Annotated in this window: 55 protein-coding genes and 2 pseudogenes (2 of these 57 only partly in view); 24 read left to right on the forward strand and 33 right to left on the reverse strand. The window is 59.9% G+C overall.

The genetic code is table 11. From position 1 onward, the window contains the following. From AC1DD7_RS09875 to AC1DD7_RS09900, 6 genes are all read right to left on the reverse strand, one after another. Positions 1-141, reverse strand: partial view of a CpaE/TadZ family protein gene (locus tag AC1DD7_RS09875; RefSeq protein WP_477514812.1) — the beginning only. Its footprint begins 1,056 nt before the window's first position; 141 of the gene's 1,197 nt are visible here — the first part of the coding sequence; the start codon lies at positions 139-141; the stop codon falls past the left edge of the window. Next, a complete protein-coding gene (gene cpaB / locus AC1DD7_RS09880) occupies positions 138-914 on the reverse strand; it encodes a Flp pilus assembly protein CpaB (protein WP_442003595.1) in 777 nt (258 codons plus the stop codon). The genes AC1DD7_RS09875 and cpaB overlap by 4 nt, the downstream gene beginning before the upstream one ends. Before the next feature lie 32 nt (positions 915-946). Next, positions 947-1,978 carry a Tad domain-containing protein gene (locus tag AC1DD7_RS09885; protein ID WP_477514813.1) on the reverse strand — a complete coding sequence of 344 codons (1,032 nt, stop codon included), beginning with the start codon at positions 1,976-1,978 and terminating at the stop codon, positions 947-949. After that, entirely contained in the window at positions 1,966-2,340 is a 375-nt protein-coding gene (locus tag AC1DD7_RS09890; protein WP_477514814.1) for a TadE/TadG family type IV pilus assembly protein, read from the reverse strand. The genes AC1DD7_RS09885 and AC1DD7_RS09890 overlap by 13 nt, the downstream gene beginning before the upstream one ends. A gap of 86 nt (positions 2,341-2,426) precedes the next feature. Next, positions 2,427-2,639 carry a Flp family type IVb pilin gene (locus AC1DD7_RS09895; protein WP_477514815.1) on the reverse strand — a complete coding sequence of 71 codons (213 nt, stop codon included), beginning with the start codon at positions 2,637-2,639 and terminating at the stop codon, positions 2,427-2,429. A gap of 221 nt (positions 2,640-2,860) precedes the next feature. Next, a complete protein-coding gene (locus tag AC1DD7_RS09900; RefSeq protein ID WP_477514816.1) occupies positions 2,861-3,247 on the reverse strand; it encodes a hypothetical protein in 387 nt (128 codons plus the stop codon). 261 nt (positions 3,248-3,508) lie between these two features. On the opposite strand from AC1DD7_RS09900, the gene AC1DD7_RS09905 reads away from it, so the two are divergent. The 9 genes from AC1DD7_RS09905 to AC1DD7_RS09945 all read left to right on the forward strand — a co-directional run bounded on the left by AC1DD7_RS09905 (position 3,509) and on the right by AC1DD7_RS09945 (position 12,576). Beyond that, on the forward strand, positions 3,509-4,060 hold the full coding sequence (locus tag AC1DD7_RS09905) for a hypothetical protein (protein ID WP_477514817.1): 552 nt from the start codon (positions 3,509-3,511) through the stop codon (positions 4,058-4,060). 82 nt (positions 4,061-4,142) lie between these two features. Beyond that, positions 4,143-5,744 carry a sensor histidine kinase gene (locus AC1DD7_RS09910; RefSeq protein WP_477514818.1) on the forward strand — a complete coding sequence of 534 codons (1,602 nt, stop codon included), beginning with the start codon at positions 4,143-4,145 and terminating at the stop codon, positions 5,742-5,744. A 271-nt stretch (positions 5,745-6,015) separates the two neighbouring features. Next, a complete protein-coding gene (locus AC1DD7_RS09915) occupies positions 6,016-7,695 on the forward strand; it encodes an amidohydrolase family protein (protein ID WP_477514819.1) in 1,680 nt (559 codons plus the stop codon). A 121-nt stretch (positions 7,696-7,816) separates the two neighbouring features. Continuing rightward, a complete protein-coding gene (locus AC1DD7_RS09920; protein WP_477514820.1) occupies positions 7,817-8,740 on the forward strand; it encodes an ABC transporter substrate-binding protein in 924 nt (307 codons plus the stop codon). Beyond that, the gene (locus tag AC1DD7_RS09925) at positions 8,737-9,660 is read left to right on the forward strand and encodes an amino acid ABC transporter permease (RefSeq protein ID WP_477514821.1); all 924 of its coding nucleotides are present in this window, start codon (positions 8,737-8,739) and stop codon (positions 9,658-9,660) included. The genes AC1DD7_RS09920 and AC1DD7_RS09925 overlap by 4 nt, the downstream gene beginning before the upstream one ends. Then, entirely contained in the window at positions 9,657-10,436 is a 780-nt protein-coding gene (locus AC1DD7_RS09930; RefSeq protein ID WP_477514822.1) for an amino acid ABC transporter ATP-binding protein, read from the forward strand. Before AC1DD7_RS09925 ends, AC1DD7_RS09930 begins: the two co-directional genes overlap by 4 nt. Positions 10,437-10,493: 57 nt before the next feature. Next, positions 10,494-11,234, forward strand: a complete 741-nt coding sequence (locus tag AC1DD7_RS09935; protein WP_477514823.1) for a GntR family transcriptional regulator — start codon at positions 10,494-10,496, stop codon at positions 11,232-11,234. Next, a complete protein-coding gene (locus AC1DD7_RS09940; RefSeq protein WP_477514824.1) occupies positions 11,231-12,217 on the forward strand; it encodes an ornithine cyclodeaminase family protein in 987 nt (328 codons plus the stop codon). Before AC1DD7_RS09935 ends, AC1DD7_RS09940 begins: the two co-directional genes overlap by 4 nt. Positions 12,218-12,267: 50 nt before the next feature. Then, on the forward strand, positions 12,268-12,576 hold the full coding sequence (locus AC1DD7_RS09945; protein ID WP_477514825.1) for a hypothetical protein: 309 nt from the start codon (positions 12,268-12,270) through the stop codon (positions 12,574-12,576). A 1-nt stretch (position 12,577) separates the two neighbouring features. Here AC1DD7_RS09945 and AC1DD7_RS09950 read toward each other — a convergent pair whose 3' ends face one another. The 4 genes from AC1DD7_RS09950 to AC1DD7_RS09965 form a co-directional block, all read right to left on the reverse strand. Next, on the reverse strand, positions 12,578-13,576 hold the full coding sequence (locus AC1DD7_RS09950; RefSeq protein ID WP_477514826.1) for an aldo/keto reductase family protein: 999 nt from the start codon (positions 13,574-13,576) through the stop codon (positions 12,578-12,580). Positions 13,577-13,625: 49 nt separating this feature from the next. After that, a complete protein-coding gene (locus AC1DD7_RS09955) occupies positions 13,626-14,672 on the reverse strand; it encodes a LacI family DNA-binding transcriptional regulator (RefSeq protein ID WP_477514827.1) in 1,047 nt (348 codons plus the stop codon). A gap of 64 nt (positions 14,673-14,736) precedes the next feature. Then, entirely contained in the window at positions 14,737-15,618 is an 882-nt protein-coding gene (locus AC1DD7_RS09960) for a hypothetical protein (RefSeq protein ID WP_477514828.1), read from the reverse strand. 33 nt (positions 15,619-15,651) lie between these two features. Then, on the reverse strand, positions 15,652-16,125 hold the full coding sequence (locus AC1DD7_RS09965; RefSeq protein WP_477514829.1) for an SRPBCC family protein: 474 nt from the start codon (positions 16,123-16,125) through the stop codon (positions 15,652-15,654). 434 nt (positions 16,126-16,559) lie between these two features. On the opposite strand from AC1DD7_RS09965, the gene AC1DD7_RS09970 reads away from it, so the two are divergent. The 7 genes and pseudogenes from AC1DD7_RS09970 to AC1DD7_RS10000 all read left to right on the forward strand — a co-directional run bounded on the left by AC1DD7_RS09970 (position 16,560) and on the right by AC1DD7_RS10000 (position 25,924). Next, on the forward strand, positions 16,560-17,606 hold the full coding sequence (locus tag AC1DD7_RS09970; protein ID WP_442016622.1) for a LacI family DNA-binding transcriptional regulator: 1,047 nt from the start codon (positions 16,560-16,562) through the stop codon (positions 17,604-17,606). A 136-nt stretch (positions 17,607-17,742) separates the two neighbouring features. Continuing rightward, entirely contained in the window at positions 17,743-19,014 is a 1,272-nt protein-coding gene (locus AC1DD7_RS09975) for an ABC transporter substrate-binding protein (RefSeq protein ID WP_431116242.1), read from the forward strand. Positions 19,015-19,073: 59 nt separating this feature from the next. Then, positions 19,074-20,036, forward strand: coding sequence for a carbohydrate ABC transporter permease (locus AC1DD7_RS09980; RefSeq protein WP_477514830.1), 963 nt, complete (start codon positions 19,074-19,076; stop codon positions 20,034-20,036). Further along, positions 20,036-20,920 carry a carbohydrate ABC transporter permease gene (locus tag AC1DD7_RS09985; protein WP_442016624.1) on the forward strand — a complete coding sequence of 295 codons (885 nt, stop codon included), beginning with the start codon at positions 20,036-20,038 and terminating at the stop codon, positions 20,918-20,920. The genes AC1DD7_RS09980 and AC1DD7_RS09985 overlap by 1 nt, the downstream gene beginning before the upstream one ends. An 8-nt stretch (positions 20,921-20,928) precedes the next feature. After that, a complete protein-coding gene (locus AC1DD7_RS09990) occupies positions 20,929-22,254 on the forward strand; it encodes a family 1 glycosylhydrolase (RefSeq protein ID WP_442016625.1) in 1,326 nt (441 codons plus the stop codon). Further along, positions 22,236-23,765: pseudogene (gene arfA / locus AC1DD7_RS09995) on the forward strand (arabinosylfuranosidase ArfA). Before AC1DD7_RS09990 ends, arfA begins: the two are co-directional and overlap by 19 nt. 29 nt (positions 23,766-23,794) lie before the next feature. Beyond that, on the forward strand, positions 23,795-25,924 hold the full coding sequence (locus AC1DD7_RS10000; RefSeq protein WP_477514831.1) for an RICIN domain-containing protein: 2,130 nt from the start codon (positions 23,795-23,797) through the stop codon (positions 25,922-25,924). 67 nt (positions 25,925-25,991) lie between these two features. Here AC1DD7_RS10000 and AC1DD7_RS10005 read toward each other — a convergent pair whose 3' ends face one another. After that, on the reverse strand, positions 25,992-26,369 hold the full coding sequence (locus AC1DD7_RS10005; protein ID WP_442003577.1) for a hypothetical protein: 378 nt from the start codon (positions 26,367-26,369) through the stop codon (positions 25,992-25,994). Between the two features lie 184 nt (positions 26,370-26,553). On the opposite strand from AC1DD7_RS10005, the pseudogene AC1DD7_RS10010 reads away from it, so the two are divergent. The 3 genes and pseudogenes from AC1DD7_RS10010 to AC1DD7_RS10020 form a co-directional block, all read left to right on the forward strand. Then, positions 26,554-27,272, forward strand: a pseudogene (locus AC1DD7_RS10010) (Mu transposase domain-containing protein); the annotation flags it as partial. A gap of 185 nt (positions 27,273-27,457) precedes the next feature. Beyond that, positions 27,458-27,865 (forward strand): large conductance mechanosensitive channel protein MscL, encoded by a 408-nt coding sequence (gene mscL / locus AC1DD7_RS10015; RefSeq protein WP_477514832.1) that lies wholly within the window; start codon positions 27,458-27,460, stop codon positions 27,863-27,865. Positions 27,866-28,061: 196 nt separating this feature from the next. Beyond that, positions 28,062-28,283 (forward strand): hypothetical protein, encoded by a 222-nt coding sequence (locus AC1DD7_RS10020; protein ID WP_442003575.1) that lies wholly within the window; start codon positions 28,062-28,064, stop codon positions 28,281-28,283. A 434-nt stretch (positions 28,284-28,717) separates the two neighbouring features. Here AC1DD7_RS10020 and AC1DD7_RS10025 read toward each other — a convergent pair whose 3' ends face one another. Genes AC1DD7_RS10025 through AC1DD7_RS10035 form a run of 3 tightly spaced genes read right to left on the reverse strand, consistent with a single transcriptional unit; the run spans position 28,718 to position 31,629 of the window. After that, a complete protein-coding gene (locus tag AC1DD7_RS10025) occupies positions 28,718-30,181 on the reverse strand; it encodes a protein adenylyltransferase SelO (protein WP_477514833.1) in 1,464 nt (487 codons plus the stop codon). Between the two features lie 43 nt (positions 30,182-30,224). Next, positions 30,225-31,022: an aspartate dehydrogenase domain-containing protein gene (locus tag AC1DD7_RS10030; protein WP_477514834.1), complete on the reverse strand. Its 798-nt coding sequence runs from the start codon at positions 31,020-31,022 to the stop codon at positions 30,225-30,227. Between the two features lie 49 nt (positions 31,023-31,071). Continuing rightward, positions 31,072-31,629, reverse strand: coding sequence for a MarR family winged helix-turn-helix transcriptional regulator (locus AC1DD7_RS10035; protein WP_477514835.1), 558 nt, complete (start codon positions 31,627-31,629; stop codon positions 31,072-31,074). A 198-nt stretch (positions 31,630-31,827) separates the two neighbouring features. Here AC1DD7_RS10035 and AC1DD7_RS10040 point away from each other — a divergent pair, with 198 nt between their 5' ends. Continuing rightward, positions 31,828-32,346 (forward strand): cupin domain-containing protein, encoded by a 519-nt coding sequence (locus tag AC1DD7_RS10040; protein ID WP_442003571.1) that lies wholly within the window; start codon positions 31,828-31,830, stop codon positions 32,344-32,346. Between the two features lie 126 nt (positions 32,347-32,472). On the opposite strand, the gene AC1DD7_RS10045 is transcribed toward AC1DD7_RS10040, so the two are convergent. The 19 genes from AC1DD7_RS10045 to AC1DD7_RS10135 all read right to left on the reverse strand — a co-directional run bounded on the left by AC1DD7_RS10045 (position 32,473) and on the right by AC1DD7_RS10135 (position 51,460). Then, the gene (locus AC1DD7_RS10045) at positions 32,473-33,579 is read right to left on the reverse strand and encodes a Rieske 2Fe-2S domain-containing protein (RefSeq protein ID WP_477514836.1); all 1,107 of its coding nucleotides are present in this window, start codon (positions 33,577-33,579) and stop codon (positions 32,473-32,475) included. A 3-nt stretch (positions 33,580-33,582) separates the two neighbouring features. Next, complete coding sequence (locus AC1DD7_RS10050; RefSeq protein ID WP_011774623.1) at positions 33,583-33,801, reverse strand: recombinase-like helix-turn-helix domain-containing protein; 219 nt, start codon at positions 33,799-33,801, stop codon at positions 33,583-33,585. Continuing rightward, complete coding sequence (locus tag AC1DD7_RS10055; protein WP_477514837.1) at positions 33,794-34,438, reverse strand: alpha/beta fold hydrolase; 645 nt, start codon at positions 34,436-34,438, stop codon at positions 33,794-33,796. The genes AC1DD7_RS10050 and AC1DD7_RS10055 overlap by 8 nt, the downstream gene beginning before the upstream one ends. 16 nt (positions 34,439-34,454) lie before the next feature. Beyond that, a complete protein-coding gene (locus tag AC1DD7_RS10060; RefSeq protein WP_477514838.1) occupies positions 34,455-36,125 on the reverse strand; it encodes a thiamine pyrophosphate-binding protein in 1,671 nt (556 codons plus the stop codon). A gap of 33 nt (positions 36,126-36,158) precedes the next feature. Further along, a complete protein-coding gene (locus AC1DD7_RS10065; RefSeq protein WP_477514839.1) occupies positions 36,159-36,947 on the reverse strand; it encodes an SDR family oxidoreductase in 789 nt (262 codons plus the stop codon). Between the two features lie 87 nt (positions 36,948-37,034). Beyond that, positions 37,035-37,778 (reverse strand): SDR family oxidoreductase, encoded by a 744-nt coding sequence (locus tag AC1DD7_RS10070; RefSeq protein ID WP_477514840.1) that lies wholly within the window; start codon positions 37,776-37,778, stop codon positions 37,035-37,037. Next, entirely contained in the window at positions 37,775-38,635 is an 861-nt protein-coding gene (locus AC1DD7_RS10075) for an alpha/beta fold hydrolase (protein WP_477514841.1), read from the reverse strand. The genes AC1DD7_RS10070 and AC1DD7_RS10075 overlap by 4 nt, the downstream gene beginning before the upstream one ends. Beyond that, positions 38,628-39,620 (reverse strand): VOC family protein, encoded by a 993-nt coding sequence (locus AC1DD7_RS10080; protein WP_477514842.1) that lies wholly within the window; start codon positions 39,618-39,620, stop codon positions 38,628-38,630. Before AC1DD7_RS10080 ends, AC1DD7_RS10075 begins: the two co-directional genes overlap by 8 nt. 32 nt (positions 39,621-39,652) lie before the next feature. Next, positions 39,653-40,654, reverse strand: a complete 1,002-nt coding sequence (locus tag AC1DD7_RS10085; RefSeq protein WP_477514843.1) for a PDR/VanB family oxidoreductase — start codon at positions 40,652-40,654, stop codon at positions 39,653-39,655. 6 nt (positions 40,655-40,660) lie between these two features. Next, a complete protein-coding gene (locus AC1DD7_RS10090) occupies positions 40,661-41,005 on the reverse strand; it encodes a RidA family protein (protein WP_477514844.1) in 345 nt (114 codons plus the stop codon). A gap of 41 nt (positions 41,006-41,046) precedes the next feature. Continuing rightward, positions 41,047-42,600 carry an aldehyde dehydrogenase gene (locus AC1DD7_RS10095; protein ID WP_477514845.1) on the reverse strand — a complete coding sequence of 518 codons (1,554 nt, stop codon included), beginning with the start codon at positions 42,598-42,600 and terminating at the stop codon, positions 41,047-41,049. A gap of 157 nt (positions 42,601-42,757) precedes the next feature. Continuing rightward, positions 42,758-43,942, reverse strand: coding sequence for an XdhC family protein (locus AC1DD7_RS10100; RefSeq protein ID WP_477514846.1), 1,185 nt, complete (start codon positions 43,940-43,942; stop codon positions 42,758-42,760). Then, positions 43,935-45,560 (reverse strand): xanthine dehydrogenase family protein molybdopterin-binding subunit, encoded by a 1,626-nt coding sequence (locus AC1DD7_RS10105; protein WP_477514847.1) that lies wholly within the window; start codon positions 45,558-45,560, stop codon positions 43,935-43,937. Before AC1DD7_RS10105 ends, AC1DD7_RS10100 begins: the two co-directional genes overlap by 8 nt. Then, entirely contained in the window at positions 45,523-46,272 is a 750-nt protein-coding gene (locus tag AC1DD7_RS10110; RefSeq protein WP_477514848.1) for a xanthine dehydrogenase family protein molybdopterin-binding subunit, read from the reverse strand. Before AC1DD7_RS10110 ends, AC1DD7_RS10105 begins: the two co-directional genes overlap by 38 nt. After that, positions 46,269-46,802 carry a (2Fe-2S)-binding protein gene (locus tag AC1DD7_RS10115; protein WP_477514849.1) on the reverse strand — a complete coding sequence of 178 codons (534 nt, stop codon included), beginning with the start codon at positions 46,800-46,802 and terminating at the stop codon, positions 46,269-46,271. Before AC1DD7_RS10115 ends, AC1DD7_RS10110 begins: the two co-directional genes overlap by 4 nt. A 6-nt stretch (positions 46,803-46,808) precedes the next feature. Continuing rightward, positions 46,809-47,678 carry an FAD binding domain-containing protein gene (locus AC1DD7_RS10120; protein ID WP_477514850.1) on the reverse strand — a complete coding sequence of 290 codons (870 nt, stop codon included), beginning with the start codon at positions 47,676-47,678 and terminating at the stop codon, positions 46,809-46,811. 122 nt (positions 47,679-47,800) lie between these two features. Next, complete coding sequence (locus AC1DD7_RS10125; protein WP_477514851.1) at positions 47,801-48,655, reverse strand: TauD/TfdA dioxygenase family protein; 855 nt, start codon at positions 48,653-48,655, stop codon at positions 47,801-47,803. A 99-nt stretch (positions 48,656-48,754) separates the two neighbouring features. Continuing rightward, on the reverse strand, positions 48,755-50,110 hold the full coding sequence (locus AC1DD7_RS10130; RefSeq protein WP_442003554.1) for an MFS transporter: 1,356 nt from the start codon (positions 50,108-50,110) through the stop codon (positions 48,755-48,757). 159 nt (positions 50,111-50,269) lie between these two features. After that, the gene (locus tag AC1DD7_RS10135) at positions 50,270-51,460 is read right to left on the reverse strand and encodes a TetR/AcrR family transcriptional regulator (RefSeq protein ID WP_477514852.1); all 1,191 of its coding nucleotides are present in this window, start codon (positions 51,458-51,460) and stop codon (positions 50,270-50,272) included. Positions 51,461-51,785: 325 nt separating this feature from the next. On the opposite strand from AC1DD7_RS10135, the gene AC1DD7_RS10140 reads away from it, so the two are divergent. The 4 genes in view from AC1DD7_RS10140 to AC1DD7_RS10155 are tightly spaced (each overlapping or abutting the next) and all read left to right on the forward strand, a layout consistent with a single transcriptional unit that may run on beyond the window. Then, the gene (locus tag AC1DD7_RS10140) at positions 51,786-52,892 is read left to right on the forward strand and encodes an ABC transporter substrate-binding protein (RefSeq protein ID WP_477514853.1); all 1,107 of its coding nucleotides are present in this window, start codon (positions 51,786-51,788) and stop codon (positions 52,890-52,892) included. Beyond that, positions 52,889-54,643, forward strand: a complete 1,755-nt coding sequence (locus AC1DD7_RS10145) for an ABC transporter permease (RefSeq protein ID WP_477514854.1) — start codon at positions 52,889-52,891, stop codon at positions 54,641-54,643. The genes AC1DD7_RS10140 and AC1DD7_RS10145 overlap by 4 nt, the downstream gene beginning before the upstream one ends. After that, the gene (locus AC1DD7_RS10150; RefSeq protein ID WP_477514855.1) at positions 54,636-55,739 is read left to right on the forward strand and encodes an ABC transporter ATP-binding protein; all 1,104 of its coding nucleotides are present in this window, start codon (positions 54,636-54,638) and stop codon (positions 55,737-55,739) included. Before AC1DD7_RS10145 ends, AC1DD7_RS10150 begins: the two co-directional genes overlap by 8 nt. Continuing rightward, positions 55,736-55,771, forward strand: the 5' end (the start) of a protein-coding gene (locus AC1DD7_RS10155; protein WP_477514856.1) for a threonine aldolase family protein. The gene runs 1,059 nt beyond the window's last position; only the first 36 of its 1,095 coding nucleotides appear in the window; it begins with the start codon at positions 55,736-55,738; the stop codon falls past the right edge of the window. Before AC1DD7_RS10150 ends, AC1DD7_RS10155 begins: the two co-directional genes overlap by 4 nt.

The following is a 55,771-nucleotide window of genomic DNA, read 5'->3' on the forward strand; positions in this document are numbered from 1 at the left end:
GGCGCCAAAGAGCTCGGCGGGGTCAACAGGCAGGACGCTGGTGAAGAAGGTTTGCACGCTTCCGGGGAGGCCGCCGGCAACGGCTTGACGTAGCCGCTGATCAAATTCAGCACTGGGCGTTATCAAGACAAACCGGCTCACTTGTACACCTCGCTCCGTTGGATGATTCTGGGTCCGCTCTCCTGGGCGTCCACCGGCTCCTTACTCAGCCAGATTTTGGCGAACTCGGAGGCGAAGACGATCTTGGTTGCGTCCGAGTCACCCACTGCAACAGTCAGGAGCAAGGAACCAGTGGGCAGGGTGCTGTCCTTGGGATCAGGTGCTGTGGTCCCGGGACTGGGGGCAGGGCTGGGCTGGCTCGTAGGTGCTGGCTCGGGGGCCCGCTGCACCGCAGTCACAAGCACCTTGTGAATGGACAATTGGGTGGTTTCCTTATCGGGCTTGGACTCGATTCCACCGCTTTCCATGGAAATGAAAATCCCGACGTGGTCACCAGGAACCACCCGTCCGCCCACCACACGCACGGGCTCCACCTGAAACGAGACCTCCTGCATTCCGGGAGGTACCGCGACGTTTCCCGGAGTCTTCAGTGCCTCCGGGGCTACAAGGCGCTCGGCCACCAATGGTTCGCCCGGAACGAGGTCCACGGCAGCAACTTTGCCGGTTGAATCGCCCAGCGTCTTGAGTGCCGATGCGGGGACAGAAGACTGCGGAAGCTGCTGGGCAGCCAGGGAAGCCTTCATGGCCTCTACCGGGGTGCCGGCGGGAATCGGAGCCTTGACCATCAAGACCTCAACAGGGGCAAGATTCTGGACAGCCCGTTGATCCGCGCCCTGCGCGTAGACGAACACGAGGATCACCCCTATGACCGCCAGCAGCGCTGCTGCCGATCCCGCCAATAAGCGTGATTTCACTTAACACTCCTGTGCTTCAAAAATTGGAAAGGCTAGTTGGTCAGGCGCACCACGGTGACCCCGTTGGCATCCACGGGTCCCAACGAATAACCGTCCGCCAGCGACACGTATCTGACGAAGCTCCCCACGATCCCCCGGCAATTCCCGGTGCAGGACAGCGAGGAGGAAACATAGGGACTCTGGTTATGGAATACGTCCGGGAGGCTGCTGCCGCCGCTGAACTTCCATCCCGTCACTTTGAAAGCGGCAAACGAGATCAGGTGGTAAATGGCTCCGCTTCCTGTGCCGGTGACAGAATTGAAGACCGGAAGCAACACAATGATGTCCTTACCGGCGTTGATGGTGGCGGCCCAGTTGTTCAGGGTGGTGGAACAATTTGGAGGCACACTGTTACCAGGGGCGCTGCCCCCTTGGTTGAGCGCCAAGTCGATGGTGCCGCCGCAGGAGCCCGGATTCTGGACGGTCCATCCGAATCCGCCTTCTACTGCCGCGCCTGAAGGCCCGTAGTTGCAGCTGGGGTTTGCGCCGCTGCCGTGAGCCTGCAAAAGCTGCTGAACGCCGCCAACGTAGCCTTGCACTTGGCAGATAGAAAACGCCAGGGGGAATGGTGTAGTTCCCTTACGTGGGCTGCCCCACTGGACGGTCGACGAAGTCACAACGTCCGCGGAATTCATGCCCAGGACACGGCCAAAGACAAGTGAAACGGCATTTGGAGCACCACCCGCTTGCTGGGAGCCGGCGGACACGGTTACCTTCCGGTTAGTCAGATCAAGGTTTACCGAGTTGATGTTTCCAAGGCCGTCCACAGCATTCTTGTTGGCCATGTCCTTGGCGATCTGGGAGGTACTCGAGCAATTCGGATCGCTGGTGCTGGCGGCACACTTCTCCGCCACGGCCAGAGCGGCGGCATCGGATCCGTTCTGCGCTTGTGCCTTTTCCGAGTAGAGCTTTCCTGCATCTACAGCGAGGGCAGCAAAGCCAAGCAGCGCAACCAGAATCAGAGCGATGAGGACCGCGACGGCCCCGCGTTCGCCGTCGTCGTCATTGATCTTTAGCCGCCACATACCATCACCCCCACGCCTTGCATCGCGAACGGTCCTGCGATTCCCGTGAGGGTGCTGAGTGTGTACTTGACGGTTACGGACATCTGAGCGCCGGACGTGCAGCTGGTGGCACTGAAAGTGAAGTTGGCATCTGCCAGCTTTGGGTTCAGCGTTACAGCCGCGTTTTTCGCCGCGGTCCTGGCTGCCGACTGATCATTCGCGATGGACATCACGCGCACGCCCTCGCGGGCGGCGTTCGTGAGCGAGACCTGCGCGTTGTAGGCCCGCCCGAATTCCATGATCCCCAGAACCAGGAGGATCAGGACGGGTGCGAGCAACGCGAACTCGACCGCTACGGCACCCCGTTCTGATGTCCTGTGCATGTGGATCTGCCTTCTTATCGAAAGTGGAAAGAGGAACGGGTGGGTGGGGCCACCGACCCACCCACCCGATGATTTCAGCGAACCTGTTACGAGCAAACCTTGGTGGTGGCATTCCACGAGCCACCCTTGACGGCACAGGCTGAGCTGTTAAAGGTGTCCACGAGGTTGGTGCCGAGGAGGCTAACGGCCACAATGATGACGACTGCGATGAGGGCAACCATGATGCCGTATTCGACGGCGGTAGCGCCGTTCTCTTCACGACGGGCACGGGATGCGATGGTGCGGAAGGTAGCAAACATTTTGAAAACTCCTGAGCGAGTTGGGGAGATGTGGGCTGGCCCGATACCAGCTCCCAATAAACGTAGCAACTGAGAGAGGCCCATATCGGAGTCCTTGGGACTTCCTGTGGAAAGCCTCTGGAACCTGCGCATTTCCTGCGCTAATCCTAGGAATTCCCTTGCTTTGCCCATACAAAAATAAGGCCGCGCCATCATTGGCACGGCCTTATCCTGGAGTTTTGTCAGCCCATGGCAGGCGCAACCACGGGTGGTGCCGAGAGCTGCTTACGCGCCCACCGGACCAACTTCTTGCCCTTGCCCTTCCACCAGTTGTCTTCATCCTTGTTGTAGTGCCAGCGGAAGATGATCATCACCAGCACGGCCATACTCATGGCCACTTGAATCCATGACCAGCTGACCGCTTCAGCGAGGGCACTGATTCCCATGACCAGGATGGAAGGCACCGCCAAGGTCCTGAAAATCGTATTCGCCACGTACCGGGGGCGTGAACTTGGCACTGACAAGGCACGCACCATGTCGAAGCACAGGCACACCACTACCACTACGTGCCCCACGGACATAAGGAGAAGCCCGGGCAGCGACCCCGCGAACATAGCGGCTGATTCCATTCCTGTACTCAACGTAAACCCCTCCAACAAACGTCATTTCAGATCCTCTGTGCTCCATTGAATCGGCTGCAAGTGGGGCCGTCACGAGTAGTGTGTACTCGTTTCCGGCCGGCCCGACTACTCGGTTGCTTGCCCTGTACTTGGTCTGCTACGGCCGGACTCTCCACAACGCGGGGTCAGTTACGGCCCATAAATCCCCTCGGCATGGGCCCGAAGTGACCCCGCGTTGGGCGATATACACTCGCGGTGAGGGCGAAACGCATGACCAAGGATTTTCGGCACGGGTGTGAGCGAAGGGTCAGGATGTTCGGTTCGAAGAAGCAGAAGCTCAACGATCTGATGGAGGAGCTCAGGCCCGACCTGAGTCGGGAGTCGCTCGGCGCCGGGCCCAACTTCCCGGGTGTCGCACCGAATCCGCTCCTGAGCAGTGATGCACGGAAGCGCAATGCGGAACTGGTCAATGGGGTGCTTGCGCTCGGCGTTCTCGTCGACTGGCGGGAGGTAAACAGCAATCCACGTGTGCTCCTGATGTTCGACGTCGAGACCGCCGACGGCATATCGTTCCGCGGCATTGCAGACGAAGACCTCACGATCACCGCTCTCACCCGGCTCGCCCCAGGACAGACGTTGCCTGTGCGCTACCGGCCGGCGGTTATGGACCACTACGTCGCCCTTGCCCGGGACGCGGACCCTGCCCAAGTGCAGCAGCTCTCTGACGAGATCGCGAGTCGCAAACAGGCCGGACCCGAGCCCATCTCCGCAACGCGGGGTCATTTAGGGCCCATATATCCCCTCGGAATGGGCCCTAAATGACCCCGCGTTGGGCGTTTAAGCGGGACTATGCTTGACAGCAGGGCTTGGTTTTCAGATCCGGGGGGATGGAAGGTGTTTGGCTATGGGGGATAGCGTTTTCTTGCCGTTGGAGGATTACTTCAGCAGAATCGGAAGGCGCAGGGCGGTTGTCTTGTGCCAGTTGCCCTTGGCGGCCACGGTCACTTTGATTGTTTTCTTAGCAATCCTCTTCAACGCCGGCAGCCTCTTAGACCCTGTCTTCATCGTTGTCCTGCTCGTGCACGTCGTGATCCTTGCCGCATGCCTCGTTCTCCCGTGGAACCGTCTTCCCACATGGAGCTTCATCTTCATCCCCGTACTGGATTGTCTTGCTCTCGGCCTCCTGCGCGAGGTTGGCGGGCCCGTTCTCAGCGTCGTGGGATTGGTCATGGCCTTCCCGGTGATTTGGTTGTCGGTCAGCGCCAGCAAGGTCCGCGTGGCATTGGCCATCCTGGCGCCGCTTTGCGCGACGGTGGCTTCGCCGTTCGCACTGGGTCACGAGGTTGAACGGTCGGAGCTGATCCGCATGATCGTCTTCCCTGCCATCATGGCCGGTTTGGCTATCTCCGGGCATGCTGTTGCCCGCGGGCTGATCAAACATGGCGAGCGCCTGGACCATAAGGATCAGGAATTGGTGCGGCTCCATGGTGCCACCAAAGAACATGCGCAACTTCTGGACACCGTCCTTGAAACGGTCAACGTTGGGGTCTGGGCCATGGACACAAACGGTACTGACATTCTCACCAACCGTCGTCTCCGCGCCGACCGTTCGTGGGTTGAGTCCGTGGATGCCGTAAACCCGTTCACCGTTGGGACTGCTCACTCCAATGAGGAACGGAACAGTCCGGCCGACCTTGCTGTCCGAGGTGCCAGCTTCACCAACAGACTTGTGCGCGTAGGCGATGGGGAGAAGCAGCGGACCTTTTCGGCGGCCGCCCGTCCCCTGCTGGACGAAGCGGGCCAGCTGAAGGGTTCCATCATTGCTTTCACTGACGTCACGGCGCTGGTAAAGGCGCAAACAGCGCGCGACAAGTTCGTTGCCACGATTTCCCACGAGCTTCGAACCCCGCTCACGTCCATCCTTGGTTATCTGGAAATACTCGACGACCAGCCAAATCCTGCCTTCATGGGCATCATTGAACGGAATGCTGAACGTCTGCTGACCCTCGTCAATGATCTGCTTCTTGTGGCTTCCGAAGAACTCGAGCTGCGTCGCCGGCCCACCAATGTCTCCGAGCTGCTCCAGGAGTCGGTCAAGAACGCCAGGCCTGCAGCAGCGGCACGGGGTATCACCATTTCAATGCAAATCCACGGAGACGTGGCGGCAGACGTTGATCCTGGCCAGTTCTCCAAAGCCATTGACCAGTTGCTATCCAACGCCATCAAGTTCTCCCCCGAAGGCACTCAGGTGGTTATCGGCCTCCGGGGGAATAACGGTGAGGTAGAGCTCTCCGTTCGCGATCACGGAATCGGCATGACAGAAGAGGAACAAGATGAAGCCTTCACCAAGTTCTTCAGGGCCGATCAGGCAATGGAATCGGCCATACCCGGCGCAGGCCTCGGGCTTCCCCTCAGCAAAGCCATCATCGAAGCCCACGGTGGAACCATCGGATTGAACAGCCATCCAGGCTCCGGCACCACCGTCACGGTCACCGTTCCGCGATAGTTGCGAGTTGCTCCTGTTCTGCGGGTGTCAGCCATCCTGCTTCATCGTAATTATGACGATCGTCAAAATTTGGTTATCTACATCACGATAGACCTCAATTGAGGCCCGCGCAATACTCGGTTGGTATGCCAAGACCGCATTCAGCTTTTGGACGATTCGCGCCGGTTGGGTCAATATTGGCAACGCTATTGACGCTCTCTTCGGGTTTGGTATACCGTCAGCGCTATTCGGCATCCACCTGACTGGACGCCTCGACGATGAGGGAAGACGAATGGCAGAAGTTGAAGCGGCATCGACACAGGCCGGAGCTGGCTGCGCCAACTGTGGCGGCAATGTGGGACTCGAAGAAGAAGCCGGCATTCGCGCAGGCCAGGCTCATCAAACCGGGCTGCTGGTGGATAAAGTCGAGCGCGAGTCTGCGCTGGCGAAGATGCGAGGATTCGGAGCAGATGGCTTCCGTGACCAAAGCCGCCCCCTGGTTCTGGCCTCGAGTTGGCTCTTGGCGCATATCAATGACGAGATGGTTCTCCTGGCCGATCACGAGGTTGTGGTCAAGAACGGACGAATTGAGGAAGTAAGGCCCCGCACCGGCAGTACTGACGAGCGCGTGGAGATGCCGGGACAGTTGCTGCTGCCCGGGCTGATCTCCATGCACAGCCATGTGGCCGGAGGAGCAGCCACTCGAGGCTATGTTGAAGGCAACCTCACACCCATGAGCAAGGGTGCGCCGCTGCGGCAGGGACGGCAATTCCTCAAAGCCATGGTGCTCCTTGAAGACCTTCCGGACGAAGATCTGGACACCATGACCGCATTGAACCTCGCTGAAATTCTTCGCGGTGGCTGTACCACTCAAGTGGAAATGTCCAAGGGCCTGCGCTCCATGCAGTCATACGTCCGGGTGGCCCGGGAGTTTGGCATCCGGGGCTACCCTTCAGGCGCTGTCCCGGGGATGAAGCGGATCCTGCCCATATGGAAACGCGGTACGGACGATCAAGCGTTGTTCGATTCTGTGCCCGAAACCCTGGCAGAAATCCGGGAAAACCTGGACTACGCCCGCACCATCAATGGCGTTGACGATGGCCGGATCCTTCCCATGATGGCGCCGGCAACCAACGCCGTGCACACACCGGAAACTTTTGCGGCCATGAAGTCAGCGGCACAAGAGTTGCACGGCCTGCACATTCACCTACAGGCCGGATATGGCCGGGCGCCTCAGCCGGACAAGGTGGCAATGAACAGGCTGTGGGGTCAGGATGAAATACCGTGGCTGCACAGCATGGGAATCTTCGACGGGTCCGTTCGCGTCTTCGGGGCACATCTGCTGGGTATCGATTTTGAGCGGGACCTTCCCCTCCTGGCGAACTCCAGCTTCACGTTTGCCAACTGCCCCTCCGGTACGGGAGCGGGAGTAACGCCCGCGCAGTGGCCGTGGCCAGAGGTCCTGGGTGCGGGTGTCAATTCCGGTATCGGGTTGGATACCCACTCCAACGACTACATCGAAAATCTGAAGATGGCGGTCATCTATGGGCGCATCCGTGCCGACTTCCTCGGTGATTCCACTCCGGTGCCCATGGTCCGCCCGTCCATTTGGACCGCCGTCGAATCAGCAACGCTGGGCGGAGCGAGGGGCCTTGGCCGTGAAGATCTGGGCCGCATCGCCGTGGGAGCAAAAGCCGATCTCACAAGCATCGACGTCAGTGGTTTGTTTGTGGGTGTTGGAACCGTGCCGCGCGAACCGTTGAACCACCTGATGTACGCCAACGGGCTCTCGGTCAGAAACGTCATGACGGACGGCCAGTGGCAGGTCCGCGACGGCGCCCTGACCATCGTTGACGAGGCCGCCTTGGTCCACAAAGCCGGCAAGGTGGTCCAGAGAATCTGGAACGAGATGGCAGCCGACGGTGTCTTTGTCGACGAGCCCCGCAGTGACCTGATCCCGGCTGCTTCCTGAGCTAACGCTCCCGCGCAATTCCCACGGTTCACGCCTTGGGTTAATCCGTGCTGCCCAATTTTGACACTGCAATTCCCTTCAAGACCACGTAGTTCCCTTCAAATTGTTAGGAGATAGATCAATGAAGAACTTTGCTCCCCAGGTATCTGAATGCTGGAAGAAGGTCGCTGTAACGGCATTTCTGGTCGGAATACTTGCAACCACCGCCGCATGTGGTGGCGCCGCGCAGCCAGCCACAAAGGTGGAACCGGCAGCCAGCAGTGACACATCCTTGAGCGATCTGCTTCCCGCGGACCTCAAAGCGAAAGGCTCGCTCACTGTAGGCACGCAGCCGGACTTTGAACCCGCTAATTACACTCCGATCGGCGAAGACGGCGTCAAGGGATTCAATATTGACCTGATGGATGCGATGGCCGCCAAGCTGGGCCTGAAAGTCACCTACCAGAAGGTCCCTTTCGACCAGCTTCTGGTGGGCGTGCAGAACGGCAAGTTTGACGCCTCCATTGCTGGGATGACGGACCGTCCCGGGCGGCAGGAAAAAGTTGATTTCGTGGACTACCAAGTGGCAGGAACCGTCTTCATGGTGGCCAAAGGCAACCCAAAGAAGATCACCAGTGAAGTCGACGGCGGTTGTGGAATCAAGATCGGCGGGGTCAAGGGCAACGACGACGAACGCCTGGTCAAACTGATGGCCGAGGCGTGCACCAAAGAAGGCAAGGCTGCGCCGGAACTGGTGACCTTCCCCACCGGAAGCGATAAGAACCTGGCGCTGACCTCCGGGCGGGTGGACGCCATGTTCTGGCCCGACATGGCCGTATCCGTAGTGCAGAGGGAGACCGGAGGAAAGCTGGAATCTGTGCCTGTGAACTTCGAGGAAAAGGTCTTCCTCGGCATGATCTTCAACAAGCAGACGCCGCAATTGCGCGACGCCTTCCTTAAGGCAACCGAGGCCATCCATGCCGACGGCACGTATGACGAGATCCTGAAGAAATGGGATGTTGCTGTCATCGATCTGCCAAAGCCCGGAATCAACCTCGCCAAATGACCACTAATAATGAAGCGCTGACGAAAGTGCATTTGGCGACCGATTCCCCTCTGACAACTCCCCGACGTAGTTCGGACCAACCCCAGGCAGTATCCGGAGAAAAGGCAAAGAGGCGTAAACCATACGGACAATGGGCCACCGCAGCCCTGATCCTGGCAACCATCGGCGCATTCTGTTGGACGCAGGCCGGCAATGAAAAGCTCGACTGGGCCAGCGTGGGCCAGTTCATGTTCCATCCAGCCATCCTTAAGGGCATAGCAGTCACGCTGGAACTCGCGGTTTTCAGCATGCTGATCTCAGTGGTTCTGGCCTTCGGCGTCGCCCTGATGTGCCAGAGCAGAAACCGTGTAGCGTCTGCAGTAGGCAAACTCTATGTCTGGTTCTTCAGGGGCGTACCCCTGCTCGTACAGATCCTCATCTGGTTCAATCTCGCCGTGCTCTACCCAACCATCCTGGGGAGGGACACGAATGAATTGATCTCAGGATTCACGGCAGGTCTCTGTGCGCTGTCTCTGGCCGAATCGGGATACATGGCGGAGATCATTCGAGGCGGCATCATTTCGGTCGACAAAGGCCAAACTGAGGCGGGACTCAGCATCGGCCTTACCCGGGCCCAAGCCCTCCGCCGAATCGTTCTGCCCCAAACCATCAGGGTCATCATTCCGCCCACGGGAAATCAATTCATCGGACTGCTGAAGGCAAGCTCGTTGGTCTCGGCCATCGGTGGCAGCGACCTGCTCACCCAAACCCAGCTGATCTATGGACAAAACTTCAAGATCGTTCCCCTGCTCATCGTCGCCACGGTTTGGTACCTGGTCCTGGTCAGCGTCGCCAGCGTGGGCCAGTACTTCCTGGAGCGGAAGTTCAATCCTGACGGAGCCTCCTCACGGTTCTCATTTCGGAAGGCAGAACGGCCATGACGGTACTTCAAATGCAGGCGCCCTTGATGTCAGCCCGGGGTGTCAACAAATGGCTCGGACGCAATCACATCCTTCGCGGTGTGGACATGACAGTAGAGCCAGGTGAAATTGTCTGCGTCCTTGGCCCGTCAGGCTCCGGCAAAAGCACATTGTTGAGGTGCATCAACGGACTCGAGGCAATCGAGTCCGGCACTATCAACGTGGACGGTGACCGGGTGGGGTTCACTACCCGCAAAGGGCAGCTATACGAACACACCGAACAAGAAGCTGCACTGATGCGTCGCAGGATTGGAATGGTCTTCCAACATTTCAACCTCTTCAATCACATGACGGCCCTGCAAAACGTCACCTATGGTCCTCGCAGGGTACTCGGCCTCCCCAAAGCAGAGGCAACCAAACAAGGGTTGGATGCGCTGGACAAGGTTGGCTTGTCCATGAAACGAGATTCCTATCCAGCCCAACTCTCCGGCGGGCAGCAGCAACGCGTAGCAATCGCCCGCGCGCTGGCCATGAAACCCCAACTGATGTTGTTCGACGAACCAACCAGCGCCCTGGATCCGGAACTGGTGGGGGACGTACTGGCCGTCATGAAGCGGGTGGCTGAGGAAGGGATGACGATGATCATCGTGACTCACGAAATCGGCTTCGCCCGGGAAGTCGCGGACAGAGTGGTCTTCATGGATGAAGGCCGGATTGTCGAATCAGGACCGGCAGCCCAGGTACTCGACCATCCATCCAATGAGCGAACAGCCAATTTCCTTCGCCACGTCAAGTGAAAGCGTGGGGTCCGGCGATACCCGGACCCCACGCCACCAGAACAGGAACACCACCCTATGACAGACCGTGAAGCCGTGCACGATGTTCCAGTTTCAGCATCACGCACAGCCTTGGCCTATTTGCACATCCGGGACCGGATTATCAGCGGAGACCTGACGCCGGGAACCTGGCTCCGCGAGCGGGAGCTATCCTCTGAGCTCAACGTTTCCCGTGTGCCGGTCCGGGAAGCGCTGCTTCAACTCGAGGCCGACGGCTACACCACCACAGGGCCACGGCACGGTGCCGTTGTTCGGCAAATGACTATTCAGGACGTCAATGAAGTATTCGATATCAGGCTCAGCATCGAAGTCTCCGCCGCAAGCATTGCCGCGAGGCAGGTAGCCGATGGTGCCGCTCCTGATCAGCTGCTCACGGTCATGGCCCATGCAGAATCGCTCATCGACAGCCAGGATGCCGATCTGCGGGCGCGGACAAATATCGCCATTCACGACGAAATCTTCCGGCTGACGGGCAACGAACTGCTGACTTCCGTCATAAGGCCCGTTGCCAACCGCATGCGCTGGCTTTTCGGAAATGTGGTGGAACAGGACGCCGCGGTGCTCTGCCAGGAACACCGGGCCCTGTGCCAAGCGATATGCATGGGGCAACCAGAACTCGCCTCGGCCTTGGCCGTCGCCCACATCGAGCACAGCAGGGCTCCTGCCATTGCCCAGTTGGAAGGAAGGCTTCCGTCCCGCCGTCCGCAATCTGCCCGACCCCCTAGCTCCTTCCGCCCCCGGACACAGAGGCCCTCATGACACTTGTTCTCACAGCATCCACACTCGAATCCCTCGCCAGCATGACCGACACCATTACCGCCGTCGAACGCGGTTTTGGTGACATTGCCCGCGGCACTGCCCTTCAGCCCGGACCGCTATCCCTGCACCTGCCGTCGTCGGAAGCGCGCTACCTTCTCATGGCCGGATTGGCAGAAGCCCAGCAGCTGGCGGCAGTGAAGCTGCTTTCCGATATCCCCGCGAACCACGAAGAAGGCCTCCCTACCCAACGCTCCAGTATCCTCTTGGCCGATCGACGGACAGGAGAAACACTCGCCCTTCTGGACGGACGCGTGCCTACTCGAATTCGAACTGCAGCCGCGAGCGCCGTAGCCAGCAGGTTCCTTGCGCGCCCTGACAGTTCAACTTTGGGGTTGGTTGGTGCAGGAGCCTTGGCCATCGCCCACGTTGAAGCGTTGATGGCTGTTCTTCCCATCCGGAGGGTAGTGGTGTGGTCACGAAGCGCCTCTACATTGGCCGCATTCGAGGCGAGGACCGCGCACCATCCGATCGAATTAGTGAGGGCATCAGGTGTCCAGCAGGTTGTGGAGGCAGCTGACGTCCTTTGCACTTTGACGCCGTCCGTGGAGCCGGTGGTTCGTGGTGAGTGGTTTCGTCCGGGACTGCACGTCAATGCTGTCGGTGCACGCCCACGCCCCACGCATCGGGAAATCGATTCGGAGGGGATGCGAAGGGCACGGGTGTTTGTGGACAGCATGCCGACGGCCGTTGAGAAGTCAGGCGACCTCATGATGGCCGTGGCCGAAGGCACCTTGTCGCTGGACGACGTCAGAGGTGAGCTCAGCGCAGTCATCGTCGGCGACTTGACCGGACGTGAGCGCGAGGACGACATCACGCTCTTCAATTCGGTGGGAATCGGCATGCTTGACCTGGCAATCGGCCGGCTGCTGTACGACGCTGCCGTCCTTCATGGGTTGGGAACCAGCATCGATATGTCCCGGTGACGAAAGCTCACACCGCAAGCCCTCATGGACTGCGTGTTGGATAATCAAGTATGGGCGCGGAGCTGCTGACAATTCCTGAGTGTCCCCATGCTGCGGCCGCTCAGGAACTCTTCGAGCGGGCACTGGGGCTGGCCGGGGTTACCGGCATGGTGCACGTGGTGGTGGACTCCGAGGAGGAAGCAGCCTCGCTCGGATTCCACGGCTCCCCCACGTTCCAGATCGACGGACAGGACCTCTTTCCGGTCCTCGGAGGCCCCGCGCTGAGCTGCCGGATCTATCCGACGACGGACGGTCCCCGCAGTCTGCCGTCTCTTGAATCGCTCCGAAGGGCGATTCAAGAAAGACTCAAGGGCAGTTAGCTTAGGGGCGGGTCAGAAACGATTCGACTTTCCCCGGGTCCCGCTCGATCACCGGCTCCAAAACCTGATCAATCCTGCTGAGCAGTTCAGCATCAAGTTTCACTCCCGACGCCGTGGCATTGTCCACGAGCTGCTCTGGCTTGGACGCTCCCACGATTGCCGCCGAGACGTTGCTGTTCTGCAATACCCAGGCGACGGCGAGGGCTGCCATGGACAGTCCTGCTTCCTTGGCAATGGGCTGCAGTTCCTGGACCTTCTCCAGCACCTCCGGACGCATGAACTTGTGGTCGTCCTTCAAGGTCCCGTCCTCGCTGGTGAAGCGCGAATCGGTGGGCGCCCCCTTGCCGGGAACGTATTTTCCGGTAAGGACGCCCTGGGCCAACGGGGACCAGCAGATCTGTCCCAAGCCCAGCTCCTCGCTGGTGGGAACCACCTCCTCCTCGATGACCCGCCACAGCATTGAGTACTGGGGTTGGTTCGAGATCAGGCCGATGCCAAGGTCTTTGGCGAGTGCGGCGCCAGCCCGGATCTCGTCCGGCGTCCATTCGGAAACACCGATGTAAAGTGCTTTGCCGGCCCGCACGATGTCCGCAAATGCCTGCATCGTCTCCTCAAGCGGCGTCTCATAGTCGTAGCGGTGGGCTTGGTAGAGGTCCACGTAATCCGTACCGAGCCTGCGCAATGAGCCGTTGATTGACTCCATGATGTGTTTACGCGAGAGCCCGCGATCATTCTTTCCTTCACCGGTGGGAAAGAAGACCTTGGTGAAGATCTCAAGGCCTTCACGCCGAACCCCCTTGAGGGCCTCGCCCAAGGCCGTTTCTGCACGGGTTCCCGCGTAAGCGTCGGCAGTATCGAATGTGGTGATCCCAAGATCCAGTGCTTGCCGTACGCACGCTGTGGCAGCTTCCTGATCGATCTGTTCGCCGTGGGTGACCCAGTTGCCGTAGGCCAGTTCGCTGATGTACATTCCGGAGGCGCCGAGCTTGCGATATTCCATGGGTTAAGTCCTTTTCTTCAGTGTGAGTGTTAGCTGCTAGGTGTGATTCTTAGGTAGGTGGCGTGCCACTGCGCCTGCCTCGCAAGGGAAATGGCGGCGCTGTAGTGCCGCGAACAACCAGCTGGGCGGACAGCACCAAATCCGGCTCCGCACCGGCGTCGGGCGTTATCAAAGCCAGCAACCGGCGCGCGGTTTCGGACCCCTGCAGGGCGACCGAGTGGTCCATGGTGGTCAGGTCCAGAATCTCGGAGAGTTCATGGTTATCGAAGCCAATGACAGACATATCGCCCGGAACATCGATTCCGCCCGCCTTCAGAGTGCGCAACACGCCAAAAGCCATCTCGTCGGACGCTACGAAGACGCCAGTAGGGGCTACTTCCGCGCACAACAGCCGGGACATGGCCCTTGATCCGCCAGCCGTTGAATTCTCCTCGTGGACCTCAAGGTCCTGGCTGGGCTCCAGCCCTGCCTCGCCCAGAGCCTCGCGGTAGCCCTTCAAACGGTTGGCCGGCGGGACCCCTCCCAACGTGCTGTCTGCAGCCTCCCGAATTCCGATGAAGGCGATGCGTTCATGCCCCAAATTGAGCAGGTGCCGTGCTGCTGCCCGCCCGGCCGCGTGGTCGTCTACCCGAACACCAGGCCTGCCAGGAGTTCCCGACCCCAAAAAGGCAACAGGTAAGTTCTGGGTTTCAAGGGCGGCTAGTTCCTCCGGAGTCGGTTGCAAGGCAAAGACCAATACTCCGTCGGCTCGACCGGTCAGGCTCGACCCAGCGAAGAAACGCTCGCGCGCGGCAGTGTCCCCGAGTTCGTACAACAGGACGTCAAAGCCTGCTTGGCGAAGCACACGCCCCGCCGATGCCAGCACTTGCCCGAAGAACCATTTGGAGAGGTTGGGAGTGACAATCGCGATGGCTCCCGTCCGGCCAGTTGCTAAACGTGAACCAGCCAGCGAGGGAACATACCCCAGCTCTTGGGCAATGCGTTGCACGCGCTTGCGAGTCTCCAACGAAACTCCCGGCATATCCCGCAGTGCGCGCGAGACTGTTGATACCGAGACATTCGCGCGTTCCGCGACCGCATCCACTGTTGACGACATGGGAATGACGGTAGCGGTACCCGAAGATTAACGCAAGCGCTTGCGAACGAACTTGCTGACGTGGTTATCGAGATGGGGTTACTGACGGTGAGGAAGTATCACTGCCCTCCGAAGTGCTCATGGTCGGTGTCGACGTTGACGTTGATGTCGATTTCGACGACGACGACGGCGAACTGGTCATGCTGCTGGACGAACTGGTCATCATGGTGCTTGGAGTCCCGCCGCTGCCTTCGGCTTTCTCAAGCACCTTGTTGATCAAATCTTCGAGTTCCTTCTGGTCGGAATCGCCCAGGCTTGGCCCACTCTTCGTGGCGACCACCAGCAGCCTCCCGTCGGCCGCAGAGACCTGCATGAGCTTCTTCTGGGTTTCACCGGAACGTGTACTGACGGTCCCGAATGTTTCCTTTGCCTTCGTCTTAGCGTCTAACTTCTCACTGGAGACTTCATACCTCTGGCCGACGGCTTTTACCGTGAACTTTGCGCATTTATCCATGTTTCCGCTGATGTCCTTGAGAACCTTCTCCGCGTCCGGACCCTCACTACCGGATTGAGCGGACAGGGACCGAGGCTGATCACCGTCAGAAAGCGCGACAGCGATCTCTCCGTGTTCAACTTTGTCTACCAGCCCCGCCGTGGCGATGTCCTTGCAATCCTGAGGATCGACGCTGGCCGTATTCAAAAGGAGGTCGGCGATCTTACCGCCTTGGTCTACCTGCTCCTTGGAATAGAGCTTGAGCTCGTTGCCGTCTCCATCTTTCATACCGGAGATCAGATCGCGTAACTCGTCCTCGCTGTAGACCTTTTCCTGAGCCGACGTCGAGGCTGAGGATGAGGCGGACGACGTAGTGGCAGATGAAGGACTTGCTGCACTGCCCCCGCCACCGCTGCACCCCGCCAAAGCCACTGCTGCAACTGCAAATACTGCAAGCGCTGGAACTCTTCGCATCAGATACTGCCTTCCGGTGAACGTTGGGATCTTCTACATCTGTCCGCCCGGACCGCTATCCTCCACTTCGCCGCGCCAAGCACCTGTTTCTGTTCCGCGGGATTCGATAAAGTCCTTGAATTTCCGCAGATCGGCTTTAACCTGCATCTCGTCGATCTTCAGTGCCGCACCGGCCTTCTCGGTGGCGGTTTCCGGTGCCCACTCAAAATGGACGTTGACCTTGGTGTGGTTGTCATCCATCCGGGTGAACCGCACGACGCCGGCATGCGACTTCCCGTCGGTACTGCGCCAGGCGATCCGATCATCAGGCTGCTGGTCCACGATTTCGGTATCGAATTCGCGCTCCACGCCAGCGATCTTGGTGACCCAGTGGTTGGTGGTGTCACTCAGCTGGGTCACGGCCTCTACGCCGGACATGAACTCCGGAAAGGACTCAAACTGGGTCCACTGGTTATAGGCAGTGTGGACTGGGACAGCGACATCAATGGTTTCTTCAACGGTTTCCATTTTTCCTCCTATTGTTGAAGCGGCCCGCAAACAGCGGACAGCGGTAGGCCCCCGAGGCGCGCTGGAGTTCGCGTCGGTTCAATGGTTGTGATCTCCGGGAAGCGGAGCGCCTGAGGATAGTCGGATGGACTTCGTCCGGGCGATGGACAGTCGCCGGGGAGGTAGGGATCAGAGATGATCGACATCGACTGTTTCCTCAAGAAAGGGAGGCTGCTGCCCACCTCTGGACCTGCTCCCGCTTTTAGGCTAGACCTCGATATGTTGTGGGGCAAGCATCCGAGGAGCCCCGGGACGTGGAGGCAAAAGTGCCTTCTTCGGCAGCAATTTTCAGTTGTTTCCGGAGACAGCACTACCAACGTTGTACCGCTGTGCTTCCAACGTTGTACCCTGTGATCAGGGCGATTCCGGCCCTTTGCGCAGGGAAGGGAGCGGCCATGTCTGTCACAATCCGGGACGTCGCCAGGGTCAGCGGTTTTTCCATCAAGACGGTGTCCAACGTCATTAATGGCCACCCGCAGTTGCGCGCAGAAACGCGGGCACGTGTCCAGGAAGCCATTGACCAGCTGGGATACAGGCCCAACCTCTCTGCGAGGAACCTGAGGTCCGGGCGTACTGGAGTCATCGGCCTCATCATTCCGGATCTCACCACGGCCTATTTTGCCGAACTTGCCGACGCCGTCATGCGTGCCGCTGCCGCCAAGGGAATCGCTGTCCTTATTGAACCGATCGGCAGCGGTCGTGAAAACGAGCTGGCCGCACTTCGTGGCCAACACCGGCACATGGTGGACGGCATCATCTACAGCTCCTTGACCTTGGGGGCCGCGGACACTGAAATTCTGAAGGGAGTGGACACTCCGCTGGTTGTCCTCGGTGATACTTCTTTCGAGGGCCAGGTGGATCGGATCACGATGGCAAACACGGCGGGTGCCAAGTCCGCCACGGAGCATTTGTTGGGCATCGGCCGACGCCGGGTTGTGGCCTTGGGTGCGCACGAGGGCGATATTGTCGCGTCCGCTGAACTTCGCTTGGACGGATACAAGGCCGCACTGGAAGACGTCGGAGTGCCCTTCGATCCAAAGCTGGTTTACTACGCGGATTCCTGGCACCGCAGAGGGGGTGCCGCCGCTATGACGCGGATGCTCGCTGACGGACTGGACTTTGACGCGGTGTTTGCCTTCAATGACACCTTGGCGCTGGGCGCCATGCGCGTCCTTCAAGAGGCCGGACTGCATATCCCCGAGGATGTCGCCATTGTCGGCTTTGATGACCTGGATGAAACGCAATACTCCCTGCCAACTTTGTCCACCATCAATCCACGGCGGGACCAGATCGCCGAGGCAGCCGTTGAGATGCTCCTGCGACGCATAGAGGGCGGCGACGGGCCGGAGGCGAACGAGATCGAAACGGGCTTCTCCCTCCAAATCCGCGAGTCTTCCGGCGGATCTCCGGACAGCGCCTCCATGGCAACATCTGCCGCTTGAAATAAAAATACACTGAGGTCTTGACCCCTCTCGCAGCACGGCGCATGCTTGATACAACGTTTACGTACAACGTTTACCTAAATCGTTGACAGCAGGTTTTGGGGACATGGCTGTCCCATTTCACGAAAGGGCTGACATGAAAAGGTCGCTCACATTCCTCACCGTCGTCGCAGCCGCGTCGTTAGCGCTAACGTCCTGTTCAGGCGGGGGCGCAAGCGGGGAAAGCAAAGACGGCGCCAAAGCGGAACTAACGTTCTGGCACGGTTATACCGAGGCTGACGGGAAGGTCCTGAACAAGATCGTGGATGACTTCAACGCCTCCCAGAATGAAGTCAGCATCAAAGTCCAAACCAATCCCTGGTCGGTCATTGATGACACCCTCCTGCCGGCCCTCTCCTCCGGAAAGGGTCCTGACATTGTGGCGATGCCGGCCGAACGGCTCCCCGTCTACGCTGACAAAGGGGCCTTCGTTCAGCTGGATGACTTCTACAAGAATCCGTCCAGCAATCTCGACAAGCTGATTCCCGCCGCCGCGGACATGGAAACCGTCAACGGACATAAGTACGGCGTCCCATCCGGCTTCGTTCCCTTGGCGATGTTCTACAACAAGTCCCTGTTTGCCAAGGCTGGAATCACCACCCCGCCTACTACCTGGGACGAATGGATCGCCGCGGCCAAGAAGCTGACCGTGGATGAAAACAACGACGGCACACCAGAACAGTACGGACTTGGTTTGCCTGACCACGCAACCGTAGCCAACGGCGTCTGGCCTTCCCTCTTCTATGGCAACGGCGGAAACGTCGTCAAAGATGGCAAGGCTGTGGTGGACTCGCCGGAGAATGCCCAGACACTCAAGACGTGGGTGGATGCCATCCGGAACGACAAGATCTCACCAGCCGGCCTGGACGGTATTGCCGGTGACAAGCTCTTCAGCAGCGGCAAGGCAGCCATGTACCTTGGAGGCCCGTGGATGTCTTCCATCGCCACTGAAAACAAGATCGATTACGGCATTGCCGCCGTCCCTGCCGGTCCCAAGGACCAGGCAGCGTCCGCCATCGGTATTTCAATGGGCATCACAACGCAGAAGGACGAGGCGAAAGCCGCGGCAGCACAGAAGTTCTTCACGTACTTCCTGCAAAAGGAACAGGCCACGGCCTGGTCCCTGGGTTCGGGCTGGCCGCCGCTGCGCTCGGACATCCCCGCATCTGATGTCGCTGCGAATCCCGTAGTAGAAGCCTTGACCAAGCAGTCTGAGTTCGGCCGCCCGCTTCTGCCCGGCGTCGTGAACAGCACGGACGTTCTGACCGCCGTCGACAAGCTCACACAGCGCGCTGTGGCTGGCGAGAACATTCAGGACCTGCTCAAGGAAACCCAGGCGTCAGTCCAGAAGATCGTCGACGCCAAATAGTTGAACGGAACAGGTGCGGCGCCTAATGGGCGCCGCACCCTCCGGAAAGAAGCTCCCAAATGAGCACCACCATGCACAAGAAAACGACGGCGGCACCCCGGTACCGTGCGCCAGCCCCCTTGGGCGGGCGACGCAACCCGGCAATCGGCCAACGCCGCAAGAACATCCAGGCCCTGGCCTTCCTGGTCCCAGCACTCTTGGTCCTTGGCACGTTCACTGCCTGGCCCATGATTTCCGCCCTGCGATTGTCCTTCACTGATGCCAGCGGCTTCGGCAAGGAAAAGTGGGTGGGCTTCGAGAACTACGCCCGCATCTTCACCGATCCGGTCATCCTCAATGCAGTACTCAACACTGCCCTTTATGCCCTGTTGTTCACGCCAATGGCGGTGGCTCTTGCGCTCGTCCTGGCGCTGCTGCTGAACGATCCCCGGCTGCCATTTCGAGGATTCTTCCGAACCGCTTTGTTCCTGCCGTTCAGTATCAGCCTCGCTGTTGCAGCGATCGCCTGGTCCTACCTGATCGACCCCCAGGTTGGTTTGTTGAACTACTGGCTGGGGAACGCCGGGATCCGCATCGGAAACGTCCTGCAGGATCCCGTCCTGGCCATGCCCGCGGTTGCCTTCGTTGCCGTGTGGAAGAGCTTCGGCTTCTACATGGTCATCTTTCTCGCCGGGCTGCAGGAAATCCCAGGATCTCTCTACGAGGCCGCCAAGGTTGATGGCGCCGGGCCTTTCATGCGGTTCCGCCATGTCACCATGCCGATGCTGTCCAACACCACGGCTTTCGTCCTCATCTTCGCCCTGATCGCCGCCCTCCAGGCTTTCGACCAGATCTATGTAATGACTGGCGGAGGACCTTACGGCCACACCGAAACCGTGGTCATGCAGATCTATAAGTCCGGGTTCCAGAAACTCGACGTCGGTTTCGCCTCCGCACTCTCCTACGTCCTGCTGGCCGCCACGCTGCTGCTCAGCGTTGTCCAGTTCGTTTTCTTCGGAGAACGAGAACGGGAAGGTGACTAATGTCCACCACACTAAGACTGCAGCCCGCCCCTGGGCGAGCCGGGTCCACATCCCGCAACGCCACGAGATCAAGGCTGAACCGCGCTTTAGTGGTGGTTCTCCTGGGCCTTGCGACGGCCGTGATCCTCTTGCCCATCGCCATCATTATCTTCACGGCCTTCAAACCGGTGGCCGAGGTTAACGCTTTTCCGCCGACCCTCACCCCGGGCACGTGGACCTTGGACAATTTCACCAGGATCTTCCAGGACCTCCCCTTCATCCGGCTGATCGCCAACAGCTTCGTCTTTGCTGGTGGAGTAACACTCTTTGCCCTCCTGTTCGACTCGTTGGCTGCCTATGCACTGGCCAGGATCGATTTCACCGGCAAGAAGTTCCTGCTGATTGCGATCATTGCCAGCCTCATGATTCCCTTCCAAGCCACCCTTGTTCCGGTCTACCAACTGGCAAGCGACCTGGGCTGGGTCAACACCTTCGCTGCGCTGATCATCCCCCGCGCCGCAGACGCTTTCGGAATCTTCTTCCTGCGGCAGTTCTTCCTGTCCCTCCCCCGGGACCTGGACAACGCAGCCCGCATTGATGGCGCCTCCGAATGGCGCGTGTATTGGAATGTTGTCCTCCCGAATGCGATGCCGGCCATCCTGACCCTCGGAGTGTTCGTCTTCGTGAACAACTGGAACGACCTGCTCTGGCCATTGATCTTCACCACCGACAAGGACATGGGCACTCTGACCTCAGGGCTGACCCTCTTGACGGGACCGGGCGGAATCGTCCCCTACGGCGTGATGATGGCAGGCGCTCTCGTAGCCATCCTGCCCCTCGCCGCCATCTTTATGTTTGTCCAACGCCGCTTCATTGAGAGCGTCGCCACCACAGGATTGAAGTGAGGAAAAATTTGAACTGGCATGAAGACGGGCGCCTGCATTTCGGCCTCGGGATTGAAGACACCTTCATTCCCCAGGAACGCGCCGGAGAACGGTCCCTGGACGAATACGAACTCACCCAGCACTACCGCTTCTGGCATCAGGACTTGGGGCTTGCCAAGGAGGCGGGCGCAGAGTTCCTGCGTTGGGGCATCCCCTGGTACAAGATCAATCCCGAGCGTGATGTCTGGAAGTGGGACTGGCTGGACCAAGTGATGGAACGGTTCCAGGAACTTGGGCTGAAGCCCTTGGTGGACTTGATGCACTACGGAACCCCCACGTGGCTGGACAACCAGTTCCTGAACTCCAGCTATCCGGAACGCGTGGCTGATTACTCCGCCCGGGTCGCGGCCCGCTATGCCGATACGGTGGTGGACTACACACCGGTTAACGAGCCCATGATCCACACCCTGTTTGCCGGGAAGTTCGGGCACTGGCCACCCTACCTGGCGGGCGACGACGGCCTCGTCGCCTTGGTCCGCAACCTCTCCAAAGGATTTGTCCTCGCCCAACAAAACATGGCTGAGGTACTTGGTGAGCGGGCCATCTTCACTCACGTCGATGCTGGTTTCCGGTTCGTCAGTGACTCGAACAACGGCGAACACGATGATGAACTCCGTCACCTCAAGGCGCGCTCCTATCTGGTGGAGGACCTGGTGACGGGCAAAGTGAATGCCAATCACGAGCTCACGCCCTGGCTCTCCCGGCACGGAATGACCGACCACGATCTGGCATGGCACCAAGAGAACATCGTGCTCCCTGATGTGATGGGCGTTAACTACTACCCCCTGCACTCCACCGAGCTCCTGGAATCTGCGCGTCCCGTCCGTGGTGACATCAACGATCCCCGTGCTGTCCGCAACGACTGGACGGAGGGATTGGCCGACGTTCTGACCACCTACGGCAAGCGCTATGGTGCTCCAGTTGCGCTCACCGAAACCTGCCTCACAGGCTCCTATGAGAGGCGGATCGAGTGGCTTGATGCCTCCGTACGATGCGTCCAGGAACTCCGCGCGGCAGGGCAGGACATCGTGGGATACACCTGGTGGCCAGTTACGGATATGTACGAGTGGACCTACCGCTACGGCACCGAACCGCTTGAACATTACCGGCTCACCATGGGCCTTTGGGACCTTGTCCCGGACGAAATCGGCACCCTTCACCGGGTGAAGAATCCCGTCGCCGATAGGTTCCAGCATTACGCCGACGCAGCTGTGACCCAGCCGCCCGCTGGTATCACCAAAGAACCCGCATTCGCCTCCGAAAAAGGAAGAAGCCCGTGGCCACAGCACGCCTGACCCTCGACCCACGACGCACCATCGGCACAGTGAACCGCAGGACGTTCGGTTCATTCGTTGAACACCTCGGCCGCTGCGTCTATGACGGTATTTACGAACCCGGCCACCCCCTCGCTGACTCCGCCGGATTCCGGAACGACGTCAAGGAACTCGTCAAAGAACTGGGAGTATCCGCAATCCGGTATCCCGGCGGGAACTTCGTCTCCGGATTCAAATGGGAAGACAGCGTTGGCCCGGTGGAACAGCGGCCCAAACGGCTTGACCTCGCATGGCACTCCACCGAAACCAACCAGGTGGGACTCCACGAATTCGCAGGATGGCTCGAGGAAATCGGCAGCGAGCTCATGCTCGCCGTCAATCTCGGAACACGCGGCACGGAAGAGGCCTTGGATCTGCTGGAATACTGCAACCTCCCGTTCGGTACCGCCCTGGCCGAGAAACGGGCAGCCAATGGCCACGACAAAGCGTTCAACATCAAAATGTGGTGTTTGGGCAACGAAATGGACGGTCCATGGCAGATTGGGCATCGCAGCGCTGACGACTACGGCAAGATTGCCTCCCAGACGGCAAAGGCCATGCGCCAACTGGATCCTTCCATCGAACTTGTCGCCTGCGGTTCCTCAAGTGCGGCCATGCCCACTTTCGGCGAATGGGAACGAGTGGTGCTGGGGCATACCTACGACGACGTCGACTTCATCTCCTGCCACGCCTACTACGAGATCAAGGACGGCGACCTGGGAAGCTTCCTGGCCTCGGCGGCAAACATGGACCGGTTCATCGACTCCGTCACCGCGACGGCAGACCATATCAAGGCTGTGAAGGGAAGCGACAAAACCCTGAACATCTCCTTCGATGAATGGAACGTCTGGTACAACGAACGTTTCGAGACGGTGGATAAGATCACCGGGATCGACAACTGGCCGATCGCTCCCCGGCTTCTCGAGGACAGCTATACCGTGGCGGACGCCGTTGTGGTGGGAAACCTCCTCATTTCGCTGCTCAACCACGCGGACAGGGTCACCTCCGCTTCCCTTGCCCAACTGGTCAACGTCATTGCCCCCATCATGACCGAACCCGGCGGACTTGCCTGGAGGCAGACCACCTTTTTCCCCTTTGCCTTGACCTCCCACAACGCAAACGGCACTGCTCTGGACACCGGACTCGAAAGCGAAAAATACGACACTGCCGCCCACGGCACCGTCAGGATCGTCGACGCCGCCGCCACCTACAATCCCGACGACGGATCCGCCTCGGTCTTCCTCGTCAACCGCAGCTCAGACCAGGAATCTACCGTCACTATCGACACCAGCCATCTCCGGGACGTGTAAATACTTAGCGCCCTGACGCTGACCGATACCGACGTCTTCGCCACCAACACCCTGGCCGATCCACACCGCGTTCAGCTCCGTGACCTCGAGGGAACGGAGCAGGGCCCCGGCACCATCACCCTTACGCTGCCACCTGTCTCATGGACAGCGCTGTTCCTGACCAGCACCCCCGAAAAGGCCTGATACACAGCCAACAAGAAATGGGAGAACAAATGCACGAACAATCTGTGCCTTCAGCCATGCCCAAATTCAGGAGCAGCCCTCCACGCACGAGACCGATCGTCACCGCCGTCGTGCTTGTCATGCTGGCAGTACTGGCGGGCCAGTTCACTGCGATATCGCCCGCCGCGGCAGTGACCACCGGGAACGGTTCGCTGGTGTACTCACCGCCGGCGGGATCCTCGTTCAATCCAGAAGGCGGGCGCGCTGCAGGCACCACCTACGCCAAAGTCATCACCCTCAAGAACAACGGGACGTCGAACGGCACACTGCTGGCCACCTTCGACAAACTGGTGCTGACAAACGGTGTCCAGAGCTATCCGATCCACCGCAGCACAGATAACGGCGCAACGTGGACCAAGGTCTCCGAAGTGAATCCGAGCATTGACTTCCCTGCCTTGACGCGGACGGCGCAGCCTTTCCTCTTCGAACTCCCCCAGCAGGTTGGCAACCTGCCCGCCGGCACTGTTCTGCTCACGGGGATGATCATGCCCGAAGACCGTTCCAGCAGCAGGCTCGTTGTGTACAAGAGCCTCGACAAGGGCGTTACCTGGTCATACCAGAGCACTATCGACTCCGGTGGGCCGGCAGTCTACGATCCCAGCCCCACCTCCACCACGAGCACTGTTTGGGAACCCTCCCTGGCAATCGACGGCAATGGCGGACTCGTGGCCTATTTCTCCGACGAGCGGCAAAAAGCAAACGGCGTGCTCCAAGCCGTGTCCTACCGACGCTCAACTGACGGCGGCCTCACCTGGGGTGCACTGGGCAACGTTTCTGCGCCGACAAACAACAGTGACCGCCCGGGCATGATCACAGTGACCAAGATGCAGGATGGCCGCTATCTGGCCACTTTCGAAGTGGTCAACCGTCCCAGCCAGTCGCAGAACACAGCGCCCGTCTATTTCAAGATCTCGCCGGATGGCCTGAACTGGTCGCCTGAAGCGAGCATCGGCACAAAAGTAGCTCTTAAAGACGGACGAGGAATCGGGTCCTCCCCCTTCGTCAAATGGGTTCCCACGGGCGGACCTAAAGGCATGGTCGTCATCGCCTCCAAATGGTCGCTGGACGCATCCGGCAACATCGACGGCGGCCAAAACTTCTACGTCAACTACAACCTTGGCGACGGTCCCTGGGAAAGGCTCCCCTACGCCGTCACATATGACGCCTCCGACACTCAAGGCGGATCCTTTACCGGCTTCGCACAAGGCTTCGACACCAGCGTTGACGGCAGGACTCTCTACCAGGCCACCAACGTTGAAAATGCTGCTACTACCTACAACGACGTTCGAGTCGGCTCAATCCCCTTGGACGCCCAACAGTACGAAGCCGAACGCGCAGTCCGGCAGGATGCAGCCCTGGTGAACGATCCGGATGCCTCCAATGGCTCAAAAGTAGGCAACATCAACAATGCCGGCAGCTCGGTCACCTTCACCGTGAGGGTGCCAACTGCAGGAACCTACACACTGAATATGCGGTACGCCAACGGAACCGGAGCTAACAGCTCGCATTCCGTCAAAGTCAACGGGGGCACATCGACTACGTTGAATTACCCGGCGACCGTCGACTGGGGACGCTACGGTTGGGTGCAGATGACGGCTACCCTGGCGGCCGGAGCCAACACGGTGTCCTTTACCAAGGGAACCTCCTTCGCCGAACTTGATGTCCTCCAGGTCTTCAACCCTTCCAGCAGCCTGGATCCGCAATTCCGGGTTACCAACCGCAACAGCGGCAAATCTCTGGAAATACTCAGCGCCCTAACCACCGATGGCGCGGGAGCCGGACAATGGGGAGATACTGGCAATGCCACACAGCTATGGAGCATCAAACAAGCCAGCGGTGGAATCCAGCTCACCAACGTCAACAGTGGCAAGCTCCTCGAAATTGGTTCGGCAGCTACTGCCGATGGAGTCCAGGCGAGCCAGTGGGGACCCACGGGTAGCCCTACACAAGTCTGGTCACCGAGCGTCAGCGGCGGCTGGTGGAAACTCGCCAATGCCAACAGCGGGAAATTGCTGGAAATAGCTGGTGCTTCCACAGCTGATGGCGCCCATGCCCAGCAATACACGGCCAACGGCTTTACCTGCCAGGAATGGAAGCTGAACCGAGAAGGAATTCAGTAACTCAATGAAGGACCCTCTGCCAGCAAGACCGGCAGAGGGTCCTTCATTGCGTGCCGCCGACGCTACCTCAGGGTTGGATGTGACGCTTCAATGCATCCAAAGTCGTCTCTGGCGAGGTGTTGAAGCAGAACGTGATCCCCGGCGATTCGGCGTTGCATGCGTTGAGAACCCGTTCGAAGAGTTCCGTGTACTCCGGGACCATCCTGATGCCACCACCAATCATCACCAGGCCGAATTGATCACGGGCGAACGCTTCACGAACGTCTGATTCGGCCTCGTCAGGCGAGGTGCCGATCAGGCAGGACACTGCATCAAAACCGGCAGCGATGGTCGCCCCGAAGCCAGCCTCGATCCGCTCGGTCATGGTTGCCTCATCGAGTCCCGGCGGCAGTTTGCTGTAGTCAAGCGCCCGGGCATGGATACCGATCATCAGAATTCGAGTCATGGTGCTTACTGTGCCACGCAGTGAAAAATTTGTCTGCTGACTATGACAGGTTTGGATGGCCCCGGTGGGACGGTTATATCTGGCCCCACTTTATGACTCGCCGGGCACCTTGTGACGGTTATTTGTGGCCCCACCTTCAACGTTGGATTCATCAGTGGATGGATGCGGCGAAAGGTTGGTCTGGATGGAGTCGAGAGTGGAGTTGTTCGCGCGGATCCGAAGGGACGCCCGAGTTGAGGGCTTGTCGGTTCGTGCGTTGGCGGTCCTGTACGGGGTTCACAGGCGAACGGTGAGGCAGGCACTGGATTCAGCTGCGCCTCCGGAGCGCAAACCAAGGCAAAGGGTGGCTTGGCGGCTGGAGCCGTTCAAGGGTGCGATCTACGCGATGCTGATCGAGGATACAACCGCGCCGCGGAAGCAGCGTCATACCGCAGGATCCTGGCCCGGCTCATCGAAGAGCACGGTGCGCAGGAGCTCTCGTATTCCACGGTGCGTGATTACGTCAGGGTCCGCCGGGCCCAGATTGACCTAGAGGCAGGACGCCACGTTGAGGTGTTCGTTCCGCAGGAACACGCGCCGGGCGCCGAAGCCGAGGTGGACTTCCGCGAGATCTACGTCGTGCTGAACGGGCTGCCGTGGTGTTCGGGCAAGGCCGGCAGCGCCATGAGAAAGACCGCTGGGTGTTATTCCGTTCGCACTACGGCTTCGATCCCTTTTGATCCGGGACTGGTGCTGAACCCCAGGGTTGATAGGTCCTCGATGGTCACGGTCCGAATGGTGAAGTACTCCGTCCCAGCCCGGCTCATCGGCCGAAGGGTGGTCTCACTGCGGGCCTCCGAGCTCGCGGTCTTCGACGGCCGCACCATGGCCGCCAGACACCAGCGGGTCCCCGCCCGGTCCGGTCCTGGCCCAGGGCATCGCGCGTAAGAGTTCGGAACAGGTGAACATCCCCGATGCAGGAACCCAAGGTCCCCGCGGAGGTGAATCCGACCTCATGCCACGGGCGCCGGCAGGCACTGGGGTAACTCCCCTCGAAACTTTCCCCAAAAATGTCCGATACGGCATCCGCGTGGGGTAATTTGATCGCTATGTTTACCGGATTCAAGAATTTCATCATGAAGGGCAACGTCGTAGACCTTGCCGTCGCCGTCGTGATTGGTGCCGCCTTCGGTGCCGTAGTCACGGCCCTAGTCCAAAGCGTTCTCATGCCGTTCATCGCGGCCTTGGTCGGATCTCCGAACTTCGATAGCTTCGCCGTCGTGACCCTCAACGGAAACGACATCAAATTCGGTGTCCTGCTCACGGCAATTGTTAACTTCGTGCTCGTGGCGGCAGCCATTTACTTCGTCATCGTCGTGCCCATGAACCACATGGTCGAGCGCCGCAACCGGCGCCTCGGCATCAACCCGGACGTCAAGGAAGAAGCTGCCGAAGACCCCCAGATTGCCCTGCTCACGGAAATCAGGGATTCCCTACAGCAAGGCCGCATGCCCTAATCAAGTCGGCGGACCCAAAGCCCACCAAAAATCAGCTGTCAGGCTGAACCGCGGCCCAATTGCTTCGGCACGCTTACGTTTCCACAGACCGACGCTGCGATAGCGTGTCTCTCAGCGGCGCAGGGATAAATCCCGGCGTTCGTGCAGCCGCAGGCTGGCTGTGCTTGTTTTCCGTCATCGATGAAAGGACATGAAAGTGGCTGTTTCGATTGAATTGGGCAAGGCATTGGACAAGGCCTACGAGAACTCGACTCTGGACGAAGTCCTGTCGGCCCCGCCCTCGGCTCTTGCCGGCCTGACCGAAAAGCACGACGAACTGCTTGCCGGTATGGGAATCAAAACCATCCGCGATCTGGGAAGCAACAAATACTTCGCTACGGCCGGTGTTCTGGTCGCACTCTCCGGCAAGGTCGGGTAGTCGGTCTGGACTGTTAGCGCGTCTCACTGAAAAGGTCCGGCCCGGCGCACGCCAAGTCGGACCTTTTCCATTCCAGAATGGATTTCTCCCCACTCAAGAGATCTGACATGCTACCAACGACGGCGCCCCGACTCCATACCCCCGGGCGGCATCTGCCGTTCCCTAGCGGGATACAGGAACCCTTTACCCAACCGGTGCGAAAAGCCCCGAGGTGCCGTGTTGCCGCAGGATCAACAGCCGCGCCCATCCTCATCTGAACCCATAGAACGCCGGCCTCCGACGACCCAGACGCCCCCCGCGCACGAGACCTACGCACCGTACCGCGAGCCCAAGACCCACAACAAGGCTCCGTGAACCTGGGGCCACTTTCAACCGCCCCTTTGGGGCCAAAAATACTTGACACAATCAGTCTGCCTAGTGCATAAAGCCGCGCCCTACGTTCCGCAGAATGTCCGGTAGGGGCCGAAGCTCTCTGGCGCAGGCCCGACAAACTTTTCCAAGCCCGAGCGCTCACTGAATGGCGAAGTTACCGCCGCGAGCAACTGTTCGGTGGGGACCATGTTCCCCTCTGTTGCCGCGGAAAGCGCCTCTTCCACCAAGTGGTTTCGGGGAATGTAGACCGGGTTGACCCGGTCCATGGCATCAGCATCCGGCGTCACAGCCCGCCAGCGTTCCAGCCAGGCATCGAACGCTGCCAGGTCCAGGATCTGGCCACGCGCGGGTTCAACCTCCCCGCAGGCTGCCTTCCCGAGGTTGCGGAAAAACGAGGTGTAGTCCGCGCGTGACTCCTGGACCAGCTCAAGCAGGTCATCCACCAAAGGTGAGGCAACGTCGTCGTCAATTCCCTCAGGCAGCCCAAGTTTGGCCTTCATGCCGTTGAACCAGGTAGCGCTGTATTGCTGGCGGAATCCATTAAGGGCCTCAACGGCAAGGGCGACCGCCTGCTCCTCATCCTCGTGGATCAGGGGTGCGATCGATTCGGCGAAACGTGCAAGGTTCCACTCTGCAACCAACGGCTGGTTGCGATAGGCATACCGTCCGGTTTCATCAATGGAGCTGTAGACCGCTCCGGGATCGAACCCTTCCATGAAGGCGCACGGACCGTAATCGATGGTTTCGCCGGACACAGTCATGTTGTCGGTGTTCATGACACCGTGCACGAATCCGACGAGCATCCACTGGGCCACCAGCTTCGCTTGGACCGCAATGACGCCCTTTAGGAGACCGAGGTAGCGGTTGGCTTCCCCAGCAGCGGACGGGTGGTGGCGTTCGATCGCGTGATCAGCAAGGCGGCGCAACAGATCCATGTCGTTGGTGGCTCTGGCGTATTGGAAACTGCCTACCCGCAGGTGACTGCTGGCAACCCGGGTCAGGACGGCGCCCGGCAGGAGAGTTTCACGCTGAACGGGACGGCCCGTCGCGACCACTGCCAAGGACCTCGTGGTGGGAATGTTCAGAGCATGCATGGCCTCGCTCACGATGTATTCGCGAAGCATGGGACCAACCACCGCCTGGCCGTCACCGTTCCGGGCAAAGGGCGTCCGCCCCGAGCCCTTGAGGTGGACGTCGAGGAGCTTCCCGTCAGCGCCGGCGATCTCCCCCAGCAAAAGGGCACGGCCGTCCCCCAAACGCGGTGAGTACCAGCCAAACTGGTGACCTGAATATGCCATCGCCACGGGGGTCGCGTCTTCCGGGAGGGAATTACCGATCAGCAGCCGCACGCCCTCCGGGCTGCGAAGAAAACCGGGATCAAAACCGAGCTCGACGGCGAGCGCCTCGTTGAGCACCAGAAGCTGGGGATCAGGGGCTTCCTCCGCCCGCCAAGGAATAGCCATCTCAGGGAAGTCCCGGGCGAAATGGCCCTCAAAGGCGACGGTGGTATGCGCAATTTCGCTCATCATTCAAGGATAGCGATGCGGGAAGGGCCGCCGCAGGCGATACCTAGATCATTCCACCGCTCGCGCCGATGATGAGTTCCAAGGATCGGAGCACAGCGAACGGGACAACGCCGCTGGTGCGCGGGTTTTGCGGCGATACTTTGTTGCAGATTTCAAAACGGTAATTCCCGCTGTTCCCTGAAGCCTCAATCAAGTGCGTCGTTAGCTCGGCCGCCGGGTCGGCCCTTACGGAAACGGCCACAGTGTCCCAGTCCTCTACTGCAAGGGCGACGGCGGCTGCCACGTTGAGCGACTTCGGGAACAATTGAGTGGCTCGGGCGGCGGACCCTGCAAAGATCTCAATGGGGCCGGCAGTATTCCGAATGCGATCAACCTCAACCTCGTCCATCCAGGGCTGAATCAGGGAACCCGGGAGCTTGGTTGTGGTTATCCTGACGGCGTCATAGCCCGTTGCGCGGGCGCCCGACGCCAACAGGTCCAGGCCACCAATGGAACCCGGCGTCAAGAAAAGCCTGCCAGGGCCCGCGGCGGACAAGCGTTGGGAGAGGTGTGGGTCCGCAAGCGCCCCAAGCGATGTCGCGAGCAGGTCTACACCCGCAGAAAGCACTGCCTCGCCATGCTCAACCAAGACCTCCTGCCCAGCACATTCAACCAGCAGGTCACAGAGCTCCAACGCTTGGTCCATCTCAAGCTGGGGTGCTGGCGCGTTGTCTACGGCGCTGCGGCAAATGATTCCCTCAAGGATGGCCCCCTTGACTTTTCCAGCGGCAATGTCAGCAGCAACACGAGCCCCAATGGCTCCGTGTCCGATGATTCCGATCCTGCGGGCTCCTGGCTTCATTCGATTCCTTGCTTGATGGAGTGGATGGACGAACCCGCGCCGTGATCGTCTAGACGTTCAGGGTAAGTTCGTCCGCGGAGGAAGCCTTCGGGTCATAGGCGACGATGGAGGCTTCAGTTTTTTTCAGTAGCAGCGCCAGTTGTTCGATCTCCTTGGCGGTCAGGCCGGCGAGCATATTGCGCTGAGTTTCCAGATGTTTTGAAATGACCTCGTCAATGAGCTTCTTGCCGTGGTCCGTCATCTGGGCGTAGACAACACGACGATCCTCCTTCGACCGAACCCGCTCAATAAGGTTTTGTTCCTCCATGCGGTCCAGCCGGAAGGTGATGCCGCCCGTGGTCAGCATGGATGAACTCGCCAATTCACCAGCCGTCTTCCGGTGCGGAGGGCCGGATCGACGCAAGTTCGCCAAAACATCAAAGGATGCCAACGAGAGCCCGTACTTCTCATAGTTCGCATCCTGCACAGCTCGCTGCCGCGCCACCAGGCTCTGCAACCGGCCAAAGACGCCGATGGTCTTGGGATCAAGGTCCGGGCGTTCGCGATGCCAGTCTTCAATAATGGCGTCCACGGCGTCCGTGTCTGTGTTCCGCGATTCGGTGGTCATGCGCACTCTCTCCTTCATTCGGTCTAAGCATCTTAACACTGAGCTTCCCAACGAAGGCAGCAATCGTGAGCACTTTCCACCAGCATCTTGCAGCGTCTCCCATTATATCTTAGTCTTGAGATAGTTAGAGTCGAGGGAGATCGAATCCATGATGACTCTTGCGAAATTTGGCAATTACCAATCCGAGAGAGGTCCATCATGCGCGACGTTATCGAAAGCAAGTTACCGGAACTTGAGGAGCTGATTGATTCGGCCATCGCCTCCCGTGAGAGCCGGGTTGTTGACTTCAATACCCTGAAGTTCCAGACCAAAATGGGTGAAAAGTTCCGCCGGGGTCAGGTCCGCTACATCGGTTCCGGAGCTACCGGAGACCACTCGGACGATGGCAACATCCTCCAGGCGGAACACTTCACCTTCTCCAACATGGTGCTGCCCGCCGGATGCGTAGGTCCTGAGCACACGCACCCGGACGTCGAAGAGGTGTTCTTTGTCCTCGAAGGAGAGGTGGAGTTCAGTGTGCACGACGTCGAAGACGGCAACAAGAAAGCGAGCCGCGTGCTGGGCTACCGCGATCTGATCCGGGTCCCGGCCGGCGTTCCCCGGAGCTTGCGCACTGTCAGCGAAGAAGACGCAATTATTTGCGTGATCATCGGCGCCAAGAAACCGGAGATCCCGTTCTATCCGCCGACGTCGGAGATGTACGGCGTAACCCGCTAAATCTTCAACAACCCGGGTACCGGCCGCTGTGGCCGGTACCCGGGTTTTTATTGTGCCGAATTGTTTGGGACACAACGGAAAGAGCCTGCAGCTCGGAGAGTTTCGAGCTGCAGGCTCTTCAACAGGCTAAGCGGTTCCTTCTGAGAGAATTGCGGCCTGCTTCTGCGCATCGGCATCATGCACCCGGCGGATTCTGGCTACTCCAAGATCGTGCTGATACAAGTGCTCGTCCTTATCTGCATCGGCAGCCAGGGCCTCCAACAGTTCGCGGTCCTGTTCCAGGACCACCCAGTGTTTTTCCTCGAGAGTTGTCTTGTACATGAACCGCCAGACGTCCCTCTCCCAGTCTGAAACGGTCCGGGTACGCCAATGGAAAACGGCGGAGGTATGGGCATCGATGGGAGTGGACATTCCTACGATGCCGAACGACCCCCCGGGACCTGCTGAATCGGCGTACGGGATCTCCAGATCCACGTAGTCCATGGATTCACGGCAGTACTCCACCCAGTCAAAGTTCTTGCCGCGCTGGTCCGTTTTCTCAAAGAAGAATCCGCGGTCGGTCTCACGGATGCGGAAGCGGGCACTCGTATCACCGCCAAACATCGAATGCGAGTCACGGTGGAGGAACGCACCGTGCATCGGATCCAGGACGTTGTCCATGTAGAAGCGCCACGGACTGTTCCATTCCGCGTAGTTGGAAAACCAGGAAACCTCGGGATTGTCCAGGCGGTCCGGCAGTTTGAACTCCGTCACCTCCGAGTCCTCCGTCAAAGGCATGAAGGCAAAGATCATGTCAGCGCCTTCCTCCACAGCCAGCGACGCCGTCACCGTCTTGCCCTCAAGCGCGCAGCCCGGCATGCCTGGAACCGAAATCACGGTGCCGTCACCGTTGACCTGAACGCCGTGGTACTTGCACGCCACCCGGTCCCCGAGGTGTTGGCCCACGGACAAAGGGGCGCTGCGGTGGGGACAGCGGTCCTCCAGCATCCGGATTTGCCCCCTGGCGTCACGGAACAGCAGCCAATCCACGCCCAGCCGCCGGACTTTGACCATGTCTCCGGGACCCACGAATCGCGACGGGTAGATGGAATACCATCGATCCCTCAGTCCCGTCGCGGCCAGTTCTGCGGCGTCGAGTTGGCGGCGCGTGCCAACGACAGTTTTGATCTTGGCCCTGCCGGCCCTGGCTCCGGCTGGAGCGCTTGCAGTTGCAGTTGCAGTTGCAGTTGTCATGTCCTACTCTCCCAGTCGTCGCATTTCGGAACGGAATCGGGTTTCATCCCAGGGTTCACCGTCCGGGGCGTTCAGGCCCAAATTGTTCAGGCCCGAGACGATTGCCGGCAGTTCGTGGCTGCCACTGGCAAAAATCTCGGACAGGGCCCCGGCCAGCTTCAACTCGTAAGGATTGGGCGGGCCCACCCGGGACTGGTTGGCTTCAAGATATTGTTCAGGCACTGTATTCCTCCTGTGTTTGGGTGACAGTGTGCAGACCTTCAGCGATATTCATGAATGACCTGCTCCACTCGTTAAATGAATGAGATCGGCTCTGGTGTGCTGGAACGGCGGTGTTGTCGATGATGACAAAAACCCCGTTACTGATGCCGCCGGCGATGCTTTGCGGTATGGAGATATCGGTATGGATATCAGGCGCAGCGGCGATGACCAACGACGGCGCTCGCACCCGCCGGAGCGTGGCGACAAATCCCTCAAGAGACATGTCCACCAACGGGTCACCAAGGATGAGGCTCTTGACCTGCTCCGGGTGCAGCGCAGCGAGCATTATTGCGCCGTACGCGGCTGTTCCGCTGGCCAGAATGTGCGCAGGACCTGCCGTTGAGTCGTAAAGCGCGGACGAGGCTGCTTCAACCCACTCATCCATCTGTCCAGGCGGTCCGGCGACGTCCAACGCAACGCCGATTCCGGGTTCCCAGGCACGGGCTCCCAAAGCATCAAGCTGATGGTCAAACCATTCGCCGGCTCCCTCGCCACCGTGCAAGCACACGACGTCATGCTGTCGCATGGCATCGTGGAGTTGCATGGTGTCGCCCAGTGCATGGCCGAGGCGCGGATCTACTCCCGTACTTGATTTCATGTGCTCCCCTGCTCCTCTACTGATGTGGGGTTGGAATATGCACCGGCGGCACGAAAGCTCCCGGCACGGGGTCCAATGCGGTGACGTCGATCTCGATCACCGCTGGTCCACGCACCGCGAGCGCTTCCACCAAAGCCCCATCAAAGGAGCCGGGGCCGCGCACACGCCAGAACGGCAATTTCAGCGACTGGGCCAGCAGACCAAAGTCCGGTGTGTGCAGGTTGACCCCTGCCTCGGCGAAGCCGTTGGCTTTCTGCATGTTGCGCAGCACCCCATAGCCGCCGTCGTTGAAGACCAGCACCACGCACCAGACCCCTGAGCCGGCAAGGGAGGCGAGTTCACCAAGATGAACGGCAAGGCCGCCGTCGCCGGCAATCACTACCGTGGGAACGTCCGGGCGGGCGCAGGCGGCCCCAATGCCCATGGCCAAACCCTGGCCGATGCCGCCTCCCAACGGAAAGATATTGGTTTCGCGGGAGTACATTTCCAGCAGGCGGTTACCCCACTGGCTGGAGGGGATGGTCACATCACGTGCAACCACGGATTCCCGATCCAGGCGGTCCCTGAGGCTGTGGCAGATTTCCGCATAACCGCCGATGTACTCAGTCAGCGCGGCCCTTACCTCAAGGCGTACATTGTGCACCTGCTGCGTCCAGCTGGGGTCCATAGAGTGGCTACCCAACCGGCTGACGATCGCCTCCAAAGTCGCGCGGGAGTCGCCCACCAGACCCACAGTTGCCGGATACACCCGGCCCACGGCTTCAGGGTTGAGATCCAACTGGATGTGGGTGGCGGGCAATTTGAGTGAATAATGCTGCGTCTCGTTGGAACGGAAGTGCGTGCCAACACTTAACAACACGTCACACTGTTCGATCAGCCGGACGGCGGCGGGAGTGGTAGCAAAGTTGCCGATGACAAGATCGTCATCTTCCGGAACCACTCCCCGGCCCGAGTTGCTGGTCAGCAGTCCCGCGCCGAGATGGTGCAGCAGAGCCGCAAGTTCCTTTTCCGCGCCGGCCGCTCCTCCGCCGGCCCAGATCAGAGGTCGCTTGGCACCTGCCAGGAGCCGTACGGCTTCGGCGACAGCATCGGCGTCGTACTCGGGTAAAGGCTTCACCTGTGCATCGATGGGGCGCTGGTCCTCCGGGTGGGCAAGATACTGCAGATCAGTAGGCCACTCGATGCTGGCCGGCGTATGAGGTGAGGAGAGCAGGTGTGCGATTGCCTCTTCCAGGTCCGCCTCCGCATCCTTGCCATTGAAAATGGTGCGGGCATAGCCGGAGACCGCGTGGAGCATCTGCAATTGGCGTGGGACCTCATGGATCACGCCACGGTTGCTGCCCATGAATTCGCTGTCGATCTGGCCGGTAATGTGCAACACACGGCTTCCCGCAGTGAGCGCCTCCACCATGGAACCCGCGGCGTTGCCGGCTCCTGTGCCAGTGCTGGTCAGGGCAATTCCGATTTTGCCGGAGGCGCGCGCATAAGCGTCAGCCGCGTTGACTGCCGCTGCCTCGTGGCGGACGGCAACAAAGTTCAGCTCCCTGTCCACTGCCTCGACGAGAGGAAGATTGTGGATGCTGATGACCCCGAAAGCCGTATCGATGCCGTGGCGACGCATTACACGAACCAGGACGTCACCGCCGGTTGGCCCCCTTGGGACCGTTGCTTCTTGTGTCACTGACATATCTGGATCTCTTTCGTAATGAAGTTCCGCTGGCTAGACATAGCGCCCAACGCCACCGCCGACGTCGATTGTTGCTCCTGTGGTGTATCCGCTGAGGGGCGAGAGCAGGGAGACAATATGAAAGGCCACCTCCTCAGCCGTGCCGAAACGGCCCAGCTTGATGCCGCGGTTGGCGGCGATTTCCGCACTCCAGGCCTCGTAGTCGAGTTCAGAGCCGGCTTCCTCAAAGCGTCGCCGCCACTGGCCGGTGTCCACCAGGCCAAGCAGGACCGAATTCACCCGCGTTCCCTCTGTAGCCAAATCTTCGGCAAGGGAATGCGTGAGGTTCAGCAGCGCGGCGCGGGCAGCCGAGGTGGCAGCCAGGCGCAACTCAGGTTGCCGGGCGAGGATTGCGTTGACGTTTACCACGGAGCCATGGCCCGATCCAGTCAGGGCAGACCTGGCGGAACGAACCATGTTCAAAACGCCGAAGATCTTCAGGCTGAACTCATCACGCAACTGCTGGTCCGTGGTGTCCTGAAGTGTGGCCATCAAGGAACGGCCGGCGTTACAGACCAGACCATCGACGGCGCCAAACCGATCCAAAGTGCCCGCGATAAACCTGTTCGTGGCATCTTGGTCCGTGACGTCGCACGACGCAAGGTAAATCGAGTCCTTGTCCGCCCAGGAAAACTCCTCGAATGCTGCCTCCAAGCGGCCGGTGTCGCGCGCACAGGCAGCAACCTGCGCACCTTCGCTCAGCAAATAGCGGGCGGTGGCAAGCCCGACGCCGGAACTCGCCCCGGTGACAACCACCGTGCGGTCCTTCAATTGCAGGTCCATATGTGGGACTCCTTTTTAGTGGTTTTCCGCTCGGGCGGTTCAGTAATCCATGGCTTCGTTGGCCTGTCACTCCAATGGCCTGTGACTTCAGTGGCCCATGACGAAGCCGCCGTCCACCACGATCGTCTGGCCAGTGATGAAGCCTGCAGCATCGGACAGCAGGAACTGGACGACGCCGGATACGTCCTTGGGTTGTTGGTCCCTGGGCAGCACGCGGTTCTCTTCGTAGAGACGGTAACGGGAGGCCGGCACTGACTCGGTGGCTTCCACCCGGGTCAGCCCTGGGGCGACGGCGTTGACGCGGACTCCGGCTGGTCCCGCGTCGCGGGCCATTGTCCGGGTCATCGCCAGGACAGCCCCCTTTGATCCGACATAGTGGACCAGCCGTGGAGAGCCGTAGAGCGCTGCGTCTGATGCGATGTTGACAATGGAGCCAGCCTTGCTTTGGGCCAGCTGGGCGTAAAGGTGTTTGCTGACCAGCCAGGTCCCGTAGGCATTGATAGTCATCACCCTTTGGAAGAACTCTTCTTCCAGTTCCCAAAAGGCGTCGCCGCCTACGCCGTCGGCCAATGCCGCATTGTTGACCAGTGCATCAGCGCCGCCCAGCTGCTGGACCGCCGCGGCCAGATCCGCAACCGAGGTTTTGTCGGCGATGTCAGTGATGATCGCCGTCGCGTCTAAGCCCCGTCCGCGGAGTGTTGCGGCGGCATGCTCAGCGAGGTCTGCGTTCTTCTCGGCAATGACTATTCGGTCTCCACTGCTTGCCAATCGATCCGCGATGTCGAAGCCGAGTCCCCGCCCGGATCCCGTAACCACTACGAGGCGCGTCACTGGATGCCCTCCCAGAAAGCGAGGATGGCAGCGGACATCTCCATCGGCTTTTCCTGCACTGCGGCGTGCCCTGCACCGGGAATGATGCCCAGCGTGGCACCGGGGATGTTCTCTGCAAGGACCTTGGATTCCGCGACGCCAGTGATCACATCGTCCTGGCCCACCAAGACCAGCGCCGGGATCCGCAGCCGAGGAAGCAGGTCCGTGGTGTCGCACTGCGCCATCATGGTGGCGGCCGACGAAAAGCCGGACAAGCGGACGGCGGCCATGTCCGCCCGAACAGCTTCGGCCACCCAGGCCGGGGCGGACGGGGAGACCAGTCTTGCCGACCGTCGGGCCGCGAGTATTTCGGGACCGACGGCGGCCAGTTCCGGAACGCGGGCCAGCATGCGTTGCGCCGCGGTCTTGGTAATTCCCGAACCCCGGGTGCTGTCCGCCAGCACAATGGACCGCACTGCCTCCGGTGCTTGAGCGGCAATCCGGGTGGCGATTACGCCTCCCCACGATGTGCCGATCAGGTGGGCCGGACCCACATTCAGTGTGGCCAGGATCTCCAGCACCAAAGCAGGATGATCCAAGCCTTCCGCTGGCGCTGCCGATTCGCCGTAGCCGGGAGCATCCCAGCAAAACGTCTGGTATCCGCGGGCACTCAGCAACTGAGCCAGGGCACCACAGGATGATGCGGCTCCCCCGATGCCGTGCATGAGGAAGACCGGGATACCTTCCCCGCGAACAACGAGGGAGACCCCGTGGACAAACTTCCGGCGTTCGGTAAAGGTGTCAGTCGGGGCGGTGTCAGTGGATACTGTGTCGGTCGACGCGGTTTCCGTGGCGGTCGGTAGGGAGCTGCTACGCATGGGCTTTTTCTGTGGCAGGAGCTTCCAGCATGGAGAAGTAATCCTCACGTCCAGGGACCACCAGGGACCTGTACCCGTTATCCGGAACGCCGGCCATGGCGCTTCGGACGGCGGAAGTGGGCGGACCCGCGGTTCCCCATTGGTCGGAGAGTTCCGGTGTCCGCTCCCAGGTGCGGCACAGCCAACTGTCCTCATCCACTTGGGCTACTTCGGAGGTGTATTCGCAAACCAGGCCTGAAGGGTCTGTGAAATACGAGAACGTATTGTCGCCCGGACCGTGCCGGCCCGGCCCCCACTGAGGAGCGATGTTGTGCCGCTTCAAGTTGCCGATGCCGCGCATGAAGTGATCAATGCTCTGCATCTCGTAAGCCACGTGATTGACCGAGGTCCAGGGAGCCTGGTTGAACGCGATGGCATGGTGTTCGCTGTTGCACCGCAGGAAGGCCATCTGGTGCTCGGACCAATCTGAAATCCGCATCCCCAGCACCTGCGTATAGAAGGCCGTGGCGCGGTCAATATCCACGGTGTTGAGCACCACGTGGGCGATCTTGCGTGGAAGGGCCCGTCGGCCGGCTGGCTCTTGACTGACAACGGCGTGGACGTTGGCAGAAAGTTCCACCAACCTGCCTTCGGGATCCACCAGTTGAAGACCGTAACCGCCGGCAGCATCGTCCAAAGGACCCGGCTCACGGAAAAGCGGTATCCCCAAGGCGGTGAGTTTAGTAGCTGCGCGGTCAACGTCCTGCGGCGTGGCCAGGGCGAAGGAGACCCCGCCCAGGGCATTCTGCTCGCCCCTTTCCAGCCTCAGGATGTGATGCTCGGACCCGGTTCCGCGGAGCCAAAATTTGTCAGTGTCCTCCTCCACGGTGGAAAGGCCCCAGACTTCATGGTAGAAATCCTTGGCTGGCCGCGTATCGGGCACTTTCAGGGACACAGAACGCAGCGACCGCAGATTGCAGACAGGTTCTGCTGAGAAATAGTTCATGGGAATCAACCTTCAGTCGAGTGATGTTCGTACTAGAGATCCAAAATCAGTTCCCGGGACCGGCAACGTGAGACGCAGACAAACATTGATTTGTTCTCTGCCCGTTCGGCCGGGGAGAGCAGGAAATCGCGGTGCTCAACGTCCCCCTCGATGACCCCGGTTTCACAGGTTCCGCAGATGCCCTCTGCACATGAGCTGGGAACGTTGATGCCGGCGTCGTTCAGGGCATCCAGAACTGAAACATCGGCCCCAACGGCGATCCGCTGGCCAGTGCTCTGGCAGATGACGTCGAAACTTGTCTCGTCGAGTTCCTGTCCTGGCACGATGTCCGGTGCTTTGAACCGCTCAATCCTCAATCGCGATTCATCTGCCATGGCGCCAGCTACAGCCTGCATCAGAGACTCAGGGCCGCAGGCATACACCAGCGCTTCAGGCGGGAGCGAGCCGACTGCCTCCGAGAGATCCGCATAGTTGCCGTTGGCTTCGTCGGCAGCGTGGATGCTGATCCTATGCCGGGGCAGGTCTGAAATCTCTGACAGGAAGGCCATGGTGGATCGCGAACGCCCGGTATACAGCAGGGACCAGTCAGCTCCGACTGCTTCCAAGCGCCGCACCATGGAAATGATCGGGGTGATGCCGATGCCGCCAGCTACCAACGCATACCGTTCGGCGTGATCAAGCTCGAAGTTGTTGCGCGGGCCCTCAACCTTGATAAGCGTTCCCACCGGCAGTTCATCATGGATCAGCCTGCTGCCACCGCGGGAATCGGGGGTTCGCAGCACTGCCACAGTCCAACTGGTGGAGTCTTCCGGGTCCGAACACAAGGAGTATTCGCGAGTGAGTCCATTGGGCAGGTGCAGGCTTAGGTGGGCGCCGGGAAGCCACTGCGGGAGTGCCGCCCCGGCGGGATCAACAAACATCATCCGGATGACGCCGTCGGCTTCCCAGGTTTTCTGCTGCACTCTGAGCGTCAGCACCTTCGATTCGGCGGCAGCAGGGGTCACCGCCGCACGGTTCTGAATTTCCACACTCATTGGTCTTCATTTCCTCCGGTGCGCGATTGCTTCGATTTCCACCGTGGCTCCATACGGCAGGGCGGCCACCTCCACAAACGAACGCGCCGGGCGCGGCGATTCGAACAGCAGTTCGTAGTGGCTGTTGGCTTCGTCCCGCAGCGTCACGTCGGTGACGAAGTAGGTGGTTTTTACGACGTCCTCCAAGGACATCCCGACGGCTCCCAGTCGCTCTGAGAGCCTCGCGGCTGCGGCCACCAGCGCTTCGGAGCGACCGGGTACGGCAATACCGCTTTCATCCACCGACAATGCACCGGAGATAAAGCCGAATCCCGCGGCTACAAAAGCGGGGCTGTAGGGGTGAGCATTCATTGACGTACCTTTCGAACGCAAGATGGTGGTGGCCGGTCCAGCTAGTTGCCGGCCCATGGGATGGATGCACCCGAGAGGTCGATGTAGATGCTCTTCTGGTGCATATAGGATCGAATGCCGTCCCGGCCCTTTTCAGTGCCCAGACCGCTTTCCTTATGCCCGCTGAACGGGGTGGAGATACTGAACTGCTTGTAGGTGTTGACCCACACGGTCCCGGCCGAGACGGCTCGCGCTATTCTCCAGGCGAGGCGGTAGTCAGCGGTCCAGATGCCGCAAGCCAAGCCAAAAACGCTGTCGTTGGCTTGAAGGATGAGATCGGCTTCATCGTCAAACGGCAGGACCACGGCCACCGGACCAAAAATTTCCTCCTGGCAAATGAGGTCCGAGTTGCTCACGCCAGCAATGATGGTGGGCTCGTAGAACGCACCAGCCTGAAGCCGGGGGTCCTTGGGGGCAGTGCCACCGCAGAGGATCTGCGCACCAGCCAGCCGCGCGTCTTCAACCATCCCGGCAACGGCGTCACGGTGGGCATGGGCCACCAGCGGCCCTACCTGGGTGCTTGGGTCCGTTCCTGGTCCGATCCGAAGGGCTTCGGCACCCTTGACGAGTCTTTCGACGACGGCGTCATAGACCGATCGTTGGATGAAGACGCGCGAGCCGGCAATGCAGCTCTGACCGCTCGAAGAGAAGATGCCATAAAGCACGCCCGCCACGGCCTGGTCCAGGTCGGCATCAGCAAAAATAATGGTGGGCGATTTTCCGCCCAGCTCCAAGGTGATGGGCATGATCTTCTCGGCGGCGATATGGCCCAGTTGGCGCCCCGTGGAAGTGCCGCCCGTGAAGGAAATCTTGCCTACGTCAGGGTGTCGCGCGATCGCATCACCTACGACGCGGCCGGGGCCTGGAAGTACAGAGAGCAGACCTGCAGGTAGGCCCGCCTCCTCGCAAATCCGTGCCAACAGCAGCGAAACCCAAGGAGCCCAGACCGGCGGCTTCACCACGACGGCGTTCCCTGCAGCAAGTGCCGGAGCCACCTTTTGTGCGTCGCTGGCAATCGGCGAGTTCCAGGGCGTGATGGCACCCACGACTCCGATCGCTTCATAGGTGGACATGCTGAGGTAGTTCCCGCGAGGGGGCGTCAGTGCATCCTCCATGGTCTCCAGAGCGGACGCGGTGAAGCGGAAGGTGGCTGCGGCGCTCATGGCGAGCGCCCTGGTTTCCACGAGTGTCTTACCTGTGTCCAGCGTCTGCAGTTCGGCAATGCGATCAGCGTTGTTCTCGATGGCTGAGCTGATGCGGTGCAGGACAGCAGCGCGTTCGTGGGGGAGCTTCTTTGCCCATCCGGACTCTTCCACGGCTTTCAGGCCGGCAGCCACCGCGGCGTCCACATCCGCCGTCGTTGCTCCGTGGAGGGTGGCGAAAACCTCAGAGGTAGCGGGATTGACCGATTCGATCAGCGCACCGCTGCCTCGGGTCCAGACGCCGCCCACGTAGATCTCATCCCGCGTATCAGGAGCGCTGGCCATCTCGGCCACCATCTGGGCGTCCGCAGGGCTGGGCCGGGAAGTGTTTCCTACAAGGCTGTCCGTACTCATCTTCAGCTTCCGTTCATCTCTCTGTCATGCCCACGCCGTGAATTCATGTGAATTACGTCATAGGGAAAGAATATCAGTACTAAGATACTTCCTGTCAAGATACTTAGGTTCAAAGTTAATTTGCTGCTTGCAGGCTCCCAGCGTTTGGAGGACTGCTTCAACCGCAGTACGACGGCGGCTGGCCGGCTGGGAGCAGTTGATAACCTGCGCGCTCCAACACACCTTTGTGGATCGGTTCGCTGGTGTGCGCCAGGGGCAAACCAGAGGTCTGATTCTTGGCAGCGATAATCTCCGCCATGATGGAAACCGCCGTTTCATCGGGCGTGGAAGCGGAAAGGTCCAAGCCGATCGGCGAGCGGAGTGGTGCGAGCGACTGGTCGGTGTGGCCCAAACCCATTAGCCTCTCCCGGCGGTCAGCGGCAGTTCGACGTGACCCCATCGCGCCTATGTATGCGAAACCGTGCCTCAGGGCAACATCGAGGACTGGAACATCGAATTTGGCATCATGCGTCAACACACAGATAGCGGCATCAGGGGCAAGCTTTCCCAGAGCGATTTCTTTCTGCAGGTAGCGCGCCGGTTGATCGATCACGATCTCATGGGCTGAGGGAATTCGCTTGGCCGTCGCGAAGACAGCGCGCGCATCGCAAACAGTTACGTGCAAACCAAGGAAAGCCCCCAGTTGGGCCAACGACGCGGAGAAATCGATCGCCCCGAAGATGATCAGCCTGCGGGCCGGACGGTAAACATCGATCAGCAAGGACAGTGGCTTGTCAGTACCCGTGCCCGCCGGAAGAGTGACCGACGTCGTGATTCCGGAGGCTATGGCCTCCTGGACCGCATCCCCGGCGGCGCGGAGTGCATCGGGAGCAAGGACGGTATCTGCAAACAGCCCTTCGATTTCGGCATTGTGCAGGACCAGTTCGGAGCGACCCACCAGGCTAGGTACGCCGTCGAAGATGGTGACCATGGCGCAGGGCAGATTCTCATCCAAGGCCCTCAGCAGTGATGAAAAATCCGAGCAGGAGGCCGGATCGTAGGTTTGGATGAAAATCTCAACGCTCCCGCCGCAAGTCAGCCCGATGCCGAAACCGTCGTCGTCTGAAATGCCAAAACGGTGGAGCTCCGGGTCCCCACTGGCGAGGACTCCGGCTGCTGCTTCGATCACACTTGCCTCTACGCACCCACCCGAAACTGAGCCGACCGGCAATCCGTCTTCGGTGACCAGCATGGACGTTCCGACTGTTCGTGGTGCGGATCCTTCCGTGCGGACCACCGTAGCCAAGGCGACGCGTCGTTCACTCCGCCACGACGCCTCCAGTGCCCCCATCACCTCACGCATTGCTGTCAGCCTTGCCTTGGCGCGCACGCGCATGGAGGATGCCGTTGTAAACGCGTTCAGGCGTCATGGGCAACGACGTGAGCTGTGCCCCGGTGGCGTCAGCGATGGCTTGCGCAATTGCTGGAGCAATCGGAAGCATGCCACCCTCGCCCATCCCTTTGCTCCCAAAAGGTCCGGCGCCATGGCCCTGTTCCTGGGTGATGGAGGAAAAGCGCTGGGGAATGTCCTCAGCCAAAGGCACCCGATAGAGGAGAGCCTCGCCATTAAGCAGCTCACCGTCGTCGTACCGCAGTTCCTCGAAGAGTGCCTGAGCCAATCCGAAGACCGCGGCGCCCTCGTCCTGGCCGCGGCAGCCCAGCTTGTTCACCACTTTGCCGGCGTCGCCACTGACAACCAGCTGCAAAAGCTCCACCCGGCCGGTTTCCGGATCCACCTCCACTTCCGCAGCTGCCCAACCGATCTCCCAAAACATGCAGGGCGCTTCCAGGGGTGCGCTGCTGGAGGAACGGACCTTAAAGTAGCCATCCGCAGTGAACTCGAATCCTGTTCCGCCAAATCTGTCCATAATCAACGGCGGGAGCTCATAGGTGGTGCCTTCAGCGTCAACGATGTGCCAGTTATCCAGACGGATCGATTGGCGGTCCAATATCAGGTGTTCGGCAGCCATGTCCAACACGGAACACTTCACTCGCTCAGCAGCCTGAAGAACTGCATGACCCATGACCGCGATGCCCGAAGAGGCGTTGGTGCCTTGGTCGAAGGGGGTGTTGTCAGTGTCAATTGCGGCATACTTCACCCGGCCCGGATCGCAGGCCAGAGTCTCTGCCACAATCTGGCACAGGGCCGAATGACCTCCTTGACCCATTTCCACCAGGCCACAATTCAGGAAGACATCACCGTTGGTGGTCACCTTGACCCGGGCTTGGGCAGGCTTGTTGACGCCGCCACCATCTTTGATGCCGATGGCAACCCCCATGCCACGGTTACCTGAGCGCCGACGGTCGCGATAACCGATAGCGTCCGCCACCAGGTTCAGCCCATGCTTGAGATCCGAATCGATGGGAGTTTCTCCTGGAACGAACTCCTCGCCCAAATCCTTGGCGTTCTTGAGCCGAAGCTCCAGGGGATCGAAACCCAGCCGCTCGGCGATCAGATCCACTTGGCGCTCGCTGGCCCAGGTGGCCTGGGTTGCTCCGAAGCCACGGTAGGCGCCGGCAGGGACGGTGTTGGTGATCACCGCTTGGCAGACCGAATCTATCCGTTTCCAGCGGTAGGCTCCGGGCATCCGATACCCGGCTTTCTCCGCCACCAACGGACTGGCATCCGCATAAGCGCCACCGTTGAGCAGCACACGGGACTGGCGCGCCATGAACTCGCCGTCTGCCTTGAGCCCGGATTTAACCGTGAGGATGGCGTCATGCTGGCTCAGGGTCAGGAAGACTTCTTCTGTGCTCATGCAGTAGCGAACCGGCCGCCCAGCCGACAACTGTGAGAGCCGGATGGCGATCGCTTCCGTTTTTGGGCCGTTCTTGGCGCCAAAGCCGCCTCCCAAAAGTGGGACATTGACCCGGATGTCGTTTTCAGGCAGCCCAAACACCCTGGCCAGTTCCTTGCGCATTGGGGAAAGGGCTCTGGGTTGAGGTCCACACTTCGATTTCACTTGCTGTGGCCTCTGCAACGGTGGCAAATGGCTCCAGGTGCATGTGGTTCATCCGGGAGAAGGTAAAGGCGTCCTCGAAGATGTAGTCGCAATCTGCCCAGACACTCTCCTCTCCCGTTTCGTAGCGGAATTCGTAGCTGACGTTGTGCGCGGTGTGTGCCGCTCCCGAGGCGCCATCGCCGTACTCCGGATAGGCGGCGAAGGGCTGCTCGGGAAAAATGGCAGGTGCTGACGGATCCATTGCTGCTCGTGAATCAAAGACCGCCGGCAGCGGTTCGTACTCAACCCGAATCAAATCCAAGGCGGCAAAAGCGGTGCGTTCATCCACGGCAGCCACAGCAGCAACGACGTCGCCGACGTAGCGAACCGCGTCCGTGGCAACGATCGGCTGGTCTTTGACGTAGGTGCCATAGGAATGCAGCCCACGGATTTCCTCGCGGGTGACTACGGCAGTGACTCCTGCCAGGGAGCGGGCGGCCGAAGCATCCACGCTAAGAATCCGGGCGTGCGCGTGTGGGCTTCGCAGAACCTTCGCGTGAAGCATCCCGGGCTTCTGGATGTCCACTGTGTAGAGGGCGCGGCCGGTGACCTTGGCGGTGCTGTCCAGGCGTGGGCGGTCGCGTCCGACGATGGGCGCGTGCGGAGTGAAAGGAATCACGATCCCGGTCATTCGGATGCCTGATCCTGCTGCTTGGCCCCAGCCAGTTCTGCGGCGCGCTCCACGGATTCCAGGATCATCTCGTAGCCTGTGCACCGACAGGTGTTCGAACTTATCCAGTCCCGGATCTCTTCCCTGTTCGGTTGCGGATTTTGCCGCAGCAGCCCTGTGGTCAACATCAGCATGCCGGAGGTGCAGAAGCCGCATTGGAAGCCGCCACATTCGCTGAATGCCTGCTGCTGGGCGCTCAAAGTGCCGTCTTGGGCAGCCAAGCCCTCAACCGTTTCAACACGCGCACCCTCAATGTCGAACGCAAACGTGGAACAGGCAGCTACAGGCAGGTCATCAACCAAAACAGTGCAGGCACCGCAGACACTACGCTCACACGAGGCACGGACCCCTTGCTTGCCGCAGCTGTTGCGCAGCAAATCCAAGACCGTAGCACTAGTGGGGACACAATGCCGTTCCGGGCTTCCGTTCAGCTCAAATTCAACGTTGTGGGTGAATGTTTCCTGGCCTGATTCCGGTGATTCAAGGCTCATGGCTGGCTATCCTTTCCTTTGGTTACCGGTTGCTTGAGCAAGAAGGCGGCGGCAGAGAACGCCCACCAGGTGCCGCCGGTAGTCGATGGACCCCGCGTAGTCGCCCGCCTCGTCCGGAAGCTGAGCCGCCAGGACCTCACCCACAAAGACCGGGTCAAGCTCAGTGATGTCAGTTGCCTCGGCAGTATGCGACAGCACAAAAGGCTGCCGATACTCACTCCCACAGACGGCCGAGACGGTAAGGCCGGCCACAGTGTTCTTTTGCACCGCGAGGGACACGGTGCTGAGCGGGCGCATTGACCGTTCGTAACCGAACCACAGCAGGGACGCAGTATCGATGGTGACGGCGGTCAGGATACCTGCGTTGCCAAGGTGCTGATCCCAGAGTGATGAAACCGGCAGGGCTGCAAGGTCTCCACCTTGAAACTGCATCTGTGCACCCAGTGCGGACAGAATGACAGGCATTTCGTAGCGATATCGACAGGCAAGGAGATTGCCGCCGAGCGTGCCGCGATAGCGAATTCGAACTGTGGCAATTGATTCCCAGGCTGCAGCCAGGGCCGGGACGGCTGACAGGATTTCGGGGCTTCTGCTGCCTTCACTGTGGCTGACCAAGGAACCAATGCGCAGAGTCCCGGCATCATTCGATATTTCACGCAATTCCTTGATTCGCTGAACGGAAATCAGAACCTCCGGCTCCAATCCCTCGCGAAATTGGGCCACCAGATCCGAACAACCCGCCGCAATCACAGCTTCTGGATGTTGCCGGGTAAGTGCCAGAGCCTCTCCCAGCGAAGTAGGCCGATGCAAAATAAATGGTGGAAGGGCGGACTGGCTCTGGGCTATCAGCCCCGCCCCTAATTTCTGGCCTCGCATTGGTCAGCCTTCTTTCGCTTTGGCCCGGCTTTTGTCACGGCACCTTGCCGTGACAAAACGTGACTTCCATATCAGCTGGCCGGGCGGCCCCAACAGGCCGCCCGGCACGGCCCCAACAACCTCTACGCCGGGCGGTCGCCCTTCAGCGTGACCCGGTGCATCAACCTGTAATGCGGGTGGTAGTCCCCCACCGCATAGTGCTGGGTGGATCGGTTGTCCCAGATCACCAGGGAGTTCGGCTCCCAACGGAAACGAACCTGGTATTCCGGGGTTCTGGCGAGGTCGGTGAGCATGTTGCGCAGCGAGTCCCCCAGCTGGGTGGAGATGCCCGTAAGCCGGGTGGTGAACAACGCGTTGACGTACACCAGCTTGCGGCCGGTTTCGGGATGCTTACGCACTACAGGGTGGGTCATGGGTGGATATTTACGGCGGGTCTCCTCGTAGCGCGCCTCACCATCGGGACCCTGGCGGACAACGCCGGTCAGTTCCTTTTCCCAGTCGTGCACTCCCTCCAGACCGTCAATGACGCTTTTCACGTTCTCCGGCAGGGCGTCATACGCGGCGGTCATACTCGCCCAGAGCGTGTCGCCGCCGCACGGGGGTATTTGCTGGGCGTGTAGGCAAGTAGCCGAATTCGGCGTTGCCTGCCAGGTCAAGTCAGAGTGCCAGACGTCGGTCCCAGCAGCCCGGCCACGTGACTCCAGCACCTCAATGTGCGGATATTCGGGGAGCGAGGGGAAAAACGCACTTACTTCCTGGGGGTCGCCAAACACCTTGGCGAATTTGATCTGATCATCCGGGGTAATGCGCTGATCGCGGAGAAACAGTACTTGGTACTCCAGGAAAGCTTCCCGTAGTTCCTCCCGGCATTCGGGGGTGATCTCTTCTCGTAGATCCAGTCCATGGATATACGCCCCAATGGTGGGTGTTGCCTGTTCCAGCGTGAATGTCTTGAACTGTTGATCGTTGCCGCTCATGGTAGTTCCTTCCTTTGTTGGCGTGTGATACTGCGCCCGTCTCTGTCATCGGTGACTGATCCAGACGAGCTGTTCCTGTTGGGAAATGCTTGCGTCAACTCACTCCGAGTACGTAGGTGTGGCGACTTCATCAATTCCCGTCGCAGCGCTGGCTTTGCGGGCTCGCGATGCCTTGTTTTGGATGACCCGTCCAAGCGAAAGAGCGCAAATGATTGACACGGTTCCGGCGACGAAGACGTAAAGCGATGTTGAGACAGACGCATTTGTCGCAGCAAACAACGCACCGGCAATAAGGGGTGCAATGGCGCTGCCGAAGAGATTGCCGAGCGTAGTAGCCAAGGACAGTCCGCTATAACGCACCTTTGCGTCAAAGGCGGTGGAGAAGTATGCCGGCGTCAGAGCCCATGGGATGTATACGGCTACCGTTGCCGCAAAGTAGCACACTGCGATGAGGCCATAGGTGCCCCCGTCCAACGCAAAATACAACGGGAAGGCAACGATGACGATGAGCGCAAGACCCCACAGGTACACCCGCTGTCCGCCGAATTTGTCTGACAGGGCACCGGCGAGCGGCGTAACCACGAAGCCAATAGCAGAAGTTACGATCACCAGGACCAACATCGACGTCGAATCCAGCTCGCCTGACTTCCCGGCGTAGACAAAGTTGTACACGGTGATCAGATAGAAGAAGATGCCCGGTGCAAGGCTGGCGCCAGCCACAAGGAACACTTGTTTGGGGTGTGTCCGGAGTACTTCGACTACAGGTAGACGCACAACACCGTGGTCAGCCTTGACTCGATTAAACTCCGGACTCTCCGCGACCTTCATGCGAATAACCAGGCCAGTGATAACCAGTACGGCACTGAGGAGGAACGGAACCCGCCACCCCCAGGCCATGAACAGGTCTTCGGACATCGACTCCAGGGGTATGTACAACGTCATGGCCAGGATCAGCCCGACTGCAACGCCTGCCTGCGGCCAGCTACCGAAATAGCCCCGACGACCCTTGGGGGAATGTTCGGTAGCCATCAGCACTGCACCACCCCACTCGCCGCCGAGTGCGAACCCTTGAGTCAGCCGCAGCACCACAAGTAGAACGGGGGCGAACACACCTATCGCGTCATAGGTTGGCAACAGCCCGATCGCTACGGTGGCGATGCCCATGATCAGGATGGTGAGGACCATCATTGGCTTTCGGCCCGCTCTGTCACCGAAGTGACCGAAGACGATGGCCCCAATAGGACGGGCGACGAAGCCGGCTGCGAAAGTAGAGAACGCAAGCAGGGTCCCGGTTGTGGGGTCGAAGCCAGGGAAGAAGAGCTGGTTGAAAACGAGCACCGCCGCGGTGCTGTAGATAAAGAAGTCGTACCACTCGATAGTCGTGCCGATGAGGCTCGCGAAGGCGACCTTCCTCGGAGAACTCGCGCCCGATGGTTGTGCGACCACTGCACTCATATTGTGCCTCCAGGTAATTTTGCGAACAGTCGGCCCCGCTGTGCGTGGACCGTGGTGATCAGGGCTGCCTAAGGCACCTGTCTCAGAATGAGCTTTGAAGTGATGCAGATTACTTCAGTAGTAATTATCTTATTACTGAGATGCTTTGTGCGCAAGATCTCATTTTTGATGGATCGATGCGGCCGTGGGTGCCATCAGGCCCCTTGCAATCTGTTCGAGAATCTCCTGGATCCCTCGGATGTCCCGAAGGAATGGAGTGCGGACAACGCTGCTGATCACATGCAGGGCCGCTTTCACCCGTGTCCTGACCACCTCTTGATCGACTCCCGGGTAAACGTCCTCCACCAGCGAGGCCAGATCGGTGACGTAGTCGCCCTGCGCCTCCATCAAGTTCTGCAAGTCCCGCTCGGGAAGGTGTGGACGTTCGGACACGGCCAATTGCAGGAATTCCGGGCTGCCCAACGAGAACGAAATGTACGAGGAAATGGTGCGCTGGAGTGCCTCAGCTGCATCAGCGGCTTCAGAGAGAGCGCGCCACATGTCCATCCACCGCACTTCTTTGGCACGATGCAGTGCTGCGGCAAGCATTTCAGCCTTGCTGTCGAAGTGGCGGTAAATGCTGGGACCTGCGACTCCAACTTCGGCACCGATGTCGTCAAGACTCACGGCTTCAAACCCAAACGCGGCGAACTGTCGGATTGAGGCAGCCAGCAGTGCCTCACGGCGGCTACGGGGCATGGCAATCGACGCGCGCCGGTGATTCGCCGACACTTCAATCGGGGGCAAGGGCATGACGAGTACTGTGCGGGCGAGCGTGGCCAACTCGAATTCTTCATCCACCCGCGAGAGCCGGTTAGGGTTCAACGAAACGCTGATCATCACAGCAAACATGGCCCAAGCCCTCAGGTCGGCCTCGGAAGTGGGCACTGCATCACTGCCGGACTGCAGTTTGCTGCTGATGGCGAACTTGATGCCGCTGGCAATATCGAAGCGGATGGCAGGCGGGAGATGGCGGGATTCACGCTCCCACAGCACGCCGTTTTCCCGGTGCTCCAGAAGTGCCCGCCCCAGAGCCGTGATCAACTGTTCGAGGTCGCCGTCGGGTGTCTGGATAATGCTATCCAAAAAGGGCTGGAGGCTGGCCACCACTGCCTCGCGAAGCAGCTCGCCCTTGCTCGGGAAATGTCGGTAAAGGGCGGATGGCTGAACCGCCATGGCTTTAGCCACATCGGTCATGCTGACTTGCGCGTATCCCTTCTGCGCGAAGAGGTCACCCGCCGCAGCAAGTATGAGCGCTCGCCGGTTCCTCGGCCTGGTGCCGCGCTCCGGGGCGGTGGAGGACTTATTCATGTTCTTAAGATTAGTCAGATTCACTTATTGCGCAATAGCCCGCGGCGTGCCAAAGTTTAAGAACAACCTTCGAAACACTGCCCTTCACTTACTGATTGGCCAGTTGCCGCAAGATAGCAGTGCCTCACCCTAGCGGGAAACGTGATGGTTCCCCGCATATGCGAGCACCGGCCGGAGCATCCCGGCGGCCGATGCGTATTCACTTACGGGACGCCAACTGTGTGTTAGACCCAGAGAAAATCGGCCCTGGGCCCAGAGAAACACTTCCCGTAACCCAGAGCACCGTCCCTAACCAATGCACCGTCCCGTGACAAAGGAGTCCCACATGAAACGACGTGCAATAGTCGCTGTTGCTGCACTTTGCAGCTTCGCAGCCCTGACTGGCTGCAGCACCGGGAATGACGCCCCCAATGCCTACGCCGTTAAGACGGACATTCCGACGGCAGCAGCGATGGATCCCGCAATTCTCGACGCCGCCGTCAAGGAAGGCTCGCTGCTGGTTTACGGCGAGGCGAATGAGGCCTCCATGAAGCCGGTCCTGACTGCTTTCCAAAACCAGTATCCGGATATCAAGACCAGCTACATCAGCCTGGGTGGAACCGAAAGCTTCCAGCGGTACCTCAACGAGAAGGCCACTGGGGGAAAGACCGCGGACGTCATCGTCAGCCTCCAAGGCGCGAACTTCCTGGATCTGGTCAAGCGTGGTGACATCCAGGACTTCACACCACCCGCCGCCGCGCCGCTGCCGGCCTTCGCGAAACTCGCCCCCGGGGTCTTCGCCATGGAACTGAACCCGGTCATGGCACTGATTAACACCACCCTCCTGCCAGAATCGGAACAACCCGATTCCCTTGAAGCACTCGCCAAGATGTCCAGTGACCCTAAACTCACAGGGAAGATCGTCACGTATGACGGCACTACGGAGTTTGGCTACACGGTTAATCACGCCTACATAGCCAAGGCGGGAGAGGCCGGATGGAAAGTCCTGGAGCAACTCGGACAAAACACCAAGGTCGAAGCCAGTGCAGGGCCCATGTACAACAAACTCCTGCAGGGCGAGTACACCATGTCCTATTTCCAGTCCGGCGCGACCCGGCCACTCATCACAGGCGCTGCCGCGAAAGTGCTGAACTATAAGTTCTTCGCAGACGGAACACCCTTCATGCCCCGCGGTGCCGGAGCGACCACCGGAGGCAAGTCACCCAACGCGGCCAAAGTGTTTGTGAATTTCCTGATTGACAAGGCGGGCCAAACGGCCGGTTGCGCCGGCGGGTTCGCACCCTACCTGGACGGGGTGGACTGCCCGGTGAACCTGGCCAAGGTAACTGCGCAGTTGGGTGCGGAGAACATCAACATTGCCAAGTGGGATGAGGCCCTGGTGAACGATGCACCGGCCTTCAAAAATCGCTGGAAAGAAGCATTCGGGCGATGAGCAGCTCCACACTTACCCACCCCAAAAACCCGTCACCGCCGCCCGGTACAGGCAACCTCAAGCGGGCATGGCTGCCGGAGAAAGTCATCCACTACGGTGTCTGGATCCTCGCAGTCCTGCTGATCCTCGGCCCGATCGTGCCGATCCTCTGGTCATCAATCTGGTCCACGCCGCTATACGAGAGCGACGGCAGCGCCACCCTGGACAACTTCCAAAAACTGGCGACTGATCCCCTCTGGTGGTCCGCTGTCGCCAACAGCCTGCAGTTCGCACTTTTCGCCACCCTCGGCTCTGTTGTGGTTGGAACCACGGTGGCCTTGCTGGTAGCCCGCACCGACCTCCCGTTGCGGAGGATCTATTCAGCCTTGATTGTCCTGCCCTTGGTCCTGCCTGGGCTGGTGCTCATCGTTGGGTGGCAGTCGATGTGGTCAAAGAACGGATATGCCACCCATTTGCTTGAAGAGTACTCGCCGTTCACTGTTCCCTTTGACCTCTACAGTGTTGCGGGAATGGTGGTCATGGGTACGGTCCTTGGCTCGCCGGTGGTCTACCTTTTTGCCCGCGGGACGCTGTCCTCAGGCGATTCGACACTCGAGGAAGCCGCACGCTGCGCTGGCGCCAGTCCACTCCGCGCCTTGCTCTCGGTGACTCTGCCGTTGCTGCGCCCGGCATTGCTGAACTCCGGATTGTTGGTCTTCGCGTTGGCGCTGGAAACACTGGGGATCCCCCTCATCCTTGGTACTTCAAAGAACATCAACATGATGTCCACCTACCTGTACAGGCAGTGGACCGGAAGCGCCGACGCCGGTGGAGGAGTTCTGCCCGCTGGCGCCGTCATGTTGTTGCTCGCCGTCACTCTGCTGCTGTTGCTGCGCAATCGCCTGGCCGGCGACCTCGCCCGCTTTACTACGACCGGCGGAAAGTCATCCAGACCGGCGAACGTTGTTAAATTGGGCCCCCTCGGCTGGCTGCTCTCCGCTGTCATAGGAGTTGTTCTGGGCTGTGCAACCCTGGTGCCGCTCAGCGGGGTGGTTCTCGCCTCTGTCACCGCTCTTCTGACGCCGGCCATCAACCCGTTCAGCGTTCTGACACTGGACAACTTCTCAGCGATCTTAACCAACCCGCTCTACACCGGAGCGATCGGCAACAGCTTGTTGATTGCCACAGTTGGCGCCGCCATTGCCACCGCTTGCATCGCGGTCATCGCATTGGTTGCCCACCGTTCCAACTTTCGGTTCCGCGGATCCTTGGAGCACATCGTGCTGTATCCGCGGGCCGTCCCGGGCTTGATCACCGGCATGGCCTTCTTCTGGACGTTTGCCATCCTGGACCGCTCCGGAACCTTCAGAGCTACACTTTGGGCGGTCGGAATCGCCTTCGGGGTCCGCGCACTCGCCATGGGCTATGCCGCGTTCTATCCATCGCTTGCCGCGCTGGGTGCGGACCTGGACCGCGCCGCACGCTCGGCCGGGGCGGACTGGTGGACGGCGATGCGCACCATCATTCTCAGCCTGCTGAGGCCTGCCATGGGCATCTCATTCGTCCTGTTGTTTGTAGCCATGCTCAATGAGGCCGACGCCGCAGTTTTCCTGGTAACCCCCGAGACCCAGGTCTTGGGACTGGCAATGCTTCAAATTGCAGCAAATGGCCTCGGCGGCACCGTCGCCGCCCTCGGAGTCATCCAACTCGTCATCACCGCAGCTGTCCTGGGCGCAGGACGCATTCTGTTTGGAGTTCGCCCTCATGCCTGATCTGGTCATTACCAATCTCACCAAGAAGTTTGGCCGTCTGACGGTCCTGGACAACGTGTCGGTGACCGCTTCCGACGGGCAAATCCTGACGTTGCTTGGCCCAAGCGGCTGCGGCAAGTCCACAACACTCTGGTCCATCGCAGGACTCCTCAAGCCCGACGGCGGCAGCATTGTTGTGGGCGAGCAAACCTTGTTCAACCATGACTCCTCCGCCTTCCTTCCGCCGGAGCGCCGTGATTGCGGGGTTGTTTTCCAGTCATATGCTGTGTGGCCGCACATGAAGGTCCGCGACAACGTGGGCTATCCACTGCGGCTTCGACGCTACAAGTCCGAGGCACTCCGCCGACGTGTGGACGAAGTGCTTGAGCTGGTTGACCTTTCCGATCAGGCAGACCGCTATCCACATCAGCTCTCCGGTGGCCAGCAGCAACGAGTGGCGCTGGCGCGCGCGTTGGCATTCCCTCCGCGACTGCTGCTCCTGGACGAGCCGTTTTCCAATCTTGATGCCAAGCTGCGCGAACGTACGCGCGATTGGTTGCTTCAGTTACAACGAAAGATTGGCGTAACCACGGTTTTTGTAACCCACGATCAAGACGAAGCCCTGGCAATGAGCGACAAGATTGCGGTCATGTCAGCCGGAGCCGTGCGCCAAATTGGTACGCCGGAGCAGATCTACAACGATCCCGCCGATCTCTTCGTTGCTGACTTCGTTGGCACCAGCAACTTGCTGGAGGGGACAGTCATTGGCCGCTCAAAGGGGATCCTGACGATCAAGATCGACGGGTTGGACCAAGCGATCCACGTACCATCCTCAATTGCTTCCGACGGCGTCGTGGTTGCCGTTCGTCCTGAAGCGCTGGCGTTGTTGCCTGATGATGCGTCCTCGGACGGCTACGAGATGACTGTCAACGGACCCGTCCTTGAGCGGTCCTATCATGGCCATCACTTCCGCTACACGGTGGGCGTCGGCGAGCAGGCCCTGGTGGTCGAAACCCGCGAGCGCACGGATTCCTCCCATGTACGTGTGGGCATTCCACGGGACGGCTACAAGTTGTTCCAACCCCGGACTGCTACGGCACCCAAGGCCGAACATTGATTCCGGTCGGGTCCAGCCACCCCATCAGGATC

This window comes from Paenarthrobacter sp. 10L412 (assembly GCF_056395565.1).

What these genes read in the sequence shown, in the direction of transcription:
- AC1DD7_RS09885 (WP_477514813.1), bottom strand. Translation starts at nt 1,978, where the DNA reads ATGTGGCGGCTAAAGATCAATGACGACGACGGCGAACGCGGGGCCGTC.
- AC1DD7_RS09890 (WP_477514814.1), bottom strand. Translation starts at nt 2,340, where the DNA reads ATGCACAGGACATCAGAACGGGGTGCCGTAGCGGTCGAGTTCGCGTTG.
- AC1DD7_RS09895 (WP_477514815.1), bottom strand. Translation starts at nt 2,639, where the DNA reads ATGTTTGCTACCTTCCGCACCATCGCATCCCGTGCCCGTCGTGAAGAG.
- AC1DD7_RS09900 (WP_477514816.1), bottom strand. Translation starts at nt 3,247, where the DNA reads ATGGAATCAGCCGCTATGTTCGCGGGGTCGCTGCCCGGGCTTCTCCTT.
- AC1DD7_RS09905 (WP_477514817.1), top strand. Translation starts at nt 3,509, where the DNA reads ATGACCAAGGATTTTCGGCACGGGTGTGAGCGAAGGGTCAGGATGTTC.
- AC1DD7_RS09910 (WP_477514818.1), top strand. Translation starts at nt 4,143, where the DNA reads ATGGGGGATAGCGTTTTCTTGCCGTTGGAGGATTACTTCAGCAGAATC.
- AC1DD7_RS09915 (WP_477514819.1), top strand. Translation starts at nt 6,016, where the DNA reads ATGGCAGAAGTTGAAGCGGCATCGACACAGGCCGGAGCTGGCTGCGCC.
- AC1DD7_RS09920 (WP_477514820.1), top strand. Translation starts at nt 7,817, where the DNA reads ATGAAGAACTTTGCTCCCCAGGTATCTGAATGCTGGAAGAAGGTCGCT.
- AC1DD7_RS09925 (WP_477514821.1), top strand. Translation starts at nt 8,737, where the DNA reads ATGACCACTAATAATGAAGCGCTGACGAAAGTGCATTTGGCGACCGAT.
- AC1DD7_RS09930 (WP_477514822.1), top strand. Translation starts at nt 9,657, where the DNA reads ATGACGGTACTTCAAATGCAGGCGCCCTTGATGTCAGCCCGGGGTGTC.
- AC1DD7_RS09935 (WP_477514823.1), top strand. Translation starts at nt 10,494, where the DNA reads ATGACAGACCGTGAAGCCGTGCACGATGTTCCAGTTTCAGCATCACGC.
- AC1DD7_RS09940 (WP_477514824.1), top strand. Translation starts at nt 11,231, where the DNA reads ATGACACTTGTTCTCACAGCATCCACACTCGAATCCCTCGCCAGCATG.
- AC1DD7_RS09945 (WP_477514825.1), top strand. Translation starts at nt 12,268, where the DNA reads ATGGGCGCGGAGCTGCTGACAATTCCTGAGTGTCCCCATGCTGCGGCC.
- AC1DD7_RS09950 (WP_477514826.1), bottom strand. Translation starts at nt 13,576, where the DNA reads ATGGAATATCGCAAGCTCGGCGCCTCCGGAATGTACATCAGCGAACTG.
- AC1DD7_RS09955 (WP_477514827.1), bottom strand. Translation starts at nt 14,672, where the DNA reads ATGTCGTCAACAGTGGATGCGGTCGCGGAACGCGCGAATGTCTCGGTA.
- AC1DD7_RS09960 (WP_477514828.1), bottom strand. Translation starts at nt 15,618, where the DNA reads ATGCGAAGAGTTCCAGCGCTTGCAGTATTTGCAGTTGCAGCAGTGGCT.
- AC1DD7_RS09965 (WP_477514829.1), bottom strand. Translation starts at nt 16,125, where the DNA reads ATGGAAACCGTTGAAGAAACCATTGATGTCGCTGTCCCAGTCCACACT.
- AC1DD7_RS09970 (WP_442016622.1), top strand. Translation starts at nt 16,560, where the DNA reads ATGTCTGTCACAATCCGGGACGTCGCCAGGGTCAGCGGTTTTTCCATC.
- AC1DD7_RS09975 (WP_431116242.1), top strand. Translation starts at nt 17,743, where the DNA reads ATGAAAAGGTCGCTCACATTCCTCACCGTCGTCGCAGCCGCGTCGTTA.
- AC1DD7_RS09980 (WP_477514830.1), top strand. Translation starts at nt 19,074, where the DNA reads ATGAGCACCACCATGCACAAGAAAACGACGGCGGCACCCCGGTACCGT.
- AC1DD7_RS09985 (WP_442016624.1), top strand. Translation starts at nt 20,036, where the DNA reads ATGTCCACCACACTAAGACTGCAGCCCGCCCCTGGGCGAGCCGGGTCC.
- AC1DD7_RS10000 (WP_477514831.1), top strand. Translation starts at nt 23,795, where the DNA reads ATGCACGAACAATCTGTGCCTTCAGCCATGCCCAAATTCAGGAGCAGC.
- AC1DD7_RS10005 (WP_442003577.1), bottom strand. Translation starts at nt 26,369, where the DNA reads ATGACTCGAATTCTGATGATCGGTATCCATGCCCGGGCGCTTGACTAC.
- mscL (WP_477514832.1), top strand. Translation starts at nt 27,458, where the DNA reads ATGTTTACCGGATTCAAGAATTTCATCATGAAGGGCAACGTCGTAGAC.
- AC1DD7_RS10025 (WP_477514833.1), bottom strand. Translation starts at nt 30,181, where the DNA reads ATGAGCGAAATTGCGCATACCACCGTCGCCTTTGAGGGCCATTTCGCC.
- AC1DD7_RS10030 (WP_477514834.1), bottom strand. Translation starts at nt 31,022, where the DNA reads ATGAAGCCAGGAGCCCGCAGGATCGGAATCATCGGACACGGAGCCATT.
- AC1DD7_RS10035 (WP_477514835.1), bottom strand. Translation starts at nt 31,629, where the DNA reads ATGACCACCGAATCGCGGAACACAGACACGGACGCCGTGGACGCCATT.
- AC1DD7_RS10040 (WP_442003571.1), top strand. Translation starts at nt 31,828, where the DNA reads ATGCGCGACGTTATCGAAAGCAAGTTACCGGAACTTGAGGAGCTGATT.
- AC1DD7_RS10045 (WP_477514836.1), bottom strand. Translation starts at nt 33,579, where the DNA reads ATGACAACTGCAACTGCAACTGCAACTGCAAGCGCTCCAGCCGGAGCC.
- AC1DD7_RS10055 (WP_477514837.1), bottom strand. Translation starts at nt 34,438, where the DNA reads ATGAAATCAAGTACGGGAGTAGATCCGCGCCTCGGCCATGCACTGGGC.
- AC1DD7_RS10060 (WP_477514838.1), bottom strand. Translation starts at nt 36,125, where the DNA reads ATGTCAGTGACACAAGAAGCAACGGTCCCAAGGGGGCCAACCGGCGGT.
- AC1DD7_RS10065 (WP_477514839.1), bottom strand. Translation starts at nt 36,947, where the DNA reads ATGGACCTGCAATTGAAGGACCGCACGGTGGTTGTCACCGGGGCGAGT.
- AC1DD7_RS10075 (WP_477514841.1), bottom strand. Translation starts at nt 38,635, where the DNA reads ATGCGTAGCAGCTCCCTACCGACCGCCACGGAAACCGCGTCGACCGAC.
- AC1DD7_RS10080 (WP_477514842.1), bottom strand. Translation starts at nt 39,620, where the DNA reads ATGAACTATTTCTCAGCAGAACCTGTCTGCAATCTGCGGTCGCTGCGT.
- AC1DD7_RS10085 (WP_477514843.1), bottom strand. Translation starts at nt 40,654, where the DNA reads ATGAGTGTGGAAATTCAGAACCGTGCGGCGGTGACCCCTGCTGCCGCC.
- AC1DD7_RS10090 (WP_477514844.1), bottom strand. Translation starts at nt 41,005, where the DNA reads ATGAATGCTCACCCCTACAGCCCCGCTTTTGTAGCCGCGGGATTCGGC.
- AC1DD7_RS10095 (WP_477514845.1), bottom strand. Translation starts at nt 42,600, where the DNA reads ATGAGTACGGACAGCCTTGTAGGAAACACTTCCCGGCCCAGCCCTGCG.
- AC1DD7_RS10100 (WP_477514846.1), bottom strand. Translation starts at nt 43,942, where the DNA reads ATGCGTGAGGTGATGGGGGCACTGGAGGCGTCGTGGCGGAGTGAACGA.
- AC1DD7_RS10105 (WP_477514847.1), bottom strand. Translation starts at nt 45,560, where the DNA reads ATGCGCAAGGAACTGGCCAGGGTGTTTGGGCTGCCTGAAAACGACATC.
- AC1DD7_RS10110 (WP_477514848.1), bottom strand. Translation starts at nt 46,272, where the DNA reads ATGACCGGGATCGTGATTCCTTTCACTCCGCACGCGCCCATCGTCGGA.
- AC1DD7_RS10115 (WP_477514849.1), bottom strand. Translation starts at nt 46,802, where the DNA reads ATGAGCCTTGAATCACCGGAATCAGGCCAGGAAACATTCACCCACAAC.
- AC1DD7_RS10120 (WP_477514850.1), bottom strand. Translation starts at nt 47,678, where the DNA reads ATGCGAGGCCAGAAATTAGGGGCGGGGCTGATAGCCCAGAGCCAGTCC.
- AC1DD7_RS10125 (WP_477514851.1), bottom strand. Translation starts at nt 48,655, where the DNA reads ATGAGCGGCAACGATCAACAGTTCAAGACATTCACGCTGGAACAGGCA.
- AC1DD7_RS10130 (WP_442003554.1), bottom strand. Translation starts at nt 50,110, where the DNA reads ATGAGTGCAGTGGTCGCACAACCATCGGGCGCGAGTTCTCCGAGGAAG.
- AC1DD7_RS10135 (WP_477514852.1), bottom strand. Translation starts at nt 51,460, where the DNA reads ATGAATAAGTCCTCCACCGCCCCGGAGCGCGGCACCAGGCCGAGGAAC.
- AC1DD7_RS10140 (WP_477514853.1), top strand. Translation starts at nt 51,786, where the DNA reads ATGAAACGACGTGCAATAGTCGCTGTTGCTGCACTTTGCAGCTTCGCA.
- AC1DD7_RS10145 (WP_477514854.1), top strand. Translation starts at nt 52,889, where the DNA reads ATGAGCAGCTCCACACTTACCCACCCCAAAAACCCGTCACCGCCGCCC.
- AC1DD7_RS10150 (WP_477514855.1), top strand. Translation starts at nt 54,636, where the DNA reads ATGCCTGATCTGGTCATTACCAATCTCACCAAGAAGTTTGGCCGTCTG.